General features: G+C 68.0%; 47 protein-coding genes and 1 pseudogene. 26 read left to right on the forward strand and 22 right to left on the reverse strand.

The window, feature by feature from the left end; translation table 11 throughout:
• The 3 genes and pseudogenes from VJR25_RS09245 to VJR25_RS09255 form a co-directional block, all read right to left on the reverse strand.
• A pseudogene (locus VJR25_RS09245) lies at positions 1 to 295 on the reverse strand (hypothetical protein); the annotation flags it as partial.
• A 391-nt stretch (positions 296 to 686) separates the two neighbouring features.
• On the reverse strand, positions 687 to 1919 hold the full coding sequence (locus tag VJR25_RS09250) for a site-specific integrase (RefSeq protein ID WP_324114683.1): 1233 nt from the start codon (positions 1917 to 1919) through the stop codon (positions 687 to 689).
• 12 nt (positions 1920 to 1931) lie between these two features.
• Positions 1932 to 2513, reverse strand: a complete 582-nt coding sequence (locus tag VJR25_RS09255; RefSeq protein ID WP_324114684.1) for a hypothetical protein — start codon at positions 2511 to 2513, stop codon at positions 1932 to 1934.
• Positions 2514 to 2645: 132 nt separating this feature from the next.
• Here VJR25_RS09255 and VJR25_RS09260 point away from each other — a divergent pair, with 132 nt between their 5' ends.
• The 8 genes from VJR25_RS09260 (at position 2646) to VJR25_RS09295 (ending at position 11921) form a co-directional block, all read left to right on the forward strand.
• Positions 2646 to 2825, forward strand: coding sequence for a helix-turn-helix domain-containing protein (locus VJR25_RS09260; RefSeq protein ID WP_324114685.1), 180 nt, complete (start codon positions 2646 to 2648; stop codon positions 2823 to 2825).
• A gap of 1043 nt (positions 2826 to 3868) precedes the next feature.
• Positions 3869 to 4891: a helix-turn-helix domain-containing protein gene (locus VJR25_RS09265; protein ID WP_324114686.1), complete on the forward strand. Its 1023-nt coding sequence runs from the start codon at positions 3869 to 3871 to the stop codon at positions 4889 to 4891.
• A gap of 74 nt (positions 4892 to 4965) precedes the next feature.
• Positions 4966 to 5862: an alpha/beta hydrolase gene (locus VJR25_RS09270; protein WP_324114687.1), complete on the forward strand. Its 897-nt coding sequence runs from the start codon at positions 4966 to 4968 to the stop codon at positions 5860 to 5862.
• Positions 5859 to 7475 (forward strand): NAD(P)/FAD-dependent oxidoreductase, encoded by a 1617-nt coding sequence (locus VJR25_RS09275; protein ID WP_324114688.1) that lies wholly within the window; start codon positions 5859 to 5861, stop codon positions 7473 to 7475. The genes VJR25_RS09270 and VJR25_RS09275 overlap by 4 nt, the downstream gene beginning before the upstream one ends.
• A 192-nt stretch (positions 7476 to 7667) precedes the next feature.
• Positions 7668 to 9188 carry a GMC family oxidoreductase gene (locus VJR25_RS09280; protein WP_324114689.1) on the forward strand — a complete coding sequence of 507 codons (1521 nt, stop codon included), beginning with the start codon at positions 7668 to 7670 and terminating at the stop codon, positions 9186 to 9188.
• A gap of 90 nt (positions 9189 to 9278) precedes the next feature.
• Entirely contained in the window at positions 9279 to 9593 is a 315-nt protein-coding gene (locus tag VJR25_RS09285) for an EthD family reductase (RefSeq protein WP_324114690.1), read from the forward strand.
• Between the two features lie 111 nt (positions 9594 to 9704).
• Positions 9705 to 10007 carry a hypothetical protein gene (locus VJR25_RS09290; protein WP_324114691.1) on the forward strand — a complete coding sequence of 101 codons (303 nt, stop codon included), beginning with the start codon at positions 9705 to 9707 and terminating at the stop codon, positions 10005 to 10007.
• 612 nt (positions 10008 to 10619) lie between these two features.
• Positions 10620 to 11921, forward strand: coding sequence for a Fic family protein (locus tag VJR25_RS09295; RefSeq protein ID WP_324114692.1), 1302 nt, complete (start codon positions 10620 to 10622; stop codon positions 11919 to 11921).
• Positions 11922 to 12226: 305 nt separating this feature from the next.
• On the opposite strand, the gene VJR25_RS09300 is transcribed toward VJR25_RS09295, so the two are convergent.
• The 3 genes from VJR25_RS09300 to VJR25_RS09310 form a co-directional block, all read right to left on the reverse strand.
• Positions 12227 to 13117 (reverse strand): class I SAM-dependent methyltransferase, encoded by an 891-nt coding sequence (locus VJR25_RS09300; protein ID WP_324114693.1) that lies wholly within the window; start codon positions 13115 to 13117, stop codon positions 12227 to 12229.
• Between the two features lie 199 nt (positions 13118 to 13316).
• The gene (locus VJR25_RS09305) at positions 13317 to 13979 is read right to left on the reverse strand and encodes a hypothetical protein (protein WP_324114694.1); all 663 of its coding nucleotides are present in this window, start codon (positions 13977 to 13979) and stop codon (positions 13317 to 13319) included.
• Positions 13980 to 14390: 411 nt separating this feature from the next.
• On the reverse strand, positions 14391 to 15272 hold the full coding sequence (locus VJR25_RS09310; RefSeq protein WP_324114695.1) for an SDR family oxidoreductase: 882 nt from the start codon (positions 15270 to 15272) through the stop codon (positions 14391 to 14393).
• A gap of 85 nt (positions 15273 to 15357) precedes the next feature.
• Here VJR25_RS09310 and VJR25_RS09315 point away from each other — a divergent pair, with 85 nt between their 5' ends.
• The gene (locus VJR25_RS09315; protein WP_324114696.1) at positions 15358 to 15936 is read left to right on the forward strand and encodes a helix-turn-helix domain-containing protein; all 579 of its coding nucleotides are present in this window, start codon (positions 15358 to 15360) and stop codon (positions 15934 to 15936) included.
• Positions 15937 to 15975: 39 nt separating this feature from the next.
• On the opposite strand, the gene VJR25_RS09320 is transcribed toward VJR25_RS09315, so the two are convergent.
• Positions 15976 to 16434, reverse strand: a complete 459-nt coding sequence (locus VJR25_RS09320) for a VOC family protein (protein WP_324114697.1) — start codon at positions 16432 to 16434, stop codon at positions 15976 to 15978.
• 37 nt (positions 16435 to 16471) lie between these two features.
• On the opposite strand from VJR25_RS09320, the gene VJR25_RS09325 reads away from it, so the two are divergent.
• From VJR25_RS09325 to VJR25_RS09335, 3 genes are read left to right on the forward strand one after another with little or no spacing between them, the layout of a single operon-like run.
• Positions 16472 to 16951, forward strand: coding sequence for a MarR family winged helix-turn-helix transcriptional regulator (locus VJR25_RS09325; protein WP_324114698.1), 480 nt, complete (start codon positions 16472 to 16474; stop codon positions 16949 to 16951).
• On the forward strand, positions 16948 to 17226 hold the full coding sequence (locus tag VJR25_RS09330) for a hypothetical protein (protein ID WP_324114699.1): 279 nt from the start codon (positions 16948 to 16950) through the stop codon (positions 17224 to 17226). The genes VJR25_RS09325 and VJR25_RS09330 overlap by 4 nt, the downstream gene beginning before the upstream one ends.
• The gene (locus tag VJR25_RS09335; protein WP_324114700.1) at positions 17210 to 17953 is read left to right on the forward strand and encodes an NYN domain-containing protein; all 744 of its coding nucleotides are present in this window, start codon (positions 17210 to 17212) and stop codon (positions 17951 to 17953) included. Before VJR25_RS09330 ends, VJR25_RS09335 begins: the two co-directional genes overlap by 17 nt.
• A gap of 107 nt (positions 17954 to 18060) precedes the next feature.
• Here VJR25_RS09335 and VJR25_RS09340 read toward each other — a convergent pair whose 3' ends face one another.
• The gene (locus tag VJR25_RS09340; protein WP_324114701.1) at positions 18061 to 18771 is read right to left on the reverse strand and encodes a lysophospholipid acyltransferase family protein; all 711 of its coding nucleotides are present in this window, start codon (positions 18769 to 18771) and stop codon (positions 18061 to 18063) included.
• Positions 18772 to 18828: 57 nt separating this feature from the next.
• On the opposite strand from VJR25_RS09340, the gene arfB reads away from it, so the two are divergent.
• Positions 18829 to 19266, forward strand: a complete 438-nt coding sequence (gene arfB / locus VJR25_RS09345; RefSeq protein ID WP_324114702.1) for an alternative ribosome rescue aminoacyl-tRNA hydrolase ArfB — start codon at positions 18829 to 18831, stop codon at positions 19264 to 19266.
• A gap of 56 nt (positions 19267 to 19322) precedes the next feature.
• On the opposite strand, the gene VJR25_RS09350 is transcribed toward arfB, so the two are convergent.
• From VJR25_RS09350 to VJR25_RS09360, 3 genes are read right to left on the reverse strand one after another with little or no spacing between them, the layout of a single operon-like run.
• Positions 19323 to 20153, reverse strand: a complete 831-nt coding sequence (locus tag VJR25_RS09350; protein ID WP_324114703.1) for a hydrolase — start codon at positions 20151 to 20153, stop codon at positions 19323 to 19325.
• A gap of 7 nt (positions 20154 to 20160) precedes the next feature.
• Positions 20161 to 20763, reverse strand: coding sequence for a hypothetical protein (locus VJR25_RS09355; RefSeq protein WP_324114704.1), 603 nt, complete (start codon positions 20761 to 20763; stop codon positions 20161 to 20163).
• 40 nt (positions 20764 to 20803) lie between these two features.
• On the reverse strand, positions 20804 to 21154 hold the full coding sequence (locus VJR25_RS09360; RefSeq protein WP_324114705.1) for a metallopeptidase family protein: 351 nt from the start codon (positions 21152 to 21154) through the stop codon (positions 20804 to 20806).
• Between the two features lie 184 nt (positions 21155 to 21338).
• On the opposite strand from VJR25_RS09360, the gene VJR25_RS09365 reads away from it, so the two are divergent.
• On the forward strand, positions 21339 to 21548 hold the full coding sequence (locus tag VJR25_RS09365) for a hypothetical protein (protein ID WP_324114706.1): 210 nt from the start codon (positions 21339 to 21341) through the stop codon (positions 21546 to 21548).
• A 33-nt stretch (positions 21549 to 21581) separates the two neighbouring features.
• On the opposite strand, the gene VJR25_RS09370 is transcribed toward VJR25_RS09365, so the two are convergent.
• Together VJR25_RS09370 and VJR25_RS09375 are read right to left on the reverse strand one after the other, a co-directional pair.
• A complete protein-coding gene (locus VJR25_RS09370) occupies positions 21582 to 22661 on the reverse strand; it encodes a DNA polymerase IV (RefSeq protein ID WP_324114707.1) in 1080 nt (359 codons plus the stop codon).
• 111 nt (positions 22662 to 22772) lie between these two features.
• Entirely contained in the window at positions 22773 to 23234 is a 462-nt protein-coding gene (locus tag VJR25_RS09375; RefSeq protein ID WP_324114708.1) for a hypothetical protein, read from the reverse strand.
• A 484-nt stretch (positions 23235 to 23718) separates the two neighbouring features.
• Here VJR25_RS09375 and VJR25_RS09380 point away from each other — a divergent pair, with 484 nt between their 5' ends.
• Positions 23719 to 25197: an APC family permease gene (locus VJR25_RS09380; RefSeq protein ID WP_324114709.1), complete on the forward strand. Its 1479-nt coding sequence runs from the start codon at positions 23719 to 23721 to the stop codon at positions 25195 to 25197.
• A gap of 235 nt (positions 25198 to 25432) precedes the next feature.
• On the forward strand, positions 25433 to 27271 hold the full coding sequence (locus VJR25_RS09385) for a hypothetical protein (protein ID WP_324114710.1): 1839 nt from the start codon (positions 25433 to 25435) through the stop codon (positions 27269 to 27271).
• Positions 27272 to 27275: 4 nt separating this feature from the next.
• On the opposite strand, the gene VJR25_RS09390 is transcribed toward VJR25_RS09385, so the two are convergent.
• From VJR25_RS09390 to VJR25_RS09420, 7 genes are all read right to left on the reverse strand, one after another.
• Entirely contained in the window at positions 27276 to 27827 is a 552-nt protein-coding gene (locus VJR25_RS09390) for a hypothetical protein (RefSeq protein WP_324114711.1), read from the reverse strand.
• A gap of 92 nt (positions 27828 to 27919) precedes the next feature.
• Positions 27920 to 28675: a zf-HC2 domain-containing protein gene (locus VJR25_RS09395; RefSeq protein ID WP_324114712.1), complete on the reverse strand. Its 756-nt coding sequence runs from the start codon at positions 28673 to 28675 to the stop codon at positions 27920 to 27922.
• Positions 28672 to 29178 carry a sigma-70 family RNA polymerase sigma factor gene (locus VJR25_RS09400; protein WP_324114713.1) on the reverse strand — a complete coding sequence of 169 codons (507 nt, stop codon included), beginning with the start codon at positions 29176 to 29178 and terminating at the stop codon, positions 28672 to 28674. Before VJR25_RS09400 ends, VJR25_RS09395 begins: the two co-directional genes overlap by 4 nt.
• A 218-nt stretch (positions 29179 to 29396) precedes the next feature.
• Complete coding sequence (locus VJR25_RS09405; protein ID WP_039395184.1) at positions 29397 to 29600, reverse strand: cold-shock protein; 204 nt, start codon at positions 29598 to 29600, stop codon at positions 29397 to 29399.
• A 127-nt stretch (positions 29601 to 29727) separates the two neighbouring features.
• Positions 29728 to 30075 (reverse strand): DUF2200 domain-containing protein, encoded by a 348-nt coding sequence (locus tag VJR25_RS09410; RefSeq protein ID WP_324114714.1) that lies wholly within the window; start codon positions 30073 to 30075, stop codon positions 29728 to 29730.
• A gap of 13 nt (positions 30076 to 30088) precedes the next feature.
• Positions 30089 to 31774 carry an ABC1 kinase family protein gene (locus VJR25_RS09415; protein WP_324114715.1) on the reverse strand — a complete coding sequence of 562 codons (1686 nt, stop codon included), beginning with the start codon at positions 31772 to 31774 and terminating at the stop codon, positions 30089 to 30091.
• Between the two features lie 4 nt (positions 31775 to 31778).
• Positions 31779 to 32327, reverse strand: coding sequence for a PadR family transcriptional regulator (locus VJR25_RS09420; RefSeq protein ID WP_324114716.1), 549 nt, complete (start codon positions 32325 to 32327; stop codon positions 31779 to 31781).
• Positions 32328 to 32498: 171 nt separating this feature from the next.
• Between VJR25_RS09420 and VJR25_RS09425 the strand changes: the two genes are divergently transcribed.
• From VJR25_RS09425 to VJR25_RS09470, 10 genes are all read left to right on the forward strand, one after another.
• Positions 32499 to 32900: a hypothetical protein gene (locus tag VJR25_RS09425; protein WP_324114717.1), complete on the forward strand. Its 402-nt coding sequence runs from the start codon at positions 32499 to 32501 to the stop codon at positions 32898 to 32900.
• 60 nt (positions 32901 to 32960) lie between these two features.
• Positions 32961 to 33605, forward strand: coding sequence for a class I SAM-dependent methyltransferase (locus VJR25_RS09430; RefSeq protein WP_324114718.1), 645 nt, complete (start codon positions 32961 to 32963; stop codon positions 33603 to 33605).
• A gap of 28 nt (positions 33606 to 33633) precedes the next feature.
• Positions 33634 to 34407 (forward strand): alpha/beta hydrolase, encoded by a 774-nt coding sequence (locus tag VJR25_RS09435; RefSeq protein WP_324114719.1) that lies wholly within the window; start codon positions 33634 to 33636, stop codon positions 34405 to 34407.
• A 106-nt stretch (positions 34408 to 34513) separates the two neighbouring features.
• Complete coding sequence (locus VJR25_RS09440) at positions 34514 to 35218, forward strand: response regulator transcription factor (RefSeq protein WP_324114720.1); 705 nt, start codon at positions 34514 to 34516, stop codon at positions 35216 to 35218.
• Between the two features lie 12 nt (positions 35219 to 35230).
• Positions 35231 to 36211, forward strand: a complete 981-nt coding sequence (locus VJR25_RS09445) for a HAMP domain-containing sensor histidine kinase (RefSeq protein ID WP_324114721.1) — start codon at positions 35231 to 35233, stop codon at positions 36209 to 36211.
• Positions 36212 to 36262: 51 nt separating this feature from the next.
• Positions 36263 to 37060 (forward strand): hypothetical protein, encoded by a 798-nt coding sequence (locus VJR25_RS09450; protein WP_324114722.1) that lies wholly within the window; start codon positions 36263 to 36265, stop codon positions 37058 to 37060.
• Positions 37061 to 37100: 40 nt separating this feature from the next.
• Positions 37101 to 37847: an ABC transporter permease gene (locus tag VJR25_RS09455; protein ID WP_324114723.1), complete on the forward strand. Its 747-nt coding sequence runs from the start codon at positions 37101 to 37103 to the stop codon at positions 37845 to 37847.
• 106 nt (positions 37848 to 37953) lie between these two features.
• Positions 37954 to 38367 (forward strand): Rv3235 family protein, encoded by a 414-nt coding sequence (locus tag VJR25_RS09460; protein ID WP_324114724.1) that lies wholly within the window; start codon positions 37954 to 37956, stop codon positions 38365 to 38367.
• Positions 38368 to 38472: 105 nt separating this feature from the next.
• Entirely contained in the window at positions 38473 to 38877 is a 405-nt protein-coding gene (locus VJR25_RS09465) for an Rv3235 family protein (RefSeq protein ID WP_324114725.1), read from the forward strand.
• A 45-nt stretch (positions 38878 to 38922) separates the two neighbouring features.
• Positions 38923 to 40227, forward strand: a complete 1305-nt coding sequence (locus tag VJR25_RS09470) for an O-antigen ligase family protein (protein ID WP_324114726.1) — start codon at positions 38923 to 38925, stop codon at positions 40225 to 40227.
• Positions 40228 to 40288: 61 nt separating this feature from the next.
• Here VJR25_RS09470 and VJR25_RS09475 read toward each other — a convergent pair whose 3' ends face one another.
• Both VJR25_RS09475 and VJR25_RS09480 read right to left on the reverse strand, forming a co-directional pair.
• Positions 40289 to 42121, reverse strand: a complete 1833-nt coding sequence (locus VJR25_RS09475; RefSeq protein WP_324114727.1) for a DUF4012 domain-containing protein — start codon at positions 42119 to 42121, stop codon at positions 40289 to 40291.
• A gap of 143 nt (positions 42122 to 42264) precedes the next feature.
• Entirely contained in the window at positions 42265 to 44841 is a 2577-nt protein-coding gene (locus tag VJR25_RS09480) for a CDP-glycerol glycerophosphotransferase family protein (protein ID WP_324114728.1), read from the reverse strand.
• Positions 44842 to 45047 lie beyond the last annotated feature (206 nt).

A 45047-nucleotide genomic window follows, 5' to 3' on the forward strand; every position in this document is an offset into this window, starting at 1 on the left:
ACTTGATTCTCGCGATCTCTTCCGACAGTACGGAGCTCTTCTTGGCGCCGCTGAATGAGCCTTCGGCAAAGTGGGCATTGAGCGCGTTCGTGTGCTTCGCTTGAATAACGGTGATTCCACCCCATGGGCCGGCGGTGCTAGGGAACCGCTCAGCCACGCCGTGGAAGCGCGCATCCCGCCCGCCGTCCGGGCCCTTCGCGAACTCCTGAACTCCGGCGCCAAAGAGGTAGCGTGCGCACTCGACGACGAGACGTTCGAACTGGTCCTCGTGGAGGTCCTCGAACGGGTATGACATACACCAATGCTATTGGGGCATGCATCGCACGACTGCTACCACACGGCCCGGGCACGAGTGGATCCGTCGTCCTGGTCGATCGTCACTGCTCGCCGGTGCCGAGCGCCAGCCGCCGCGAAGGCGTTGCGGCCCCGACTCGGCGCTTCGGCGCTGGTGGTGGCAGGAGCCGGGCCAGGCTCGCGCACCTGACGCGAGGCCCGCAGGCCTCAGGGCGCGCCGCGAACGCAAGCCGGTCCTTCGCCGTCCGCTTCCGAGCCGCGAACACTGTCCATGCGATGCCGCGTTCGCTGATCCCCGTAAGACCCGCAGGGTGAAGTGCCCGGTGAGGGTGCGTCAACTGCAATAGGATCTCCGACCCAGTCCGCGCCCGATTGCTGGCTGGCAGAGACGCTCAATCGATGAGTTCGGGCCCCCCCGCGGCATGGGGTGCAAGCAGTTCGCCAACCAGATCCGCAGCGCCCCGCTGAAGGGTCCTCACTGCGTGCGAGTACGTGTTCAACGTCGTCTGAATATCCGCGTGCCCGAGCCGCTCCGACACGATCTTCGGATGAACGCCGGCCCGCAGCAGCAATGTCGCATGGGTGTGGCGCAACTCGTGGAGGTGCAGCGCATCCAGATCAGGGTGCGCCTCGACAGCCTTCGAGACCCGCTCTCGCCACTGTCGCGAGAACTGTGTCGGGTTGTGTGGACGCCCGTAGCGATTGCAGAAGATCAGCTGCTCCCCTCGTGCGAACTCCGGCGCGACCGCGCGCAGCATCTCACGCTTCGCGCGCAGGGCGTCGGCGAGCCGCGCGTCGATGTCGACGTTCCTGACTCGCCCGCTCTTGGTCGCGTGGAAGTCGATGACCGGCTTCTTGCCGGCCTCCTTCACATACGACATCGCTCGGGCGATCGTGATCACGTTGTTATCGAGATCAACGTCCTTCCAGCGGAGCCCGAGCAGCTCGCCACGGCGCATTCCCGTGCCGAGCAGCGTGAGCCATGCCAGCCACAGGTAGTCCCCACTCGACTCGGACCAGTCGAGGAAGAGTCGGGCATCCTCTGCCGACCACGTGGTCATCTCAGGCGGCGCCGCCTCGAGCTTCGTCGGCGGGGACGCGCGCTTGGCCGCATTGAGACGAACCAGACCGTCCTCGAGGGCGTGTTGGAGGATCTGCGAGACCAGCACGTGGATGTGCCGAATCGTCGCGGCGCCGAGGGGCTCACCAACGTGCCCTCGATCCTTGCGTCCGTCGCGCTCCAGCTGCCGGTAGTAGCGGTTCAGTTGGTCTTTGGTGATGTCGGCGAGAGGCGTCCGCCCGATCGATGATGATTCGACGTGTACTCGATAGTGCTTGCGGTAGCCGGCGAGTGTGGTCGACCGCACTCGCAGTCCGTCGAAGTACTTCGACGAGTACGAGTTGAGTGTTTCGCGGGTCTCCTCGATGTGGACGCCCCGACGGATGTCGACCTGCAGCCCTTCGAGAGTCTCTCTCGCGAACCGCTCGGTCTCGAATCCCCGCCGGAACAAGCGGACCAGTTCGCCGTCAGGTCGCGCGGTCCAGTACGCGATGCGGTATCGGGTCTCCCCTGACGGTGTCTGATAGGCAGACAGCGTGCCTTCGTGATTCACCCGCCGCACCATGGCCGCACATCCTCAGCTCATCGATGGCCCGTCGCGACCTACTTCGCCGACGAAGGGTCCGGTCGCGTCCGCGCCCGGAAGCCGAACATCGGATGCCATCCCATCCACCCTCGCACGATTCATCAGACGGGTGGCCGTGCTCTGGCTGACTCCCAGGCACTCGGCGACGGTCTTCAGCGGTGGAAGATTCACAGCTGTCGCCAGCCGATAGGTCGTCGCTGCATCCGCGACGCTCTCCATGGTTGTCCGCCCAGAGCGCTCACGCATCCTGTGGACGAAGTCCGCGCCAGTGAGTGTGTCACCCGAACGGTCGGCAACAGCCGAGACATACAGGCCGCTCAGCTGAAGCGCGGATTGGACGCGAACCTCCCGCAGCGTCAGGCTCGTCACCTCGTCGCCGGCGCCACCGCGCTCGACCGTCACGGCAACAGCGGCAGTCCGGCCGAGGATTTCGTCGTACTCGACGTGAAGTCGGATGCCGCCCGCGACTCCCGGCTCCTCGCGGACGATCACGGTCCACGAGCGCGGCACGCTCACGCCGTTGCCGAGCACCACGCGCTCCGCGCTCACGTTCTCAGCCTGCATGGTCGCCATGGCCGTCAGTATCGCAGGGCAGGTCGCTCTGAGCAACACATGTCATGATGCAGCCATGACATTTATGGCTCAATCGGTGCTATCGTGTGGGCTACCGCTGTCACAGATGGCTCATGGAAGGCGGTAGCGATCATGAATCATTCGGAGACCTCACTCGCCCTGACGTACAAGGACGCAGCGGATCTGGTCGGTGTCGAGTACCGGACGATCAAGGCCGGGGTCGAGCGAGGCACCATTCCGAGCGTCCAGCTGGGGCCGCGGCGGATGATCCCGAGAGCCGCGCTGCTGCGTGTGTTCGGCGTCGAACCCTGAGCCAGAACGCCGAGCATCATGGTCGACGCACGCCTTCCCGCCGAATGGCTGGGACTGCGCGGTCGACGGCCACGAACTCGTCGCCTATGGGACCGGCGCGGTCTGCACCTATCTGCCGAACAAAGATTCGGGCGCGTAATGCCAGCCCTCCGTCCGCGAGAGTGTAGCGATCACGCGCGACTCCGCGCCGGGCTTTCGCGGCATATCCTCGCTCCTCCGCTGCGCTCCGGTGCTGCGGTATTCCACGGTCCTGGAGCTGCGCCGCCCGTGATCGCTCAATGCGCGGCTATCGGAGCGTCGGCACAGGCCGAGGTGACGACGCGACGGGGTCTCAGTGGCGGGCCGGGACTTCGAGCTCAGCCGGCAGGCGTCGCACTCCTGGATCGATCTCGTCGCGGACAGGACGCACGCGGTCGAGGCCGAGCCGGCACTGGTGGCGCCCGGATATCCGTCGCTGTCGCAGTCTTCGTACGCGCAACGACAACCATGCTCATCCCCTGACGATCGTCGCGCTGTCTGCGACTCGCCAGAAGCCGCTCCCGCATGCGAACCTGTTTTGTACGTCAGTCCGCCCCTTCGTCGCCCTACGTCAAGACTGGATCGTGCGCGTGACCGGCGGCAACGCTGCATGGGGAGGGGCTCCGGCCTGTCGTCCCGCAAGGTGACGGCCGACTGGTCATACACATTCGAGCTCTTCGCGAGAGTCGTCGGGGCGGCAAAGCACGAATGTCAACACGGAATCGGTGTTTCGCACGCATGAGCGTGCTGCGCCACGCGATGTTCGGGATGGGAGACAGCAGCCACGCCCAGACTTACTCGCGCGGGAGCGAGAACTCGACGAAAGCGCTCACCCGTGCCGGCGCCCGCCGCGTCGGCGAACACAGACGAGACGAAGCCTGCGGACCGGCCGACATCGAGGCCGCGAGACTGGGTCGACGGGTCCTCGCAGCGGCCAGATCGGAAGCCGCGTGTAGCTGGCGATCGTAGAATGAGATACCCGCGCCGGTCCCGAGGTCCGGCGAAACACGTCGACGAGGAGGTCGATGATGACGTTGCAGCCCGTCGCCCCGGTGTCGCTGGAGTTCAACGCCGGCCGCCCCGAAGCTCTCTCACGGTGGCGCACGCTCGTCGACGCGCTCTTCCCGCCGCTGCGAGTCGTGCCCGAGCGGGGACGAGAATTCGGCGGCCGTATCGCCGCAGTGGGCCGGTCCGAGCTCCGGCTCACCGACATTACGGCATCCCCGCACCGGGTCGAGCGGGCTCCGGATCGGATCACCGGGGTCGCCCGCGACTACTACAAGGTGAGCTTCCAGGTGCACGGTCAGGGTGTGATGCGCCAGGACGACCGGGAGCTCCACCTGGCCCCCGGATCGATTGCCGTGTACGACACGGGCAGGCCCTATGAGCTGGAGTTCGCGACGGATTACCGGTTCATCGTGGCGATGTTCCCCAAGACCGCACTGTCATTGCCAGCCGGGATCCCTGGTGAGCTCACCGCGCACCCGCTTGGCGAGCACCAGGGACTTGGAGCGGTAATGGGCTCCTACGTGCACGGCCTGGCAGCGAACCCGCAGGTGCTCTTGGGGACCTCGGGCGAGCTGGTCGCGCAGAACTTCCTCGATCTGGTCTCGGCGTTCGTGGCGGAGCAGCTGGAGGTGTCCGCCGTCGGCGAGCGGGCGGAGCGAACCGTGTTGCTCTTGCGGGTGCTGCGTCACATCGATCAGCACCTGGCAGATCCCGACCTGGATCCTGCGTCGATCGCGGACGCCCACTACGTGTCCGTGCGGCATTTGTATAACGTGTTCAGCCTCACCGGGGTGAGCGTCAGCGCCTGGATCAAAGAGCGCCGCCTGCTCGGCGCCAGGCGTGAGTTGGCCGATCCCAGGATGCGCGAGCTGACGGTGACGCAGGTGGCCACACGGTGGGGTTTCGCGGATCACGGCTACTTCGGTCGGCAATTCCGGGAACGCTTCGGGGTCACCCCGGGAGCCTGGAGCGCCGAGCAACAGCGGGCCGAGCGTGCAGGGGATTCGCATCCCCGTGCCGTGGATTCCGATACCCGGTAGGCCCTAGCGGCGAATCCTAGATCGCGGGCATGTTCGGCCACGAAGAAGTGGCGGCCCGATCGGAAGGATCCGCGATGACCGCGCAGGAGATCGCCCAGCTTAGAGATGCTCTGTCCCAAGGGGGCGTCGACTTCACTGCACCACCGACCATTGAGCGGGTGAACTTCGATGGGCTTCTCGGGTCCTTCCCGCAAGACGACTCGCTACAGACCACGCCCCGGACTATCAACGGCGTCCCCGGTCTGTGGTCGGACGGACCGGGCAAGAATGTGCTGCTCTACCTCCACGGAGGCGGATACACGCTCGGTTCGGCAGCCGGCTACCGGCAACTGGCGGCCTCCATCGCCGCACAGGCGGGAGTAGCGCTGTTCTCCGCTGATTACCGGCTCGCGCCCGAGCACCCGTTTCCGGCCGCATTGGACGACGCCGTTGCCGCGTACCGAGGCCTACTGGAAGAGGGCTTCTCCGCCGATCAGATCGTGGTCGGCGGAGATTCGGCGGGCGGCGGCCTGACGGTCGCGACGCTGACACGGCTTCGGGACGAGGGGACGGACCTGCCTGCGGGGGCGTTTCTGATCTCGCCGTGGACGGACCTGACCCTGTCCGGCGCGACCGTGCAAAGCAAAGCCGACGACGACCCGAGCCTGAACGTTGAGGGGCTCTCTGCCGCGGCTGCGCACTACCTGGCTGGTGTCGACCCGAGCGTCCCGGGTGCATCCCCTGTGTTCGCGGATCTGACAGGTCTCCCGCCGCTGTCAATTCATCACGGGGAGAGCGAGATCCTGCTGTCCGACTCGCTGCGCCTGACCGCGCGAGCGGCCGAAGCGGCAGTAGACGTGCGGTTGCGCGTGTGGCCTGGCATGGTGCATGACTGGCCACTGTTTGCGTTCATGCTCAGCGAAGGACGGGAAGCGATTGCGGAGGTCGTCTCGTTCACGCAGGCTCGCCTCGGAGTGGAGGTGGCGGCATGAGCGCTGTGCAGCAGGTTGATGTTCTCGTCGTCGGCACAGGCTTCGCGGGGCTGGCAGCCCTGGCCCAGTTGCGCCGCGACGGCAAGACAGTCGTCGCCGTTGAGCGCGGCTCGGATGTGGGTGGGACCTGGTATTGGAACCGCTACCCGGGGTTGCGCTGCGACGTCGAGAGCCTGGACTACTCCTACTCGTGGGACGAGGAGTTGCAGCAGGAATGGACGTGGACTGAGCGGTACGCGGCGCAACCAGAGATCCTCGCGTACGCCCGGCACGTGGCCGACAAGTTCGATCTGCGCCGCGACATCCGCTTCGACACCTCGGTGAACGGCCTCCGATTCGACGCACAGCGGGACAAGTGGACAGCGACGCTGTCCGATGGCAACACGATGACCGCCCAGTGGGTGGTCCTGGCCACCGGCGCGCTCTCCACGCCCAAGCGGATCGACATCGCCGGTGTGGAGTCCTTCCGCGGAGAGAGCTACCACACCGCAGACTGGCCGACTGAACCGGTCTCGTTCGCGGGCAAGCGGGTCGCGGTGATCGGCACCGGGTCCTCCGGCATACAGGTATCCACGGAGATCGCCAAGGACGCCGGCCACCTTTACGTGCTGCAGCGCACTCCCAGCTACAGCGTGCCCTCGTTCAACCGACCACTGCGACCCGAGGAGATCGCCGATACGAAGGCGGACTACCCCTCAATCCGTGCGAAGGCCCGCACGACGCCGGATGGCCTCCTCGCCCCGCAGACAGGACGCAACACCATGGATGTGCCGGCGGAGGAGCGACGGCAGATTCTGGAGGAGGTCTATGCGACGGGGCGGCCCTTCACATACTTCGGCATCTTCAACGACGTGCTGGTCGACGACGACGCTAACCAGCAGGTGCACGAGTTCCTCGCCGACAAGATCCGATCTAGGGTGAAGGACCTCTCCATCGCCGAGAAGCTGATCCCATCGGGATCCCCATTCGGGACGCGACGCGCCTGCGTCGACGGCGGCTACTACGAGATCTTCAACCAGGACAACGTCTCCCTCGTTGCCCTGCGCGAAACTCCGATCCGACGAATCATGCCCGACGGCATCGAGACCTCCAACGAAGTCATCCCACTCGACGCGATCGTTTTTGCGACCGGGTACGACGCCTTCACCGGCACCCCCACAGCGATCGACATCATCGGCGCAGAGGGGGTGAGCATGAAGGACGCATGGGGACACGGTGCGCGCGCCTATCTCGGCCTGATGGTCGCCGGGTTCCCCAACCTGTTCCTGGTCACCGGGCCGCAGAGCCCCGCGGTGCTCAGCAACATGTTCGTCTCCATCGAGCAGCACGTCGAGTGGATCATCCGTGCGATCAGCGACGCCGATGCCGAAGGAATCACCCGCATGGAAGCCGACCCCCAAGCCGAGCGCGACTGGATCGAGCACGCCGCCCAGGTCGCCGACAGCACCGTCTACCGCAAAGCCACCTCCTGGTACGTCGGCGCGAACGTCCCCGGCAAGCCGCGCATCGTGCTGCCGTACCTCGGGGGCGTAGGAGCATTCCGCGAGCATTGCACCCAGATTGCCGACAGCGGCTACGTCGGCTTCACCCGCCGGGTGCCGGTGATGCGCTGAGGCGCCGCGCGCGCACGCAACCCGGACGTCAAGGGAGAGGAGACCCGTCCATGCCTGGGACGAAACCGTCGCTCGACGGCGCCGCACTCCTGGACCGCGGGTGCAGGGCCAGCACGCTGTCCTCGGCATCGAGCGGCTCAAGTCCGTGTCCGTAACGCAGGTCACAGCTACTGACCAGAAAGAACACCACGCATGTCAAAGAAGACCGTCATCGTCGTCGGAGCCGGTTCGGCCGGCTCTGTCGTCGCACGCCGCCTCGTCGACGCGGGAGTCGACGTCACGCTCCTGGAAGCGGGCGGAGAAGACACCAACCCCGCCATCCACGACCCGGCCCGGCTCGTCGAACTGTGGCACGGCCCCAACGACTGGGACTACTACACCGTGCCGCAGGAACACGCCGCCGGACGGCGCCTGCACCTGCCGCGAGGCAAGGTCCTAGGGGGCTCCCATGCTCTCAACGCGATGATCTGGGTGCGCGGGAACCCGTCCGACTTCGACCACTGGGCCGAGCTCGGCAATGAAGGCTGGTCGTGGGACGAGGTCCTGCCCGTCTACAAAGCAATCGAGGAATACGTCGGTGCGCCATCCGGCCTACGCGGCACGTCCGGGCTACTGCCCGTAACCGGCGACTACGCCCTCGCGCCGATCCAGGCATCCATCATCGACGCGTACGTGGAGGAGGGCCTCAACCGCAATCCCGACTACAACGGAGACCATCAGGACGGGATCTCCCAACAGCAGGTCACCATCCGCAACGGGCGACGGGTAAACACCTGGATGTCGTATCTGGCGCCGGTGCGCGATCGGCTGCAGATACTCACTGGTGCTCACGTGCACTCGGTCATCGTCGAAAACGGCCGGGCCGTCGGAGTGCGCTACCGCCGTGACGGCGAAGAGATGGAGCGGCGCGCAGACGAGGTCGTCCTCGCCGCCGGCGCCCTTGACTCTCCGGCCATCCTGCAACGATCGGGAATCGGCCCCGCGGAGCTTCTCGCCGGCCTCGGCATCCCCGTCGTCCTGGACGCCCCAGGGGTAGGGGAGAACCTCCACGACCACCTCCTGGCCCCCGTGATCTTCACCACCGAGCTCGTGGTCGACCCGCCGGCCGACGGCATGTCCGCCACTCAGTCGCACGCGTTCTGGAAGAGTCGCTCCGACCTGGATGTGCCGGACACTCAGCCCATCAACTTCTCTGTACCCATGTTCAGCGAAGACCTCGAGCCCAATGCCGGATGGGGCTTCTCCTTGATGGCGGGAATCGTCACGCCGAAGAGCCGCGGCCGCCTCCAGATCACCGGTCCCGGCCTTGAAGATCCAATCGAAATCGACCTGCAAGCACTCGCCGAACAAGACGACGTACAGTCCCTGGTCGCGTCCGTGCGGCAGTGTCGTTCAGTCGGCAGGCAGCCCGCGCTCGCTGGAGCATGGGGAGCCCGCGAGCTGTACCCGGGCTCGGAAGTGGCTGACGAGGATCTCGAGCAATACGTCCGCCGCACCGCGATCACATACCACCACCAGGTCGGTACGTGTCGGATGGGAACCGATTCGAACGCTGTGGTCGACTCGCGTTTGCGCACGCACCACATCGCGGGCCTGCGAGTGATCGACGCTTCGATCATGCCGACAGTCACAACAGGAAACACCAACGCCCCCGCGATCCTCATCGGGGAGCAAGGCGCCAGGTTCCTACTCGAAGATCTCAGCAGCGACTGAGACATAAACCCACCGCACCCGAGATCCGGCTCTCTGCGGACCATCAGCGCAGACAGAGAGCCGATTCGCATCACGAACAGAGAATCACACATGCACAAGCTTCTTGTGGTCTACCCCACCCCGACCGACCGGTCCGCGTTCGAACGTCACTACCGTCAAACGCATCTTCCGCTGGTCGGGAGACTCCCAGGTGTCCGCGACATGGAGTTCGCCCTAAACCTGGACGCCGAGGGAGGGCCGGTATACGCGATCTTCGAGGCTACGTTCCCATCCGCGGAGGCGCTCGGCGCAGCTCTAGCATCCCCTGAGGGAAGAGCGGTGCAGGAGGATGTACCCAACTACGCCACAGGCGGTGCCACCGTCCTGACGTACGCACCCGAATCCGTTCCAGCGCGCAACCCATGACAACCGCAGCACGGGCCACGAACACCCGTGCAGGGGCGACAATATGAGGTGCGGTCATCGTGAAGATGCCTTTCGAGTGGGTTGTAGGAGATTCCTCGAAGGGACAACACGGTGACCGCGCCCACGTCTACGACGAGACGGGCCACCGCGAACTACACCACGTTAAGGGGCACTACTCATCCCGGATGCCTCGGCGGCACGGCGAACACGCTCTGGGACGGCTTCGGTGGTATCGCCCTGTACGGCATCCTGATCGCCGTTCCCGCGCTCGCCCTGCTCATCGTCGGTCTCAGCGTTGCAATCCGCGTAGGCGCGGGCAAGCCCGTGTCCACCATCCTCTGGCCACTCTGCTGGGCGGCCGGGATCAGCACCGTCGCGTATGTCGTACTGGCAGGGATGTTCTTCCAGGTCTGAGGACGCGCCGGGGCCGCGAGTAGCAAGTAGCTGTGACGCGCGCCCACGGTTCGAGCACCTCCGAGCGCGGCTCGAATCCGCGACACGACTTCGAGACGGAGCACGCTAGTGAGGCGACCGATGCAGTAGCAGAGGTTATCGAGTAACAGAGACGATGCACGCAGGCACTTTGAAGTGACACTCTCCCGACCCCTTGCAATGTCTGGGATCCGGTGTAAACCAGGTTGCATGACTCGAGGCAGGTACTCGAAGGCAAAGGTCGCCCGCGACGCCGCGTATCGCCGGCAACGGGAGGCCAACGAAGCGGCTAGTGCCGCGGCCGGCCAACTGGAATCAGAGTGGGGTGGCCGCGACGAGGGACTGCGCCGATTGCGGGACATCTCGCGGCAGCTCGACAGGTTTCATCGCGCCGAGAGCGCTCTGCTCCGTGAACGGGACGGCTTGGTCCGCGCATTGCGGTCGAATGACGTGTCATGGGCGATGCTCTCGACTTGGTCCGGCCTTAGCCGGCAAGCCCTCAGCAAGCGAACCTTGCCGACATCACCTGCGGATCAACCTTAAGCACGCTAAAGTTAATTTGATCTCGAGCCAGACAACTTTAGGGGTGGACCGATGCCTCACTTCGTCGAACGCCTGTGGAACCCACAAGACGAGGGCCAACTCAGTCGACGGGACCGTGCCCCGGGCCGCTACCATGCTTACGTACCGGACGAGCTCGGCACACGCCTGCCATCGATCAGCGCAGAAGCTCAGACCGCGGCAGAGGACGCCCTCGCTGTTCTTGCACGTGCAGACGAACGCATCGGGACACGAGCTGCCTACCTCAACCACCTGCTGATCCGATCGGAGAGCATCTCCTCGTCGTGGATCGAGGGCAACCGGGTGACACCCAAGCGCCTCGCGATCGCAGAAGCACTGAACGCCGGCCCCCGCGTCGCGCTCGACGTCATCGGCAACGTGCGCGCAACCGAGGATGCGATCGCCGAGCTCGCCGATCCATCAAAGACCATCACTACACGCGACATCGAGAAACTGCAGCACGTCATCGAGCCCTCTCTCGAGGCCGGCTTGCGGACCGAGCAGAACTGGGTCGGAGGACCGGGGTGGAGTCCGCTCCGGGCCGAGTTCGTTCCCCCGCCCGAGACTGAAGTGAGACGGCTCGTCGCCGACCTCGCCGGCTTCGTCACGGAGACAAGCGGCAACCCAGTCGTGCGAGCGGCGATCGCGCACGCCCAGTTCGAAACAATCCACCCGTTCATCGACGGCAACGGCCGCACCGGCCGCGCGCTCATCCACACGGTGCTGTACCGAGCGGATGCACTGCGCAATGTCATCATCCCGATCAGCACCGTGTTCGCCGGTGATACCGACACGTACATCGCCGGACTCACCGCTTTCCGCGCAGACCCGTCTCGACTCGGCGACTGGATCGTCGGATTTGCGCGGGCGACCGAGCTGGCTGCCGGCAACGCGGTACGCCTGGCCGATGACGTCGCGGAACTCGATGCCAGATCCCTCGACGATCTCATCGCCTTCCGGCGCGAGCAGAGCATCGCGCCGGCCGTCCCCCGCCGAGATGCGGTTGTGCTCCGCATTCTCGCGTCACTCGCGACTGAACCCGTCCTCACCGTGGAGGGTGCCGCGAAGCGCCATGGAGTGTCCACGACAGCCGCCCACCGCGCGCTGATCGAGCTGGCGGACGCCGGCATCCTCGGCCGCACGAAGGACCAGCGCGGGCGCCTCATCTGCTGGACAGCCGACCGCCATCTCGCGCTGGTCACCCTGACCGAACGGAGCAACAGGGTCGGCGCAGGCGACACGGCTAGGCGGGCGCCGAAGGTAGGGCCGGCGGTCCCGGGCTACGATCATCTCGGCCAGCTGCGACCCCACGCTCAGACCCGAGGTCTCGGCTAGCGCGCCGAGCGAAGCATTCCCGTTCCCCTACCTCCTCACCCACGAGTTCGAGTTCGGGATCCGCGAGCCTCGGCTGCTCGTCCGAGACCACGACACGACGCATCCCAGTGCCGCGCCTGCGCGTGACACATCTACTGGCACAGTTACCTGTCCTGAGTCGCGACATCGTTTACGAACGAGTCGCGGCTCAGGACTTTTTTGTGGGTTAAGTGGAAAATCGGTGCGCTTTCGGGCCTGATTTCACGCCGATGTGTCCGCCCTGCCAGAGCGGGCCGCAGCTCAGGACCGGGGGGCAGGGCGCAGGCTCATGACGCAGGCTGAGCGAAGTGCAGGAGGAGCAGCTGCGGACGGCCGGAGACTGCGCGCGTCGCCTCAGGCACGTATGCCATCAGAGACCATGGCCACGCCGGCCAGTCGCCGATCTCGGTGCTCGGCCTCGGCAGCGGCGAATCGTCCCAGTAGAGGGCGGGCTCCTCGCAGCCGCGCAGCTCGAGCCCGACGGCGAGCGCCGCCCGAAGATAGTCGCCGAGGGGATGCCGGAATGCCGGGGCGAGGCGGCGCTCGCCGTCGGGTCCTAGACCCTTGATGCCCGAGCCGATCGTGGTGAGCTCGCGATGTACGTCTGAGATGAGGAGCGCGCCGCCGGGGCGCAGCACGCGGGCAAACTCGGCGAACACCGGGCCGAGATCACTCACGTGAACGAGCGCGAGTGCGCAGACGACCACATCGACCGATCGGTCGGCGAGAGGCAGCCGATCGACTGACCCCAGCTGGAACTCGCCCTCCGGGACGCGCTCGCGGGCCAGCTCGAGCATGTCCGGTGACCCGTCGACGCCGATCACGGTGTGGCCGTGGTCGGCGAGAATCCGCGCGAATCGCCCTGTGCCGCACGCGGCATCCAGGGCGACGCCGACCTCGCGGTGTGCCAGCCATTCGTTGATGATCGGCTCGTCGATCGCGAAGAGGCCACCGCCCGCATTCGCGTCGTAGTCGGACGCCTGCTGCTGATAGCTGACGTCAGCGGCCACGCGCTCCGCGAGCACCCCGCGGTTCTGGAGTTTCCCGTCGGCGAGCAATCGGCGGATCTCGGCGACCCGGTCTTCGACGAAGGCTTGATCGTGGTCACCGGCCCATGCGTCGAGCAGAGCGGACCCTTCGATGCCGAGCAGATATGCAAGAGGGTCCTGATAGATCACGATCGAGGAGCATAGCCAGCGCCACGCGCGCAGATCAAGGCACGGCTACTCAGAGCATGCCGAGATCCGCCAGTTGAAGGCGGAGAACAAGCGGCTGCGGGAAGACGTCGCGATCCTGAAGCCCTGAGCAAGCGGACCGCTCCGATGGCGGCGGCCGGCCAGCGTTAGGGGCCCTCAAGTTGATCGCCATCCATTGGCTTCATCCCGCTGCGCCACGCCGCGCCTCCTCGGTCATCTCGTCCAGCATCGTCCGCAGTGCCGCGTTCGCGCGCCCGTGCGCGTTCACGATCGCGTTCAGATCCTCGGGTCGGACCTGTGCTCGCAGATTGCGAACGGCCGCCGCTGCCTCGTTGGGCATCCCACCCTGAGCGGGCTTCATCGTCAGGTCGTAGATAGTCTGCGCCGGGGTAGTGACGAGCGCGGGCCCCAGCTCGGTCCGGTCAAGAACCGCATCGAGGCGTTCGACGTCGCGCGGGATCATGTAGACGCGGCCGCCCCGGTCCAGCTCGACCGGCGGCCGCCCTGCCTCCGGAACCGCCACCGTGGTAACGCCGATCGCACGCGGGATGGCAGCCCAATGGCGCGCAGCGCCGAGCCCCATGAGGACCGCGTTGCGGTTCCCGAAACGCGCGGTCGCGACCGCGAGGCCCGCCGCTTCGATGGTGGGACGCCACGTTCGACCGTCGCGCCCGTCCGGAGGCACCGTGTACACGCCATGAGCAAGGCGGGTAGCAGCCCCCTGCTCGGCGAGTCGGTCAACATTGCGCCACACGTTGGTGCCGAGCGCGCGAAGGTCCACATACCGCACAGTCCGCAGTGGGGCGCGCTCGATCGTCCGAACAATGTCGATGTCGGTGACCACGAAACCTCCTTACTGAGAGCCAGTATACACCTGCCGTATACTAATTCTCAGTAAATCGATCCACTCGACCATCGCATACGACGGAAGCCGATCGCCGCGGTTCACGAAGCTGATAGCTCCCCCCTCGTGAGGCGGCGCGGCGGGACGTGAGCGAAGCACTGAACGCTCTGTGGACGCGCCCGCGGATGCCGCCGCGGTCGTCGTCGCTGTCGCCGTCACGCTGTGGCCGGCTGCACGCGGCAGACTTCGGCACCGAATTGGCGGTGACTGCCGAGGCGTTCCTCAAGCGGTCCAAGGCCGGAGCGCGAGCCGCTCCGGTAACTGCGCCGCCGCTGGCACATCTACTGGCACAGTTAACCGCGACACACCGTGCAGATCGACGAGCGCGCAGGCTCGAGATGTTCGCACACGTCAGGGCTGGAGGTTTTCCAGGTCCTCGAGAAGGCTGGGATGAGTCGTCTGCCAACCGAGAGCCTCGCGGGTGTGCGCACTGGATGCGGGCTGGTCCATGGCGAAGACGGGCCCGAGGGGACCGAAGGTCTCGGTGGGTACGGGATGGACCGGAAGGGCCAGTCGACGACCGATCACGGTGGCGATGTCGCGGACGGCGACGCCCTCGTCGGCGACGGCGTGCCAGGAGGTGCCCGCGGGTGCCTTCTCGAGCGCGAGGCGGAGCAGGGTCGCCGCGTCACGTGCGTGTACAGCCGGCCACCGCTGGGTGCCGTCCCCGGGATATCCGGCGACGCCCGTGCGGCGGGCTCGTTCGGTCAGCACGCCCGCGAACCCGCCCAGGCCATCGTTGTGGACGGTGCGCGGCATCCGGACCGCGCTGGCACGCACGCCGCGCGAACCGAGATCAAGCAACGCGTTGACCGATCGGGCGCGGCCGGCGACCGGGCCATCGAGCCCGAGCGGATCGTTCTCTGTGGAGGCGCGGCCGGGCACGGACGGCGTTCCCGCGACGGTCACGATCGGCCGGTCGGTGCCGAGCAGGGCTTCACCCAGCGCCGACATGGCCGCGTCGGCCTCCGCGATGGCGGCGGCGAGTTCGTCGGGACCCGCAAAGACGCTCCCGAACGCCAGAGTGATCACGCCGTCGGACTGCGCTGCGCCTGCCCGCAGGACATCGAGGTCGGCCAGCGCGCCGCGCAGGACCCCAGCTCCTGCCTCCCTCAATGCCCGCTCGGAGCTGTCCGACCGGGCAAGTGCGAGGACGGTGTGACCGTTGTCCTGCAGGTCGGCGACGACGGCAGAGCCGATGGTGCCGGTACCACCGGTGACAAAGACATGCATGGTTCTCCTCGACGGTGATGCAACAGGTGTCGCATCACTCTACTACACTTGATGCGACACCTGTTGCATCACCTAGGCTGGGAGCATGGCGCGATGGGAACCTGGAGCGAAAGAGCGGCTCGTCGTCGCTGCGGTCGGCCTGTTCAGCGAGCAGGGGTACGACGCGACGACCGTTTCCCAGATCGCCGAGCGCGCCGGAGTCACGAGAAGCACGTTTCACCGTCACTTCCCCGACAAGCGGGAGGTGCTGGCCGCCGGCCAGGAGACGCTCAGCCGCCTCCTGGCCGAAGGGATCGCGGATGCCCCTCCAGCGGCCACGCCGCTCGACGCGACGGCGGCCGGCCTGGAGCGCGCGGCGGGCGCCATGGGACCCGCGAACCACGCGCTGGGGCTTCGAATCAAGAGCGCCGTCGCGGCCAGTATCGAACTGCAGGAACGCGATGCACTCAAGAACGTCGGACTGGCCGCATCCATGAGAGCCGCGCTGGTTGCTCGGGGAGTTCCGGAACCGACCGCCGACCTGGCCGCCGAACTCGGAGCCCTCGCCCTCAAGCGAGGCTTCGACCAATGGATAAGCACGGAGAACACCGACGCGTCGGCGCTCGTCGACTGCATGCTGACAGCCCTCGACGATCTCCGTCAGGCCATCACGATGCTCGACTGACGCGCCACACCCGAGCGACGCCATCGACGGGCCTGACGACTAGCGTCCGGCGAAGCGCGCCTTTGCCTCTTCCGTATACGGGGCGTAGAGGTTGACGCGGTTCCCGTCGGGGTCGGCGAGCATCATGGCGCGGTTTCCCCACGGCATCGTCGTCGGCTCCTGCAGCACCTGCACCCGGTCGCCGAGGCGGTCTCGTTCCTGATCCACGTCGGGGACCTGGAACTCGAGGATCGCGCTGGTGTTGGACGCGACGGTCAATCCCGTGCCAGGGAAGAGAGGAAGCGTGGCGTCGCCGCCGATGGCGAGCGTGCCGCCGACTGTGACCAGTTCGGCGAACACAGGGCTGGGGCGTTCGAACGTCGCGCCGGTGACGAGCTCGTAGAACTCCACGAGTTCGTCGAGGCGGGCGGTGATGAGGCGTACGGAAGCGAGTTTCATGAAGGAATCCGATCGTTGGGCGCTTTGCGAAGGGAGCGCACCGCGAATAATGTAAGGCACCTGATATTATCAGGAGATCGCGGACGAAGGGGAGACCATGGCTGAGGACTTCGGGCGACGGTTGCCCTACCTGCTTCGACGCGTGAACGGTGCACTGTCGCAGCGGCTGGACGATGATCTGCGCGAGTTCGCGTTGACGCAGTCCCAGCTCTCAGCACTCGCGATTCTGGACGTCGCGCAGCCCCAGGGGCTGTCCGGAGCGACCCTCAGCGCGCGATCGGGGGTGACTCCGCAATCGATGTCTGCGGCAATCGCCGGTCTGCTGGAACGCGGCTTGATCAGTCGCTCTCCCCACCCCGAGCACGGCAGGATCCTGGAGTGCCGGATCACACCCGAGGGCACCGCCATCCTTCAGCAGGTTCAGCAGGCCACCCGAGACAGCACCCGCTACGACGGGGGCCTCAATCCGTCGCAGCAGGAAACACTCCGCGAGCTGCTGACAGTGATGATGCGCTCTCTCGACCTTTACCTTCCCGACGGCGGGGCGGATGGGACGGGCCCCGCGCCGCCTACTTGAACCACCTGCTGATCCGGTCAGAGAGCATCTCCTCATCGTGGATCGAGGGCTACATCGCGGGGCTCACCACCTTTCGGCCCCCCCGACCCGACGAATGGATCACGGGATTCGCGCAGGCCGCCGGACTCGCCGCGGCCAACGCGGCGCGCCTCGCCGAGGACGTCGCCGCCCTCGACGCCAAGACCCTCGACGATCTCGGCGAAGGTGGCCGCAGCCAGCACGGATTAGTGGTCGTCGACGATCTGCCATGCTGTGTCCGTGGCCAAGCAGAATGACCTCGTCGCCGTCCTCATCGACGCAGATAACGTCTCTCCGGTGCGCATCGCCGCGGTGATGACCGAGATCGTCCAGTACGGGACAGCATCAGTCAAGCGGGTGTACGGCGACTGGACGAAACCGCAATTGACCAACTGGAAGACCGCGGCGAGCGAAAACGTCATCCAGCCGATCCAGCAGTTCGCGAACACCGCAGGCAAGAACGCCACTGACAGTGCGCTCATCATCGACGCGATGGACCTGCTCTACACGGGCCGATTCCAAGCGTTCTGCATTGTCTCCAGCGACAGCGACTTCACACGGCTGGCATCGCGCATCCGCGAGAACGGCGTAGCAGTCTATGGCTTCGGTGAGCGCAAGACGCCCGAAGCCTTCCGCAACGCGTGTGATCGCTTCACTTACCTCGACGTGCTCGACGAACCATCGGCGGGTGATGCCGCCGACACCACGGCCGCGAAAACCCGCGTCGCCTCGACGAAACTGCGCACCGATAATGCACTCGTGGGTGTGCTCCGCGCTGCGATCTCCAGCGCATCTCTCGAAGACGGATGGGCTGACCTCGCCGCCGTGGGCTCGCTCGTGCGAAAACAGCGACCCGACTTCGACTCCCGCAACTGGGGCTATGCGAAGCTCTCGGAACTCGTGCGCGAAATCGGACTGTTCGAGGTCGGCCATCGGCCTGGTGGTGGTTTGCGGGTCAAGGTCGCCCCGCGAAAGTCGACGTAGCCAACACCTCCGCCGGACCCCGATCCGTGAGGCACCCGAACGCCAAACGGTCGCACGCAATCACGATGAGAGCGAGCGCATTTCTCGTCAAGATCTGACGAGGGCTCTCAGTCCCGGGACGTTTCGTTGACGCTGCCGGAGCGTTCCTGGCCGCTGAGGCGGGCAATGGCGACCATGATGCGCTCGGTCATCTCGCGGCGGGCCTTGCCGTCCGGTACGCCGTCGAGGTCGGCGAAGTCAAGCGGCTCACCGAAGCGCACCTCGAGACGCGGCCGGCCCGGGAGCAGATGGCTCAGCGGCTTGGCAGTGCCGGTGCCGATCAGCCCGACGGGCACGACTGTGGCGCCGGTGTCCCGCGCCATCCATGCTGCGCCACCATGACCGTCGTGGAGTCTGCCGTCGCGTGAGCGTGTCCCCTCCGGGAACACCGCGAAGACACTCCCCGCCCGCAGGATGCTGCTTCCTGCGTCGAGCGCGGCGCGCGCGTCGCGGCCGGTCGCACGATGCACCGGCACGCCACCGATCGATCGGAAGAACCAGCGCTTGAACCGGCCGAGCACTCCGGTCCCCGTGAAGTACGACGCCTTGGTGAGGAACTGCACGGGCCGGGCCGCGGATGTCGGGATGATGACGGTGTCGAGTGCCGCGAGATGATTGCTCGCCAGCAGCACCGGCCCATGCTCAGGCACGTTTCCTCGACCGACGATCCGCGGGCGATACATCACCCAGAACAACGGTCGCAGAATCACCCGCCCGATGAAGTAGACAGCGCCCGGCTGCGGTGCAGGGGCGGGGCTCGGCGGAGCTGACACAGTCACCTCGTCACCCTATCCGTCGCCGTCGGGTGCATCCCCTCGGAAGAGCATGATGGAAGCATGCCTGCCGCCCATCGTCCCGGCCTGCGCATCGCACCCGGGCTGACGATCCCCGAGTCTGAGCTGTCGTGGCGGTTCTCCCGGTCTTCCGGCCCCGGCGGCCAGGGGGTGAACACTGCTGACTCTCGCGTGGAACTCGCGTGGGATGCGGCGGGCTCGAAGGTCCTCTCGGTGGTGCAGCGTGACCGAATCCTCGATCGACTGAGCGGTCGCCTCGTGGACGGCGTACTGACGGTCACGGCATCCGAGCATCGCGCGCAGCTGCGCAACAGAGACGCAGCACGCGACCGCCTCGCGTCGCTGGTGACGGATGCTTTGCGGCCCCCTTCCCCGACGCGTCGACCGACAAAAGCGACTCGAGGCTCGGCGGAACAGCGTCTGAAGGCGAAGAAACGTCGCACCGGGATCAAGGAGCTGCGCAAACCACCCATCGAGTAGCCTCCGCTGAGGATCCAGCAGCGGCGATGCGTAGACGCGTCTCGCCGCCGGCTCTGTCAGGTGAGTTGGTCGAAATCGCCGTTCACCCAGCCGATGTGCCGGTCCGCCGAGCGTCGCACGATGCGCCGCGCGTCCGACGGGATGACGTTGTCGAAGTTCCCGTAGAGCCGGTCGAATGCGAACCGCTCCACGTGCGAGGCGATGCGGTCGACGACCCGTCCGGACAGCGGGATGCGGTTCGGGTAGCTGCGCATGAAGCTGACCGAGGTGCGATCGGGGTTCGCGAAGATCGTGTCGCTGGCCAGAAGCACTCCCTCGCCGCTGGCACCGGCGGCCCAGTGCGCGACGGCGCTGCCCGGGAAGTGGCCGCCCGGCTGGGTGAGCGTCACTCCGGGAAGGACCTCGAGGTCGCCCGACCACGTGCGGATGATCGGATCCGGCCGCGCGACCCATTGCTGGTCCTGTTCGGCGACGAGCACCGACGCGCCGAGCGCGCGCCCCCACTCGACCTGCACACCGTACATGTGCGGGTGGCTCGCGACGATCGCCGTCACGTTTCCCACCGCCGTCACGGCATCCACACCTGCTTGGTCGATGTACCCGATCGGATCGAACAGCAGGCAACCGGCATCCGTTCGCAGCAGCTTGGACTGCTGGCCGATGCCGACGCCAGGGCTGCTGCGGACCGCCCAGAGGTCCGGCTCCCGCTCCACGACTTCGATGCGCTGGCCTGCGTCGCGCAGGTCGGCGAGGGTCGTCCAGATCTGCCCCTCGGCCGGCACCCACTGCCGCTCGTCGGCGCAGATGGCGCACACCTCAGTACGCTCTGCATGCTCGACCGCGCAGGCGGCGCAGATCCAGAACGACGACGGTGCCGTTGTAGTCATGTACGACTCACCCGGTCCAGGACTCGAGGTCGGCCCGTTGGCGCACGAGTTCCGGCCGGGACCCGTAGCGGCGGATGAGCACGTCGAGCGCCTTGAGCGTCAGCCGGCGCCCCGCCTCGTCGATGTGGCCGGTCAAACGCAGAAGCGTGAAGCCAGCGCCGATGGTGATCGTCGCCGCGTCCACCTGTCCTCCGGGTATGGGGATTCCGGGTCCCTCCTCGGTGTCGAGTTCGGAGACGACATCGGCGAACCCGCTCTCGTCGATCAAGTCGGCGACCGTCGTGTCCGGGTGGAGTTCGTCGCGACGGTGAGCCCACTCGTCGAGCATGTCCGCGCCTTCGTCAGTTCCGAAGGGCGCGAACTCGCCGGCGGGGTCGTTGTAGACCGGGTCCGTGAAATGCGCAGCGAAGGCCGGGGCAGCCTGCGGAAGAGCTTCATCGTCGGTCATCTTGGTCTCCATCGTCGAGGGAGTCTGGCGGTCGTCGGACGAGGGCGCCATCTGACCCGCGCAGCCTCCGAGGAATACGACGGCCATGAGCACGACAATCGTCCAGTACTTCCGCACCAGCGAAGTTTGCAACACCCGCGACATGAATCTGTCGTCCGCCACGCCCTCCTGCCCGGTGTCCCGCCGCCGCGATCGCGGCGGGCTATGCCCACCCGAGCTCTTGCAGCCGGGTGTCGTCGAGGCCGAAGTAGTGTCCGATCTCGTGCACGAGCGTGATGCGCACCCGTGTACGCAGCGCGTCGAGGTCGGCGCTTTGTTCCTGCATGGTGTTCTTGTACAACGTGATCCGGTCGGGAAGCTCACCGAAACCGTAGACGCCGCGCTTCGTCAGCGGATGCCCTCGGTACAGCCCGAACAGCCGAGGCCGCTGCCCGATGGGCTGATTCTCGATGACGATCCCGACGTTCTCGAGCCCACGGACCATGTCATCGGGCAGAGCGTCGAACACGTCCGACACCATGCGCTCGAAGTCGTCGTCCGAGATCTCCACCATGGTCCAATTCTGCGCGCAGTGGCCGCGGCCGCACGCGAGATCCCACCCGTTGACGTCGAAGATACGGGATCGAGCGTGGAGGGGACGGAGCGCACGGCTCGACGATACTGTCCGGGACCGCAGCATCCATCGGCGTGGAGGCCCACTCTGGTGCGGGGCGACCGGCGTGGGGATAATCGCTCGCATGAGGTCCCAGAAGCTGGTGATCGGCGCGGCCGCCATCCTGCTGACCACGGGCACCGTCCTGGTGTTCTTCGCGTTCGACGCTCATTCGCACTCGGTCAGCGACACGATCCGACCGTTCGTCATCACGATGACCCCGATCTGGGCGGCGTTCGCGATCCTCATCTGGGCCGCGACGCGGACGCGCTCCCGCCGGCGCCACGATCACTAGCCCGCCGGGGACCGGCTGGTTCCGGGCAGGCTGTCACCACCCGCTGCGGGTCGGGGTGTGCCCTGCTCGGGCGTCATCCGGCATCGCCATCTCCGCCCGCACGCCGAGCAGGCGCAGCGGACGATCCGGTTCGATCCTGGCGACCAGCTTCATCGTCTCGGCCCGCACCGTCTCCCGGTCGAACGTGGGCGCGACCTTGTGCACCAGGGTCTTGGTCACGAACGGGGCGTATCGCACCTTGAGACCGACCCCGACGACCGGGCGCCCCTCCGCGACCACGTCCTCGAGCACCTGCTCGATCAGATCGCGCGCGGCCTGCTCGATGTCGGCGCGATCGGTGAGGTCCCGATGGAAGGTGATCTCGCGTCCGTGACCGCGCGCCACCCACGGGGTGTCGTCGACGACGGACGACCCGTCGCCGCGCCCGAGCTGCCGGAACCACGGCCCCATCTTCGGGCCGAACTCCGCGACGAGTACGGCTTCGTCCGCATCCGCGAGCTGCGCGACGGTCAGGATGCCGTGTGCCGCCAGCCGCTTCGAGATCTTGGATCCGACCCCCCAGAGGGCGATCGTCGGGCGGTCGTCCATGACGTCCCGCCAGTTCTCCGCCGTCAGCCGGAAGGTGCCGCGCGGCTTGCCGAAGTCGGTCGCGTTCTTCGCGCGCACCAGGGTGTCGCCGATGCCGATGCTGCAGTGCAGCCGCGTGCGTTCGAGCACGGCCTGCTGCACCCGTCGCGCGAACCCCTCGGGGTCGGCGGTGCGCACCCCGAGGAACGCCTCGTCCCATCCGAGCACCTGCACGACCACCCCGGGCTGGGCGCGCAACGTGGCCATGACCTCTTCCGACGCCGCGGTGTACGCCGGAGCGTCGACAGGCAGGATGACGGCATCCGGTGCCTTGCGCGCGGCGATGCGCAGCGGCATCCCCGATCCCACGCCGAACGCGCGCGCCTCGTACGACGCGGTGGAGACCACGGCCCGTTCGGTCGGATCGCCCCGGCCGCCGACGATCACCGGTCTGCCGGCGAGCTCGGGTCGGCGCAGCACCTCGACGGCAGCGATGAACTGGTCGAGATCGACGTGCAGCACCCATGAGCGCACGGGATCGGTCATGGTCCCAGTCTGACGAACGTCGGCCGAGGTCGGGGGACGCCGACGCTCCGCCACGCACGGAAGCTGAGAGAGCAGGTTCGCCCCCACCCGGCGAACCCGCTGCCCCGGCGACTAGACGTTTCGCGAATCGTCCCCGTCCGCGCGGCGCGCCGGCACGTCTTGCGTGTCGCGCGCAGACGCTGTGTCGCGCGCAGGCGCTGTGTCGCGTGCCGGAGCTGTATCGCGGTCCGCGGTCGTGGCCGCGCCGTCGTCGGCGGTGCGTCGGCCGGAACGCGTGTCGACATCCGGATCGACGCGCGCGGCGTGCTCGTTCTGGCGGGCCGCCTCGGCCTGGGCGTCTTCCGACGCCGCGTGGCGCTCCGATGCCTGATCGCGGAGGCGCTCGGCGTCGATCTCGGCCTGCTTGGCTGCGGCTTCCGCGCGTGCGGCATCCACCTGGTGCTGTTGCGCATCAAGTTGGGAGTCACGGGCGCGGTCTCGCAGCTCTGCGGCCTGCGCGCGGTGGGCTTCGTCGCGACGTCGGCGGGAGCCGACGATCGCGAGGATCACCGCGACGATGATGAGCACGACCACGATCACGATGATCAGGACGACTGTTGCTGTGGGTGACATGAGGTACCTCCTCGGGCGTCGTCTTGCGACACCGCCGTCAGCATCCCCCGGCTTGCGAACGCCGCACAGGCCGTTGACCTTTCGCCTCCGATCTGCATGGGAGCGATGCGCACCCGGGATGACGTCGGATTTCCGTCCAGAATTTGAGGTATACCGAAATCTGATCGTCGCCCTCAACCGCTGCGCATCAGTACCGATCGACGCATCATGCGGGCCGACCGTGAGAGCCGAATGGAATACCTGTCGCGGTCACATGCGTCACGGCGGGGCCCGGGAGCCTTCTCGCAAATAAATCATCTGGTTCCAGATGACAACCGGATCTATGATCGCTTCGGTGCGGCGCACGGCGCCTGCGACCGGGGCTGTCAAGACCAGAGTCGAAGCGGCTCCCCCGCCGTCCCGCAACGGATGCCCCAACCCTCGCGAACCCGAAGAGGAACATGCAATGACGCAAGACAGACTCGAGACGGAGACGTCTCTCCAGCGCGCGATCGACTACGAGAACCACCAGCTGCAGGCAGGCGGCGTCTCCAAGGCCGGATCCGCGCTGATGGCCGTGGCCGGCAGTGCGCCCGCCTACTCGATCGCGGCCAGCACCGCGCTGCTCATCGGCGCGGCCGGGGTGGGTGCGCCGGGTGCCCTGCTCTGGTGCGGCATCCCGATGCTCGGCATCGCGTTCGCGTTCGGCTACCTCGCACGTGTCGACACGCACGCGGGCGCCTCGTTCTCGTGGGTCGCGCGCGGCCTGCACCCGCTGCTCGGCTTCTTCGCCGGCTGGGCGGTCGTGATCTCCGCGACGATCTTCATGGTCGCGGGCGCACTGCCCGCAGGCGCAATGACGGTCGCCCTCTTCGCTCCCGACCAGGCGAACAACACGCTGCTGGTCACCCTGGTCGGATCGGTGTGGTTCCTCGTCATGGCCGCGGCCGTCATCTTCGGCGTGCATACGACCGAGCGCGCCCAGTGGGTCATGTCGATCATCGAGGTCGGCATCCTGGTCGTCTTCGCCATCATCGCCATCCCGCGCGCGATCACGACCTACCACCACGGCCAGGCCTTCTCGTGGGACTGGTTCGGCTTCGGGCACCTCACCACCGCCGGAGTCTTCGTCTCCGCGGCCCTCATCGCGGCCTTCTACTACTGGGGCTGGGACGTCACGGCCAACCTCGGCGAAGAGACGAAGAACGCGCACAAGACCACCGGCTGGGCCGGCATCATCGGCATCATCATCGTGTTCATCCTCTTCGAGGTGTACACGTCGACGTCGCTCGTGATGCTGCCGGGCAAGACCATCCAGGACAACGCGGCCAACGTGCTCGGGGTGCTCGGCGACGCCATCATGCCCGGCATCGGCGGCAAGATCATGATCATCGCGGTGGCCCTGTCGACCATCGCGACCCTCGAGACGACGCTGGTGCAGGTCAGCCGCACGCTGTTCGCGATGGGCCGCGACCGCACGATCCCGTTCGCCTTCGGCCGGATCAACCGCAAGTGGAAGACGCCCGTCTTCGCCACGCTCGTCGTGGTGATCGTCTCGCTGCTGCTGTTCGTGCTCGCGAACGTCTTCGGCGACAGCGTCGGTCAGATCCTCGGCTGGGCGGTCTCGTCGATCGGCCTGCAGATCGCGTTCTACTACTCGCTCGCCGGGTTCGCGGTGGTGATCGGCTTCCGCAAGGTGCTGCTCAAGTCGGTGAAGAACTTCATCCTGATCGGGATATGGCCGCTCGTCGGCGCCGTGTTCATGCTGTACATCTTCATCGCGGCGTTCGTCGACAACATCACCAACGGGGCGATCATCGTCGACTACCTCGGCGTCGGCCTGCTCGTGATCGGCGTGATCCCGCTCGCCCTCTTCTACCGCAAGGCGAAGGAGATCTACTTCACCCGTCGGCCGCTCGAGGTCCCCGAGGACTTCTCGGCGTAACCGGCGAATCGGCGGTGGTGGGTCCCGGACGGGGGCCTACCACCGCCGTCTTTTCGGCCGCGGATTCTCCCTGAGCAGGTCGCTGGAGGAGGCTGTCATTCTGCTGATATGCTCCGGGAATCGACGTGGGCGAAGGGGATGCCGACGTCGTCTGGGGATTCCTCGCGCACGCTCGTGACGCCGCCGTCATGGGCTCCGTGCACCTGGGGTCGCGCAAACGGGGAGAGTGCACGGGATGCTGTCGAAGCAGCTGATTTCACGAATCGGGATCGCGGTGGTCGCCGCGCTCGGAGTCGCCGCGATCGGCGGGCTGCCGGCGTACGCCGACACCGTGACCGACACGATCACGCCCTCGCCGGTCTGCCTCGGTCATGAGTTCACGATCAGCGGAACCAACTGGGGTGCCGGTACCTACGACGTGCGGATCACCGACACCGATTCGGTGAGCCTCCTGGCCGTGGATGCCGCCCCGCAGTTCTCGGTCGGCGACGACGGCACGTTCAGCACGACCTTCACGGCCCGCGCGGATGCCCCGACCGGCTCGTACGACGCCGAGTACTCCCCCGCCGGTCAGGGTACCTGGAGCCCCTTCGCCTCCCCCGTGACGGTGGCCTCCTGCGCAGTCGCCTCGTCCGTTCCGACGATCTCGGGAGCCGCTGTCGTCGGACAGACCCTCACGGCTGACCCCGGCACCTGGCAGGACGGCGCCGCGCTCGCGTACGTGTGGCTCGCGGACGGCACACCGATCGCCGACGCGACCTCCTCGACGCTGGCCATCACCGCGGAGCTCGAGGGCAAGCAGATCAGCGTGCAGGTCACCGGAACGCTGGATCCGCTCGACCCGACCACCCAGAGCTCCGCGGCCACGTCCCGTGTCATCCTCGCCGGCTCTCCGACCATCGCCGGCTCGGCCGTCGTCGAATCGACCCTGACCGCCTCCCCCGGCACGTGGACGACCGGCGCCGCGATCACCTACCAGTGGAAGGCATCAGGAACGGTCATCACCGGCGCCACCGCCAAGACGTTCGTGCTCACCGGCGCGCAGAGCGGCAAGAAGATCACCGTCACCGCGACCGGCGTCAAGGCCGGCTACACGACGGCAGCCAGCACATCCAGCGCGACCGCGTTCGTCATGCGTCCCGCGACCCCGACCGTCTCCGGCTACGCCGCAGTCGGCCTGACACTGAAGGCCGTCACCGGAGCGTGGAGCACCGGAACGAACCTCGCATACCGGTGGAAGGCGAACGGCATCCCGATCACCGGTGCCACGAGCTCGACCTTCACTCTCACCAGCTCCCAGCGCGACAAGCGGATCAGCGTGACCGTCACCGGCTCGCAGTCGGGCTACCCCCCCGTGAGCCGCACCTCGGCATCCACAGCGAAGGTCACGATCGCGGGCAGCGTCTGGATCTCCGGAATCCCGGTGTACGGCGCCACGCTCACGGCACATCCGGGAACCTGGGGCAGCGGGACGACGCTCGCCTACCGCTGGTACCAGAACGGCGTGGCGATCAGCGGGGCCACCGCATCCACGCTGCACTTGGGAACCGCACAGAAGGACAAGAACATCTCCGTTCGCGTCACCGGCAAGCGCACCGGTTACGCCACGGTCGTGAAGTCGTCCGGATCGACCCTGAAGGTCGCCACGGCATCCACCCCCACGATCACCGGGACGAGGCAGGTGGGCAAGACCCTCAGCGCGCACCCGAACACGTGGACGGCGGGAACCTCGTTCTCATATCAGTGGTACGTGGCCGGCACCGCGATCACGTGGGCGAAATCCTCCACCCTCACCCTGACGAACGGGACGAAGGGCAAGCGGATCACCGTCCGCGTGACCGGGCACAAGTCCGGCTACCCGACGATCTCCCGCCTGTCCGCGGCCACCGCAACAATCGCCCCGCAGTGCGACCCGAACTATGCGTGGGCGTGCGTGCCGGTCGCGAGCGACGTGGACTGCGTCGGCGGTGGCGGCAACGGCCCCGCCTACGTGAAGGGGCCGGTACTCGTCATCGGCCGGGACATCTACGGGCTGGACAGCGACGGCGACGGCATCGGGTGCGAAGCCGGCTGATCGGTCAGTAGCTGTAGCCGCTGCCGCCCTTGCCGCTGATCTTCTTGCCGGCGGGGCTCACCACCCACCAGATGCCCTGCACGCCCTGGCCGTTCACGTCGCCCGCGGCGGAGTCACCGGAGTAGGTGTACAGCGGCAGTCCGTTGAGGGTGACCTGGTGCTGACCGCCGGAGACGGCGATCGTGCCGAGGGTGCCGGTGATGCCCGTCGCCGTCGGATGCATGGAACTGGTGGTCAGCGCCGGCCAGAGCCCGGTGCACGCCCCCGCGCACGCGCTCTTGCCGGAGTTCGCGGTGTCGTGGTCGAACACGTAGACCGTCCGGCCCTGGCCGTCGACGACGATCGTGCCCAGCTTGGTGCTCGCGGTGGTGAGGGTGCCGGCGGCGGTCGACGGCTGCGAGGTCGATCCGCCGCCGGACGAAGTGCCGGACGGGCCGCAGCCCGCGAGCGCGAGCACGGCGATGGATGCTGCGGCGAGACAGGCCGCGAGTCGCGTCCGTCCCAGGCGAGGCACGCGCAAGCGGGGCGAAGCCGACGTGTCTGTGATGATTCGCATGATGCCCTCCTCGGGCCACGACGCCAGAAGCGCCGTACGAGGAGAACACGAAGCCGAAGGGGTCCGGGGTTCACTTCATGCCCGGCGCGAGGTCAGCTGGTGCTGTTCACAACGGCGGACAGGAGCACCGTCTTGCCGTCGATGGAGCGCAGCTCGAGCCGCACGATGCTGCCGATCGGCGCGTCGGTCGAGTCCGTGGTGCGCACCACGTCTCCCGGGCCCGCAGACCAGGTGGCGACCCGCTGCGAGCGGCCATCGGCGGTGACGATCCACAGCCCGTAGTCCCAGCGCCTGGTCGTCCCCGACGGGGCCCAGCCGGATGCCTCGTCCCACCGGCAGACCATGCCGATCGAGGTGCCCCACTTCTGGGCGGTGAGCGTGACGTCGGCGGACAGCGGCGACCGTGATGCGGAGTTCGCCGCCTGCAGGCTCGCCGTGACGGTGGTGCCGTTCGGCTCGGTGAGCGCCGCCGGCACGAAGAGCGTGAGCGCGACGACCGCGACCGCCGCGACGGCGGCCACGACCGCAGTGGTCCACCGGCGACGCCGACGGATGCGGCGCACCCGGCCGAGCAGGGCCGGCACCAGATCGGGCGCCGGGTGGGTCACGACGGCGCCGGCGGCATCCGACCCTCCCTCGAGCAGGGCCATCGCCTGCTCTCGCGGCAGGATGCCGAGGAGCGCGGGAACGCCGGCGAGGTCGCCCACGGCGGCGGCGCAGATCGGACAGTCCGCGACGTGCTCCTCGTAGGCACGCCGGTCGGCCGGTGAGAGCGCGCCGAGCAGATAGGCGGCATCCCAGTCGCGGAATCGCTCGTGATCGCGGGCGGTGTCTTCGCGTGCGGTCATCGGGTCACCCCCTTTTCTTGCAGGGCGAGCTTGAGCGCTCGGAGTCCGTAGTGCATGCGGGATTTCACGGTGCCCTCGGGAATGCCGAGCTCCCGCGCGATCTCCGCAGTGGAGCGGCCGCCGTAGTAGGCGTGCACGATCACGGCCCGATGCTCGATCGACAGCTCGGACAGCGCATCGGCGACGAGCCAGGCGTCGAAGCGGGCGTCGATGTCCTCTTCGCGGGGCACGTCGGGCAGCTCGTCGGTCGCGACCTCGTGCACGTTCTTCGCGCTGCGGACGCCGTCGATGACGAGGTTGTGCGCGACGGTGAACAGCCATGCGCGGGCGGATGCCTCGCTCTGGTCGAGCACGGCGGGCTTGCGCCAGGCGCGCAGCAAGGTCTCCTGCACGATGTCGTCGGCGTTGAGGGTGCTGCCGGTCAGCGAGATCACGTACCGGCGCAGGGCGGGCGCGTGCTCATCGTGCAACGCACGCAGCAGTGCCGCGTCATCCGCCGCCATGATTCACCTCCGGCCCCTCACACGCTCCAGTGTGCGCGCTCCGCCCGCATGGCGGGGCGCATGAGTGACACGAGGCGGAGGGCCGCGCGGTTCATCGGCGTGCAGAGCGCCGGATTCGTGCAGAATGCCGGATGCCATGCGGAGAGGATGCCACTCCCCGCCGACATCGGCAGACGTCGTCAGCCGGAACCCCGTTCGGGTTCCGGCTGACGATCAGATCACAGCGCCTGGATGTTCGCTGCCTGCATGCCCTTGGGTCCGCGCTCGGCGTCGAATTCGACCTTCTGCCCCTCCTGGAGCTCCTTGAACCCGTCGCCTGCGATCGCGCTGTAGTGCGCGAACAGGTCGGCCGAGCCGTCGTCGGGTGCGATGAATCCGTAGCCCTTCTCGGAGTTGAACCACTTCACGGTGCCAGTAGCCATCGTGTCTTTCCTTCTTGTTGTTCGGGCCGCCTGGGCGACCGGGGTGCCGCGCCGACGAATGCGGCGCAGACGATTGCTGGGCGACGGGACGCCGTCGCGTGGGAGGCGATGCCGGATGCGGGCATCCTCATGCTGTGCGCAGGATCTTCTCCATCGCTTTGCCCCGTGCGAGCTCGTCGACGAGCTTGTCGAGGTAGCGGATCTTCTGCATGAGCGGGTCTTCGATCTCCTGCACGCGCACGCCGCACACGACCCCCGTGATGAGGGACGCGTTCGGATTGAGATGTGCCTCGGCGAAGAAGTCCGCGAAGGTCGACTCGTCGGCGAGCTGCTGCTTCAGCGCTCCCTCGTCGTAGCCGGTGAGCCAGCGGATGACCTCGTCGAGCTCGTCCTGGGTGCGCCCTTTCTTCTCCACCTTCGTCAGGTAGAGCGGGTACACGGACGACACGCTCGTCCCGAAGATCCTGTGCTCCACAGGACCAGCGTACTCAGCGGCGGCCCAGAGCGCCCGCGAACAGCGCATGAAGAAGCGGAACGACCGATACGGACATGAACACGATCCCGGTCGGGACGTTCTCGGGCAGCATCAGGATGCCCCCCACGAGCAGTCCCGCGAAGATCACCGCCGACATCACCCGGCGCCCGGTGCGCTCCAGCCGCGCGAGCTTGCGGTCGAGGGCCGGCGTGGACACCTCGATGCGGCCTTCCTCGATCCGCGTGATCACCGAGTCGATGCGCTGCGGCAGGCGAGCCGTGACGCCGAGCGTCGTCCACACCTCCTTCAAGACGTCCTGCACGACGTTGCCGCCCTCCTCCGAGAGGAGGCGTGCGGCGAACGGCTCGATGGCACTCCAGATGTTGAACTGCGGGTCCAGGGCGCTGCACACGCCGGAGGTCAGCGACATCGCGCGGATCACCAGCAGGAAGTTCTCCGGAAGCTGGAACGGCAGCGACCGGACGACATGGCCGAACTCGTCGCCGAACTCCCGGAACTCCTTCGGGTCGATGTCGCGCAGCTGCGCGAAGCCCATGCCCCCGAAACGGTCGAAGAGCTGCGTGAGCGCCCGCTCGAGCGAGAGCGTGTCGGCGGAGGGCAGCAGCATCCCGACGTCCTGGATGCCGGCGACGAGTCCCTTGCCGTCGCGCGCCGCCACGGCGATGAGCAGGCGCCGCAGCCCGCTGCGCAGCGTATCCGGGATCTCGCCCATCATGCCGAAGTCGACGAACGTCAGCCGCCAGGCGGCATCCTTCTCGGTCGCCGGTTTCGAGAGCGGCGTCACGAAGATGTTGCCGGGGTGCGGGTCGGCGTGGAAGCAGCCATGCGTGAACAGCTGCTCGAACATCACTTCGGCGAACGTCGCCGCCACGGCGGCGGGGTCGATGCCGGCGGCGCGCAGGCCGTCGACGTCGTTGATCTTGATGGCGGTGACGTCCGAGAGCGTGAGCACGCGCCGCGTGGTGCGCTCCCAGGCGACGTCGGGGGCGCCGACGCGCGGATCCTCGGCGAAGGCCGCGGCGAACGTCTCCGCGCTCTGCGCCTCGTGCAGGTAGTCGATCTCCAGCAGGCTCGTGTGGGCGAACTCCTCGACGAGCGCCGGCGCATCCACGTGCGACGAGACGACCCGGATGTGACTGAGCCACCGCGCCGCGCGGCGCAGGGCTGCGAGGTCGATCTCGACGATCTCGTCGATGCCGGGCCTCTGCACCTTGACGATGACATCCGTGAATCCGGTCTCGGCGGCGTGCTCCGCGGTCAGCCGCGCCCGATGGGCCTGGCCGAGGGAGGCCGCCGCGACCGGGAACGGCTCGAACCACGCGTACGCGCGGTCCAGCGGCATGCCGAGGTCCTCCTCGGCGAGCGCACGGATGCGCTCGAACGAGGCGGCCGGCACCTCGTCCTGAAGCCCGGCCAGCTCGTCGGTGATCGCCGGGGGCAGCACGTCCAGTCGTGCGGACAGGAACTGACCCACCTTGATCATGAGCCCGCCGAGGTCGATGGCGAGCCGGTGGAACCGGCGCGCGGTGCGCGTGAGGCGCGCCGTCCGCCCGGCTGCCGCCTGCCGGCCGAAGCCGACCCGCGGCAGCACGAGCTCGTACCACCACATCTGCGCGATCACGCCGAGCTCGAAGCGCAGGATGCGGCGGTAGCGGGCGTATCCCGATATCGCGGGCACGCGGTCAGCCCTGCGCGAGGATGCCGTAGAGCTTGCGGCGCGCCTCGTCGAGCACGGCGACGGCCTCGGCGATCTGCTCCGGGCCGGCCGTGCGGCCGACCTGCGCCGCGACCTGCATGAGTTCGATGCCGGCCTTCGGCAGGGCGACGTGCTCGCGTGCGGACGTGGCCTCCCACGGGGCCGGGCGGTCGGCTGCGGCCTCGGCCTCGGCGCGTCCGGACTCGGTGAGGGAGTACGTCTTGCGGCCGCCGGACTCCTCGGCCGTGATGAGCCCCTCGTCCGCGAGCATCTGCAGGGTCGGGTAGACGGAGCCGGCACTGGGCTTCCACGAGCCGTGGCTGCGCTGCTCGATCTCGCTGATGATCTGGTAGCCGTGCATCGGCTGCTCGGCGAGCAGGGCGAGCACAGCGGCGCGCACGTCGCCGCGGGACATCCGCGGAGTCACGCGCTGCTCGAACGTGGAACGCAGCTGGTTGAGGGCGTCCCACAGAGCCTGACCCGGCTGCCCATTGCCGAAGCCCCGGCCGAAACCGCCCGGAAAGGTGTCGCTCATGATGACCTCCTGGTGCCGAGTATCCGAAACTCAGCGATACATAACGATATATCGCTCGGCGTGCCCGCGGTAGGGGTTTGCCTCCTCCAAGGCCTAGCCCGCGTTCGACCCGGCATCCGCCGGGCACGCCCCTCTTGAACCGATCCTGCTTTCCGAGAAACAGACACCACCATGAACGATCTGCTCTGGAGCGACGACGAATTCCGCTCCTTCTTCGCGCTGCTGCGACGCGACTCCTGCACCTCATGCCTGGACGACACCGATCGCGCCGGCTTCGTGCAGCAGGCGCGACTGCGCGTCGCGCCCACCGTGCAGCGCCGGCTGCTCGCCGACATCGGCATCGCCGCGGACGCGTCGGGCATCGCCGTCGTCGCCCTCGACGTGCTGGGCGACGAAGTCTGGGGCAAACGGGGCACCTGGCTCATGATCACTCCGGAGCCGTGGGCGCTGCTCGCCGACCTCGTGGCGCGCCGCATCCGCCGCTCGTATCGTGCGAGCACCCGCCGGGCGGCCGACGAGCGCGTGCTCCGCGGCATCGAACGGGCCGGCACCGCCGACGGGCTCACCGGATGACCCGAGCATTCCCGGCGGCATATCCTGCAGGCAGCAGCATCCGATCCGAAAGGCCCCGCCATGAGTGACGCGCAGCACGCCGGCCCGGACGCCGCGACGTACTGGGAGGAGCGCTACGCGGGCGCCGGACCGGTCTGGTCCGGCCGGGTGAACGCCGTGCTCGCCGATGTGGCGGCGACGCTTCCGGCGGGCACGGCGCTGGACCTCGGCTGCGGGGAGGGCGGGGATGCCGTCTGGCTCGCCGAGCACGGGTGGACGGTCACCGGGGTGGACATCTCCTCGACCGCGATCGCCCGCGGAGAGGCGGCGGCGCGGGACCGAGGGCTGGGTGGGGACCGGCTCCGGTTCGTCACGGCCGACCTTTCGACATTCGACACGGATGCCCGTTTCTCACTGATCAGCGCCTGTTTCCTGCACTCGCCGACGATGCTCGACCGCGTCGCCGTCCTGCGCCGTGCGGCGGGGTTCGTCGACTCCGGCGGACACCTCCTCCTCGTCTCGCACGCCGCGCCGCCGCCGTGGGCGACACAGCTGCACGAGCATCGCGCCGAACTGCTGCCGCCGGATGAAGACCTCGCGCGTCTGGCGCTCGACCCCGCCCTGTGGGAGACCCTGATCTGCGAGGTGAGACAGCGCGCGGCCGTGGGTCCGGACGGCACGACCGCGACGCTCGACGATGGGGTGATCCTGCTGCGCCGTCGCTGATGTCGGAGGCCGGTGATTGCATGGCGTCATGAGCACAGCAACCTCCGCCGACGGCACCCGCATCGCGTTCAGCACGCTCGGGGACGGGCGCACGGTCGTGATCGTCAACGGCGCACTGTCCGTCGCCTCCGACGCCATCCCCCTCGCCGAAGCATTGCGGGATGCCGGCTTCCGCGCCGTCACGTGGGATCGCCGGGCCCGAAACGGCAGCGGCGACAGACCCGGCTCATCGCCGGAGGACGAAGTCGCCGACCTCGCGGCAGTGATCGAGGCGGCCGGCGGCACCGACGCCGTGCTGGGTCATTCGTCCGGCGCGATCCTCGCCCTGTACGCCGCGTCACGGGGAGTGCCGACGGGCGCGCTGTTCCTCTCCGAGCCGCCGATCCAGTTCGAGGACGACGGCTACGGCGACGATCTCGCCGCGCGCCTCCAGCAGCTCGTCGACGACGGCCGGCCGGACGAGGCCGTCGCGACGTTCCAGCTCGATGCCATCGGACTCCCCCGCGAGATGGTCGATGCCGGCCGCACGAACGGGATGCTGGCGGCCCTGGCCCCGCTCGGGCAGTCGACGGTCTACGACACCCAGCTCACACTGCGGGTCAAGCGGCCGGGCGCCGAGCTGCTGACGGTTGCGCAGCCCGTGACCGTGCTGCGCGGGGAGCAGACGTTCCCGTTCCTCATCGGGTCGTCCGATCGCCTGGCCGCCGAAATGGACGGCGCCGAACTCGTCGTCGTGCCGGAGTCGATCATGCACCGCCCTGACCCCGCCGCCACGGCGCGGGTCATCGCCGAGCGACTCTGAATCGAACGACGCGCTCGCATCATCGCGTTGCCGCCGTTCGGGGTTCCTGACCCTCGGAACGGCGGGCATGATCGTGTGGGCGAGCGTCCCGCACTAGCATGGCCCCGTGACCGGCGGCACTCTTTCCGACCACGATGCTCCCGAGTCGGGTGCCATCCGTCCATACCTGCTGCTCATCGAGGACGACCCCAAGCTGGGCCCGCTGACGGCGAAGGTGCTGTCCACGTCGTTCGAGGTCGAGCTGGTGGCGGACCCGGACAAGGGACTCGCCCGGGCCCTGAGCGGCGACCACGATGTGATGGTCATCGATCGCCGGCTGCCGCATGGCGACGGTGTCTCGATCGTGCAGCAGGCCCGCGAGCACCGCATCGTCTCGCCCATCCTCATGCTCACGGCTCTCGGCACGACGGCGGACAAGGTGGACGGGCTGGATGCCGGTGCCAACGACTACCTCGTCAAGCCGTTCGAGTTCGACGAGCTCAAGGCGCGCCTGCGCGCCCTCACGCGCACGTTCGATCCGCAGGGCAAGTCGCTGCCGATCGGTGACTGGACGTTCTACCCGGACGACGACTTCGTGCACTCGCCGTATCTCGGCCGCGTGCTGCTCACGCCGCGCGAGTCCTCCCTGCTGCGACTGCTGGCCGAGCATCCGGAGCGCACGTTCAGCCGCGAGCAGATCCTGCGAACCGTGTTCAACTCCGATGACCAGCCCGGCACCGTCGACACCTACGTGCACTACCTGCGTCGCAAGACCGAACGCGACATCATCCTGACCGTCCGGCACAAGGGCTACCGGCTCGGCCAGCTGTGAGCGGCGGCTGACATGAGAAGCAGCGGCACCCGGCCCCGCAGCGCCGACGCCTCCGCGATCGCGCGCGCATCCCGCATCGTCACCGCCCAGATCACGGCCGTCGCCGCCGTGATCGTCGCGCTCGTCGTGATCGTCTCGGTGACGTATGTGATCCACCAGTCGCAGCCGCGGGAACGGCTCGAGAAGCCGCCGCCGGGCGAGACGCGCATCTACGCCGACGCTCAGACGGTGTGGGTCGCCCTCGTGGTGGTCGGGGCGGGAGCCATCATCGTCGCCGCGCTGCTGAGCTGGCTCATCGCCCGTCGCGCCGTGCGCCCCCTCGGCGAGGCACTCCGCATGCAGCGGACGTTCGTGGCGGACGCCAGCCACGAGCTGCGCACCCCGCTGACGGTGATCGGAGCGCGCGTGGAGGTGCTCAAGCAGGAGCTCGACGCCGGCGAGGATCCGACCGAGAACCTCGACGAACTGCGCTCCGACGTCAACGCACTCGGCGACGTGATCACAGACCTGCTGCTCGCTTCCTCCCCCCGGGAGGACACGGCTGAGCCGTACGCGGTCGCGGAGGTCATCGAGCCGACAGCGGACGACCTGCGCCTGCTGGGCCGGGCACGCGGTGTCCGGCTGAACGTGACCGCGGATGCGGGTGTCACCACGCGCGTCCCCACCGCGACGCTGCGCCGGAGCGTCGTCGCCCTCGTCGACAACGCGATCGTCCACTCTCCCGACGGGAGCACGGTCGACATCACCGTCAGACGGGCCTCGCGCGGAATGTTCGCCCTGATCGTCACCGACCACGGCCCGGGCCTCATCGGCATCGACAAGTTCCGCATCTTCGAGCGCTTCGCCCACAGCGACACCGGCGCCGTGCGCACGGGCTTCGGGCTGGGGCTGGCGCTGGTGCGTGATCTCGCCGACCGACACGGCGGCCGGATCGAGGTCACCGACACGTCATCCGCGGGAACCACGTTCACTCTGACGCTGCCAAGTGCCTGAACACGCCCGCATCTGAGTCGTTTCTCAGAGCCCGCTGCCTTCACTGGTGGGATGCAGCCTCTCGTGACCGGCCACCGGGATCACGCCCCGCGCCGGCCGGCGTTGCAGCGGGTTCCCGATCCGACCCCGCTGTTCTGGGCGACCAAGGCGGTGTCCACCGCACTGGGCGAGGCGGCGTCCGACTTCAGCATCCACGTCATGCCGCCCGTGGTGGCCGTGCTGTGCGGCTTCGCCGCGTTCGTGGTGGCGCTGACGATCCAATTGACCCGGCACCGCTACCGGCCGTGGGCGTACTGGCTGACGGTCGCCATGGTGGGCGTGTTCGGCACGATGGCCGCGGACGTGGTGCACGTGGTGCTCGGGGTGCCGTATCTGCTGTCCACGGCGTTCTACGCGCTGGTGCTGGCGACGGTGTTCGTGCTGTGGCGGCGGGTGGAGGGGACGCTGTCCGTGCACGCGGTCACCACCCCGCGCCGCGAGCTGTTCTACTGGGCCGCGGTCGTCGCGACGTTCGCGATGGGCACGGCTCTGGGCGACCTGACGGCCTACAGTCTGGGGCTCGGCTACGTCACGTCGATCGCGCTGTTCGCCGTCGTGATCGTGGTGCCGGCGCTCGGATACCGGCGCTGGAGCTGGAACGCCGTCTTCAGCTTCTGGTTCGCGTACGTCGTGACGCGGCCGCTCGGGGCATCCGTCGCCGATTGGCTCGGCAAGCCGACCGCGGACGGCGGCCTCGGGATCGGCGGCGGCTGGGTGACCCTCGTGTTCGCGCTCGTCATGGCGCTGCTCGTCGGCGTCATGTACGTGCCCATCTCGCGCCGCCGGTCACTGCAGGACGACCTCGCCTGACCTTCCGCGCCGCGCCTCCGCCGCATTCTAGGCTCATACCGTGACGACGACGGTGCTGATCTCCACCCTCATCGGCGTCGCCGTGCTGATCGCCGTGGCGACGGGCGTGCTCGCGCTGTTCGGCGCGCCGCACCGCTGGGCCGCCGCGCTCGCCGTGCTGCGCGGGATGCTGCAGCTCGCCGTCGTCAGCGTCATCCTCACGGGCGTCATCACGAGCGGCCTCTGGGTGGGGCTCGCGCTCCTCGTGATGTTCGTGGTGGCATCCTCGACCGCCACGCACCGGATCGGATGGTCGCGTCGGCACGGCCTGATGATGTTCTCGTCGATGGCCGCCGGCATCGTCGTGACGCTCGGGGTGGTCTTCGCCACCGGCGCCATCGAGTTCTCCGCGCGCTACGTGCTGGCGATCGGCGGCATCGTCATCGGCAACTCGATGAGCATCGCCACCCTCGCCGGGCGCCGGTTCACCGAGCTGACCATCGACAAGTGGGACGAGGTCGAGGGGTGGATGTCGCTCGGCGCCACGCCTCGGCAGTCCACCCGGGAGCTGGCCCGGCAGGCGGTCTATGCGGCCCTCATCCCCTCGACCGACCAGACGAAGACGACGGGCCTCGTGACGCTCCCCGGCGCGTTCGTCGGTGCGATCTTCGGTGGCGTCTCGCCCCTCGAGGCGGGCCGGTTCCAGATCGTCGTGCTCGCGGGGATCATGGCCGCCGGGGCTGTGACCGCGGTGCTGGTGGCGCTCTGGCTGGCACCCGTCCGGGTGAAACCCGTCGCCCTGCGCTGAGCCGGCCGAGTTATCCACAGGCCGACGGCCGCCGGTTGAAGCGGCATCCCCACTGCGTGTTGCATGGTGCGACAAGACCAGTCGTCGACCGCTCAGGGGGAGCACCATGACGCTGCACGCCGTCCCGACGCCGATCAACCCTGCCCCGCGCTCCGGCGCGGCAGGCGAGCGGACTGACCCGCTGCCGGACCCGACGCCGCTGCTGCGCAACCTCACCCAGGGCGTCCTCGAGGTCATCGCGGGGATGCGCCCGATCGAGCATCTGGCGCGCTGGGTGTCGGAGGAGGCGTTCCGCACCCTGGTGATCCGCTCGAATCTCGCAGCGCGGGCCCGCAGTGCGCGCGGCGTCCGCGCCACGACCTCTCCCCTGGTCGTCACCACGGTGCGCTGCACCTGGCCCGCCGACAATGCCGTCGAGGCGACTGTCATCGTGGCGGGCCGGGCCCGGACGCGTGCGGTGGCGATCCGGCTGGACGAATTCCGCGGTCGGTGGCGCGCGAGCAGCATCGCACTGCTTTAAGAGGATTCTCATAGATAGACGGGGTCGAGAATGCTTCCTGAGAGTTTCTGATGTGTTCAAATGAATCAGCTGGAAGCAAGGATGCCTGAGAGCCGAGGAGAGCGAATGCCTGCGACATCTGCGAAAGCCCTCACGTGGGATGAGGATGACCGTCGCCGCCCGGTCGCCGCGCTGCCCGATCCGGAGGCGCTGATCCGGAACCTCACCCGCGGGGTCCTCGAAGTGCACGCCGGCGTGCGCGAGCCCGCTCAGCTGGCCCGCTTCCTCGCGCACGAGCCCTACCAGCGGCTCATCGAGCACACCCTGCTCGCGGCGCGCGGCCGCAGCCGGCGCACCGAGCCCGCAGTCAGGCAGGCCTATGACGTCGTCAGCGTGCGCTGGACGGCCCCGGTCGCGGAAGCCATCGAGGCCGCGGTCGTCGTGCGGACCGCCGATCGGGTCCGCGCGATCACGATGAGGCTCGAGTCGTCCGGCTCCCGCTGGCGCGCGACATCGATCGTCGTCGTCTGACCGACCTCCCGGCTGACGAGGCACCCTGCCGGTACCCTGAAGGCGATGACCTCGCCCTCTCCGGCCGCCCCGACGCGGTGGCTTCCGGCGCTGCTCCACTCCGCCGGGATGGCGCGGGCGTTCACGCTCGCCGCCTTCGCGGCGGTGCTGTCCACCAACGCGATCCAGTGGCTGGCCGGCACCGTGACCTACGTCGCGGTGGTCGTCGGGCTGTGTCTCATCGGTCTCGGGATGCTGATCGCCCGCCGGCAGGAGATCCGGTTCCTGCATCTGGTGCCGATCTCGCTGCTCGCCTTCGTCGGCTGGTGCGCGATCAGTGCGTTCTGGAGCGATTCCCCGTCGAACACCGTCATCGGCACCATCTCGCAGCTCGGCATCGCGTTCCTCGCCATCGTCGTCGGGCATGTGCGCGACACCCTCCAGACCGCCCGCGCGCTCGGGGACGTCATGCGCTGGCTGCTGTCCATCTCGCTCGGGCTCGAGATCGTCATCGGCATCCTGCTGCCCACTCCCCTGCACCTGTTCGGAATCGACGGGAACATCGCAGAGCTCGGGCCGATCGAGGGCATCTTCGGATCCCGCAACATGCTCGGCTTCGTCGCCGTGCTCGCCCTCGTGACGTTCTTCATCGAGTGGCGCAGCGCCTCGGTCTCGCCGCGGCTCGCCGGGTTCTCCGTCGCCCTCGCCGGCATCCTCGCGGTGCTCAGCCGCTCCCCCACGGTGTTCGTGCTCGCCGCCGCCGTCGGACTCGCGACCGCGGCGCTCACGCTGGTGCGGCAGGTGCGGCCGCACAACCGCCCCGTGGTGCAGTGGGTGCTCGGCGTGGCCGTGGTCATCGGCGTCGTCACCGCCTACCTGCTGCGCCACCAGATCATCCGCGCAGCCGGGTCGGAATTCTCGATCCGCGCCAACCTGTGGCGCACGCTGGCGCCCTACGTGCGCACCTACCCGGTGCAGGGCTTCGGCTGGTTCGGCCCGTGGCCGGGCGACCAGTACCCGTTCGACACGATCAACTACCTGCTCGACCGCAACTACACGACCTCGCTCAACGGCTACGCCGACCTGCTGCTGCAGGTCGGCTGGGTGGGCCTGTTCCTGTTCGTCGGCCTCGCCGGGGTCGCCGTCGTGCGCTCGTGGCTCGTCGCCAGCCAGCGCGGCTCGATCGTCTACGCCTGGGTGCCGCTCGTTCTCGTCACGATCCTCACCAACTCGGTGTTCGAGAGCGTCGCACTGTTCGGTGCCGGGTGGATGATCCTCGTCGTCTGCGCGGTGCGGGCCGGGCAGACCCGCTCGTGGCGGGAGCGGCTGTCCGCCTCGACACCGGACGAGCCGCTGCCGCACAGGGCGTGAATCCGCGGGCCCGCGCGTTCTCGGAGGGTCGCGCACGCCTCGGCGGGAACCGCCGGGGCCCCTACTTGCCGGTGGTGACCAGGCTCGCGCAGGTCGGCGAGACCGTGGTGTTCGCGACGGGGGTCACGGTCGGGGTGGTCGCGATCGAGAACGGACCGCGCACGCCCTTGGGGATCGTGCTCGTGTAGGACACCGTCTTGCTGGTGCCGGACGGCACGAAGATGCGGATGCTCTGCACGTTGCGGCCGTCCTCGAAGCCGATCTTGGCGTCCCACGGCGAGTCTCCGCCGAGTGGCGCCACACCGGTGATGGTCGATCCGGGGGGCGCGAAGTACATCACGTCGTCGACCAGCGTGGTTCGCGGCAGGTTGTACTTGGGGCGGTGGCTGAGCTGGTAGCTCGCCAGTCCCAGCAACGGCGCGTTGTTCGTGAGCGTGATCGACTCGGTCATCGTGCCGGCCGCGGCGTTGCAGGTGAGCGTCACCTTCGTCTTCATGAAGTACTCGAGCTTGCTGTAGTTCGCGTCGTTCAGGAAGATGCCGGCTTGCGTCGTCTTCTTGTTGGTCGTCTCGAGGTCGCCCTGCATGCCGAACTCGTTCGCCATCTTCTGCTCGGCGGGGCGAAGGAACCAGGCGTGCAGACGGTCCTGCTTGATCGCGGTCTGGAACTCGGCGAGCATCTTCATGAGGTCGTAGTTGCCGGACGAGACCTTCGCGAACACCTTCTGGGCGACGCTCCCGAAGAAAAGGTCCTGCGCCGCGTTGCCCTTGTAGCGCTTGTAGGCGTCGTTGAGCAGCGCATCGACCACGTTCGTGGAGTCGAGCGTGCGCCCGTCGTGGGACTTGATCGGCCCGGTCACCTTCAGCATGTACGACAGCACCACCGGGTCGAGCGAGATGACGCCGTCGAGGTGACCGCCGCGGGCGATGTTCCACAGCGAGTCGAAGGCCTCCGCCGTCGTGGTGAAGTTCGGGGTGCGCGTGAAGTTGCCGAAGCCCTTGAACGTGTCCGCCTCGTACAGCGCCTGCGTCTCGTACGGCGGATAGATGACCTGGATGTCGCGCGGGAAGCTGAAGGTGCTCGTCTGCCCCTCGAGCTTGAAGTGGCCGTCGTCGATCTGGATGATCGCGGTGGCGGCGGGAAGGCCCCCCTGCGCACGCGCCTCGGCGAGGTTCTGGAAGATCAGCATGTAGGTGCGCTTCTCATGCGCACCGGCGATATCGAGCAGCGTGGGCAGGTAGTGCTCCACAGTGTCGAGGGCGGGCCCGGCCTGGTCGACGATCTTGGTGAGCGAGGAGATCGCGTCGCTCACCACGGGCAGGATGTTCTTGCGGTCGACGCCCGCCAGGGTCGTCTTGGCCTCGGCGAAGGCGGTGCGGATCTGGGGCAGCGAGCCGCTCGCGGCGACCACGGGCTCGAGGTTGATCCCGCCCCCGTTGACCGACATCTTGTCGATCTTCAGTGCCCCGAGCAGCTTGACGCCCGCCGGGAGCGCGCCTTCGGCGAGGATGTTGGTCGCCTCGGTGGCGCGGCGCACCGCGTCGACGTTCGCTCCGACGAGGGGCACCTTGACGGCGAGGTCCCAGAGCGGGCCGTTCACCGTGTCCGCCGCGTTCTGGGTCTGTGCGAGCACGTCGTCGCCGACCTTGGCGATCTGTGCCGAATCGCCGTTCTTCACGTAGTGCATGATCGACGAGAGCTGCGCCTTCGCCGAGTTCAGGTCGTTCTCCACCGACACGGCCTGCGCCGCGAAGATCCCGGCCACGACGACGGCGCCGCCGATGATCACAAGCGGGACGCCGAGGAACCACGGCCATCGCCGGCCGCGCTTGCGCGCGGCGTGACGACCGCCACGATCCGCACGATAGCGGCCGGGATGAGGGTTTTTGGGCACCAGACGACACTATCGCCCGACGACTGGGATGCCGCCCAGAGGCGCCCCGGACGGAGCAGGGAAGCGCCCGGGACCATGCCCATACCCGCATGGATCACGGGTGACGCCGCCGCGTCGGTCGCACCGGCGAGCGGAGCCGGCGGTCACTGCCAGCGATCGGGGGCCGCTCCGCGACAGCGCTCATCGAGATCGCGGCGGGTCCGCGCTTCGAGCATCGCACGGTGCACGCGCTCCCGGTTGCGGCCGTCGCGGACGGGGAACGTGCGCTCCATGCGCTCCCGGTACTCACCGGCGACGCCGTTCTGCCAGGCATCCGCGATCGCATCCGCCGCCTCGTCCGCCGTCTCTGCGACCGGACCGAATCCGTGCGTCGGGTAGGCGAAGTACGCAGTGCGCTCGGTGTGGCCGGCCGCGTACTCCTCCTGATCGAACTGGTAGTAGACCACCGGCCTGTGCAGGTAGGCCGCGTTGAAGGCGACCGACGAATAGTCGGTGACGAGCACGCGCGCCCCGACGACGACCTCGCGGACATCCTGATCCGCGTACGAGAACACCTCGATCTCGGACGGCAGGTCGAACTCGTCCAGGTAGGGGCGCATGTTCGGATGCGGCATGAAGATGAGCCGGGCGCCCCGCTCGCGCCGCAGTGCGAGAAGCCGGTCGTCGTGCAGAAGGTCGCTGAGCGCCGCTCCGTAGCGGGTGTCGCTCAGCACCCGCGTCTGCGGCCTGTCATCGGTGCTCGCACCGAGATCACCGACCAGGTAGTCCCGCCAGGTGGGCATGATGACGACGTTCTCGCCCTGCCCCCCGTCCGCCGCAGCCCGTTCCAGCAGCACGTCGAATCGCGGAAGCCCGGTCAGACGCACCTCCTTCGCACCCAGCCGGTAGGGCGAGCAGGAGCTGATGTAGTCGTACTCGGCCTCGGTGGAGGTCACCAGCACGTCCACCCGCTTCGTGTTCAGCCACAGCGAGAGGTCGCCCTTGATCACGCCGTGCTGCAGGAACGTGAACGTGTACCGGGCCGGCCGGTACTTGTTCGGCAGGGCGCCGGTGATGAAACGGTCGGCGTGACTCGATGCGAGGTGGTCGGCATTCACGAGCAGCGCGTAGAACTCGGGTGATCCGTACGCGACCAGCCGTGCCCCGCGCTTGCTCAACCGGTGCCAGTCGCGGGTGCCGCGGCGCACGATGAACCAGGCGTTCACGTCGGGGTGGTTCTCCCTGACCCACCAGTACATGTCCTCGGCGCTGTCGTTGGCATCGATCTCACGGTCGATGAACGCCCACGCGTGCGCGAACTTCGATGCGAGCCTCGGCGAGCGCACGGCGAGGTCGCGCCGGAGGAGCGAGAGGAGCTGCCCCTGGAGTCGGCGCCGGATCGCGTCCCGCACCCGGGCGACCCGCGTTCGCACGGCGGCCGAGCGCGGCCCCGTCTCGAAGGCGCCGCCGGTGCCGTCGGCGGGCTCCGCAACCGCCTCGACGGGCACGCCGTCGAGGCTCAGCCGCACGTCGGCGTCGTCCGGCACCCAGAGCGTGCGCTCCCACGCGATCGGGCGGCCGACGTACTCCAGCTCCTGCACCTTGGTGAACCGCGGCTCGATGATCCGGCCGTCCGACACGAGCTCCTCGGCGGGCACGGGTCCGACGAACCGGTACACGAAGGACTTCAGCCCGCGCAGCCGGTCATCCGCCCCGCGGTACACGTCGGAGTGCCCGCTGCCGCGCTTGGCGAGCAGAAGGGCATCCCGCATCCACTGCGCCACCGGCATCAGGTCGAACGATCGGATGGCGTCCTCGTCCACGTGCTGCAGGTAGCCCGGGATGAGGTCGCGGAGCTCGTCGTGCATCGTCTCCGGGTACGACGCCTGCCGCACGGCCGTCGTCTGCGAGGACCGCAGGATCCAGAACTGGTCGTACAGGAAGAGGTTCTGGGTCCAGCGAGGAAGCGGGCGCCCGAGCCGCTCGGCCTCGGCGATGACGCCGTGGAACCCGTAGCGGATCGTGTCGGTGTACTTGCGCGGATCCGCGAAGCTCGACTGGATCGTGGACGAGGCATCCGCCCGCTGACGGTAGTGATAGTCCGCCTGAGGGACGAACACGACCACCGGACGTTCGCAGTTCAGCAGGTAGCGCGAGATGAAGCTGCCGTCCTCGAAGCGCAGCCGCAGCTCCTCCGGGAAGGTGATGCCCGCCCGGCGGACGACGTCCGCGCGCACGAACCCGGACGTGACGTGCGGCTGGATCCACTCGGGGTCGCGCTCGAGATCGACGACCTTCTCACCGCCGCGGAACCGGTCGGTCAGCGCGTGCGTGTCCTTGACCTCTCCGACGTCTTCGTGCCACATCAGCAGGCGGCACGAGATCACCGCGGCATGGGCCGCGGACGCCCTCTCCGCGGCTGCCGCGACCAGCTCGAAATACTCGTCGGACAGGACGTCGTCCGGGTCGGGGAACGTGAGCCAGTCGCCATCGGCCGCCGCGAGTCCGAGGTTGCGCGCGGATGCCTGCCCGCCGTTCGGCTTCGAGAGCACCGTCACGTTCGCACGATCCCGGGCGAACTCCTGCGCGAGCTGAAGCGTGCCGTCGGTCGAACCGTCGTCGACGAGGATGACCTGCAGCCGGTCGAGCCCGTAGGTCTGACGTTCCAGGGACGCCAGGAACTCGGGGAGATATCTCTCGACGTTGTACATCGGGGAGATCACGGAGAACTGATGGCCCACCGCACGAATCTATCCGATGCCCGATCCGGGCATCGGACAGCGTCCTCAGCCGAGAGCTCTTCAGCCGCGGCCGCGGGCCTTCGCGACGAGGCGGGCGAGCCGCCGGCGCCAGAGGCGGACGCGCCAGCGCGTCCGCAGCCACGGCGCGCCGAGCGGACCGGGAACCGGCTTCCAGACGCGAACCTCGTCGGCCCGGGCGGGAATGG

It is taken from the genome of Microbacterium sp. (assembly GCF_035277845.1).
Classification (GTDB): Bacteria; Actinomycetota; Actinomycetes; order Actinomycetales; family Microbacteriaceae; genus Microbacterium.

Bases quoted from the DNA above. Each gene is read 5' to 3' on its own strand.
- VJR25_RS09250 (WP_324114683.1), bottom strand. From the start codon at position 1,919: ATGGTGCGGCGGGTGAATCACGAAGGCACGCTGTCTGCCTATCAGACA.
- VJR25_RS09255 (WP_324114684.1), bottom strand. From the start codon at position 2,513: ATGGCGACCATGCAGGCTGAGAACGTGAGCGCGGAGCGCGTGGTGCTC.
- VJR25_RS09260 (WP_324114685.1), top strand. From the start codon at position 2,646: ATGAATCATTCGGAGACCTCACTCGCCCTGACGTACAAGGACGCAGCG.
- VJR25_RS09265 (WP_324114686.1), top strand. From the start codon at position 3,869: ATGATGACGTTGCAGCCCGTCGCCCCGGTGTCGCTGGAGTTCAACGCC.
- VJR25_RS09270 (WP_324114687.1), top strand. From the start codon at position 4,966: ATGACCGCGCAGGAGATCGCCCAGCTTAGAGATGCTCTGTCCCAAGGG.
- VJR25_RS09275 (WP_324114688.1), top strand. From the start codon at position 5,859: ATGAGCGCTGTGCAGCAGGTTGATGTTCTCGTCGTCGGCACAGGCTTC.
- VJR25_RS09280 (WP_324114689.1), top strand. From the start codon at position 7,668: ATGTCAAAGAAGACCGTCATCGTCGTCGGAGCCGGTTCGGCCGGCTCT.
- VJR25_RS09285 (WP_324114690.1), top strand. From the start codon at position 9,279: ATGCACAAGCTTCTTGTGGTCTACCCCACCCCGACCGACCGGTCCGCG.
- VJR25_RS09295 (WP_324114692.1), top strand. From the start codon at position 10,620: ATGCCTCACTTCGTCGAACGCCTGTGGAACCCACAAGACGAGGGCCAA.
- VJR25_RS09310 (WP_324114695.1), bottom strand. From the start codon at position 15,272: ATGCATGTCTTTGTCACCGGTGGTACCGGCACCATCGGCTCTGCCGTC.
- VJR25_RS09315 (WP_324114696.1), top strand. From the start codon at position 15,358: ATGGCGCGATGGGAACCTGGAGCGAAAGAGCGGCTCGTCGTCGCTGCG.
- VJR25_RS09325 (WP_324114698.1), top strand. From the start codon at position 16,472: ATGGCTGAGGACTTCGGGCGACGGTTGCCCTACCTGCTTCGACGCGTG.
- arfB (WP_324114702.1), top strand. From the start codon at position 18,829: ATGCCTGCCGCCCATCGTCCCGGCCTGCGCATCGCACCCGGGCTGACG.
- VJR25_RS09350 (WP_324114703.1), bottom strand. From the start codon at position 20,153: ATGACTACAACGGCACCGTCGTCGTTCTGGATCTGCGCCGCCTGCGCG.
- VJR25_RS09360 (WP_324114705.1), bottom strand. From the start codon at position 21,154: ATGGTGGAGATCTCGGACGACGACTTCGAGCGCATGGTGTCGGACGTG.
- VJR25_RS09365 (WP_324114706.1), top strand. From the start codon at position 21,339: ATGAGGTCCCAGAAGCTGGTGATCGGCGCGGCCGCCATCCTGCTGACC.
- VJR25_RS09370 (WP_324114707.1), bottom strand. From the start codon at position 22,661: ATGACCGATCCCGTGCGCTCATGGGTGCTGCACGTCGATCTCGACCAG.
- VJR25_RS09380 (WP_324114709.1), top strand. From the start codon at position 23,719: ATGACGCAAGACAGACTCGAGACGGAGACGTCTCTCCAGCGCGCGATC.
- VJR25_RS09385 (WP_324114710.1), top strand. From the start codon at position 25,433: ATGCTGTCGAAGCAGCTGATTTCACGAATCGGGATCGCGGTGGTCGCC.
- VJR25_RS09390 (WP_324114711.1), bottom strand. From the start codon at position 27,827: ATGCGAATCATCACAGACACGTCGGCTTCGCCCCGCTTGCGCGTGCCT.
- VJR25_RS09395 (WP_324114712.1), bottom strand. From the start codon at position 28,675: ATGACCGCACGCGAAGACACCGCCCGCGATCACGAGCGATTCCGCGAC.
- VJR25_RS09400 (WP_324114713.1), bottom strand. From the start codon at position 29,178: ATGGCGGCGGATGACGCGGCACTGCTGCGTGCGTTGCACGATGAGCAC.
- VJR25_RS09405 (WP_039395184.1), bottom strand. From the start codon at position 29,600: ATGGCTACTGGCACCGTGAAGTGGTTCAACTCCGAGAAGGGCTACGGA.
- VJR25_RS09420 (WP_324114716.1), bottom strand. From the start codon at position 32,327: ATGAGCGACACCTTTCCGGGCGGTTTCGGCCGGGGCTTCGGCAATGGG.
- VJR25_RS09425 (WP_324114717.1), top strand. From the start codon at position 32,499: ATGAACGATCTGCTCTGGAGCGACGACGAATTCCGCTCCTTCTTCGCG.
- VJR25_RS09430 (WP_324114718.1), top strand. From the start codon at position 32,961: ATGAGTGACGCGCAGCACGCCGGCCCGGACGCCGCGACGTACTGGGAG.
- VJR25_RS09435 (WP_324114719.1), top strand. From the start codon at position 33,634: ATGAGCACAGCAACCTCCGCCGACGGCACCCGCATCGCGTTCAGCACG.
- VJR25_RS09445 (WP_324114721.1), top strand. From the start codon at position 35,231: ATGAGAAGCAGCGGCACCCGGCCCCGCAGCGCCGACGCCTCCGCGATC.
- VJR25_RS09450 (WP_324114722.1), top strand. From the start codon at position 36,263: ATGCAGCCTCTCGTGACCGGCCACCGGGATCACGCCCCGCGCCGGCCG.
- VJR25_RS09460 (WP_324114724.1), top strand. From the start codon at position 37,954: ATGACGCTGCACGCCGTCCCGACGCCGATCAACCCTGCCCCGCGCTCC.
- VJR25_RS09465 (WP_324114725.1), top strand. From the start codon at position 38,473: ATGCCTGCGACATCTGCGAAAGCCCTCACGTGGGATGAGGATGACCGT.
- VJR25_RS09470 (WP_324114726.1), top strand. From the start codon at position 38,923: ATGACCTCGCCCTCTCCGGCCGCCCCGACGCGGTGGCTTCCGGCGCTG.